This is a genomic window from Hoeflea algicola (assembly GCF_026619415.1).
GTDB lineage: Bacteria > Pseudomonadota > Alphaproteobacteria > Rhizobiales > Rhizobiaceae > Hoeflea > Hoeflea algicola.
In genome coordinates this window covers 3,509,129-3,566,799 of record NZ_JAOVZR010000001.1, presented here as the reverse complement: position 1 = coordinate 3,566,799, position 57,671 = coordinate 3,509,129, and the positions used below count along the sequence as shown (strand labels likewise).

48 protein-coding genes, 1 tRNA gene and 6 pseudogenes (2 of these 55 running past the window's edge) are annotated in these 57,671 nt (G+C 57.9%); 28 read left to right on the top strand and 27 right to left on the bottom strand.

Annotation, left to right across the window (positions count from 1 at the left end; all coding sequences use genetic code 11):
• The 6 genes from OEG84_RS17395 to infC form a co-directional block, all read right to left on the bottom strand.
• Positions 1-197, bottom strand: the 5' end (the start) of a protein-coding gene (locus tag OEG84_RS17395; RefSeq protein ID WP_267656232.1) for a nicotinate phosphoribosyltransferase. The gene continues 1,189 nt to the left of window position 1, outside the view; the window shows 197 of its 1,386 coding nt (coding positions 1-197); it begins with the start codon at positions 195-197; its stop codon lies off the left edge, out of view.
• A gap of 190 nt (positions 198-387) precedes the next feature.
• On the bottom strand, positions 388-2,799 hold the full coding sequence (gene pheT, locus OEG84_RS17390) for a phenylalanine--tRNA ligase subunit beta (protein WP_267654908.1): 2,412 nt from the start codon (positions 2,797-2,799) through the stop codon (positions 388-390).
• Positions 2,800-2,812: 13 nt separating this feature from the next.
• Entirely contained in the window at positions 2,813-3,898 is a 1,086-nt protein-coding gene (gene pheS / locus OEG84_RS17385; RefSeq protein WP_267654907.1) for a phenylalanine--tRNA ligase subunit alpha, read from the bottom strand.
• Between the two features lie 163 nt (positions 3,899-4,061).
• Positions 4,062-4,463: a 50S ribosomal protein L20 gene (rplT, locus tag OEG84_RS17380; RefSeq protein WP_267654906.1), complete on the bottom strand. Its 402-nt coding sequence runs from the start codon at positions 4,461-4,463 to the stop codon at positions 4,062-4,064.
• Positions 4,464-4,500: 37 nt separating this feature from the next.
• Positions 4,501-4,701 (bottom strand): 50S ribosomal protein L35, encoded by a 201-nt coding sequence (gene rpmI / locus OEG84_RS17375; RefSeq protein WP_267654905.1) that lies wholly within the window; start codon positions 4,699-4,701, stop codon positions 4,501-4,503.
• 262 nt (positions 4,702-4,963) lie between these two features.
• On the bottom strand, positions 4,964-5,500 hold the full coding sequence (infC, locus tag OEG84_RS17370; RefSeq protein ID WP_267656231.1) for a translation initiation factor IF-3: 537 nt from the start codon (positions 5,498-5,500) through the stop codon (positions 4,964-4,966).
• Between the two features lie 192 nt (positions 5,501-5,692).
• Between infC and OEG84_RS17365 the strand changes: the two genes are divergently transcribed.
• Together OEG84_RS17365 and OEG84_RS17360 are read left to right on the top strand one after the other, a co-directional pair.
• Entirely contained in the window at positions 5,693-6,490 is a 798-nt protein-coding gene (locus OEG84_RS17365; RefSeq protein ID WP_267654904.1) for an alpha/beta hydrolase, read from the top strand.
• 165 nt (positions 6,491-6,655) lie between these two features.
• Positions 6,656-7,264, top strand: a complete 609-nt coding sequence (locus OEG84_RS17360; protein WP_267654903.1) for a transglutaminase-like cysteine peptidase — start codon at positions 6,656-6,658, stop codon at positions 7,262-7,264.
• 92 nt (positions 7,265-7,356) lie between these two features.
• On the opposite strand, the gene OEG84_RS17355 is transcribed toward OEG84_RS17360, so the two are convergent.
• From OEG84_RS17355 to mbfA, 3 genes and pseudogenes are all read right to left on the bottom strand, one after another.
• The gene (locus OEG84_RS17355) at positions 7,357-8,592 is read right to left on the bottom strand and encodes an MFS transporter (protein WP_267654902.1); all 1,236 of its coding nucleotides are present in this window, start codon (positions 8,590-8,592) and stop codon (positions 7,357-7,359) included.
• 237 nt (positions 8,593-8,829) lie between these two features.
• The gene (locus OEG84_RS17350; protein WP_267654901.1) at positions 8,830-10,683 is read right to left on the bottom strand and encodes a polysaccharide biosynthesis protein; all 1,854 of its coding nucleotides are present in this window, start codon (positions 10,681-10,683) and stop codon (positions 8,830-8,832) included.
• 253 nt (positions 10,684-10,936) lie between these two features.
• Positions 10,937-11,919: pseudogene (gene mbfA / locus OEG84_RS17345) on the bottom strand (iron exporter MbfA).
• Positions 11,920-12,062: 143 nt separating this feature from the next.
• On the opposite strand from mbfA, the gene OEG84_RS17340 reads away from it, so the two are divergent.
• From OEG84_RS17340 to OEG84_RS17330, 3 genes are all read left to right on the top strand, one after another.
• Positions 12,063-12,896 (top strand): YiiX/YebB-like N1pC/P60 family cysteine hydrolase, encoded by an 834-nt coding sequence (locus OEG84_RS17340; protein WP_425602864.1) that lies wholly within the window; start codon positions 12,063-12,065, stop codon positions 12,894-12,896.
• 50 nt (positions 12,897-12,946) lie between these two features.
• A complete protein-coding gene (locus OEG84_RS17335; protein ID WP_267654899.1) occupies positions 12,947-14,263 on the top strand; it encodes a SulP family inorganic anion transporter in 1,317 nt (438 codons plus the stop codon).
• 361 nt (positions 14,264-14,624) lie between these two features.
• Positions 14,625-15,767: a glycosyltransferase gene (locus tag OEG84_RS17330; protein ID WP_267654898.1), complete on the top strand. Its 1,143-nt coding sequence runs from the start codon at positions 14,625-14,627 to the stop codon at positions 15,765-15,767.
• 35 nt (positions 15,768-15,802) lie between these two features.
• Here OEG84_RS17330 and OEG84_RS25385 read toward each other — a convergent pair whose 3' ends face one another.
• The 3 genes from OEG84_RS25385 to tnpC (OEG84_RS17310) all read right to left on the bottom strand — a co-directional run bounded on the left by OEG84_RS25385 (position 15,803) and on the right by tnpC (OEG84_RS17310) (position 19,612).
• A complete protein-coding gene (locus tag OEG84_RS25385) occupies positions 15,803-16,990 on the bottom strand; it encodes a sugar transferase (protein WP_324288220.1) in 1,188 nt (395 codons plus the stop codon).
• Positions 16,991-17,089: 99 nt separating this feature from the next.
• Positions 17,090-18,109, bottom strand: coding sequence for an O-antigen ligase family protein (locus OEG84_RS17315; RefSeq protein ID WP_267654897.1), 1,020 nt, complete (start codon positions 18,107-18,109; stop codon positions 17,090-17,092).
• A 225-nt stretch (positions 18,110-18,334) separates the two neighbouring features.
• A complete protein-coding gene (tnpC, locus tag OEG84_RS17310; protein WP_267651873.1) occupies positions 18,335-19,612 on the bottom strand; it encodes an IS66 family transposase in 1,278 nt (425 codons plus the stop codon).
• A 53-nt stretch (positions 19,613-19,665) separates the two neighbouring features.
• Here tnpC (OEG84_RS17310) and istA point away from each other — a divergent pair, with 53 nt between their 5' ends.
• Both istA and istB read left to right on the top strand, forming a co-directional pair.
• A complete protein-coding gene (gene istA / locus OEG84_RS17305) occupies positions 19,666-21,159 on the top strand; it encodes an IS21 family transposase (RefSeq protein WP_267656229.1) in 1,494 nt (497 codons plus the stop codon).
• Between the two features lie 12 nt (positions 21,160-21,171).
• Positions 21,172-21,930: an IS21-like element helper ATPase IstB gene (gene istB, locus OEG84_RS17300; protein WP_267652424.1), complete on the top strand. Its 759-nt coding sequence runs from the start codon at positions 21,172-21,174 to the stop codon at positions 21,928-21,930.
• Positions 21,931-22,000: 70 nt separating this feature from the next.
• Here istB and OEG84_RS17295 read toward each other — a convergent pair whose 3' ends face one another.
• Positions 22,001-22,318 carry a hypothetical protein gene (locus tag OEG84_RS17295; protein ID WP_267654896.1) on the bottom strand — a complete coding sequence of 106 codons (318 nt, stop codon included), beginning with the start codon at positions 22,316-22,318 and terminating at the stop codon, positions 22,001-22,003.
• A gap of 455 nt (positions 22,319-22,773) precedes the next feature.
• On the opposite strand from OEG84_RS17295, the gene lepA reads away from it, so the two are divergent.
• Positions 22,774-24,582 (top strand): translation elongation factor 4, encoded by a 1,809-nt coding sequence (gene lepA, locus OEG84_RS17290; RefSeq protein WP_267654895.1) that lies wholly within the window; start codon positions 22,774-22,776, stop codon positions 24,580-24,582.
• Positions 24,583-24,633: 51 nt separating this feature from the next.
• Here lepA and OEG84_RS17285 read toward each other — a convergent pair whose 3' ends face one another.
• Positions 24,634-25,575 carry a DMT family transporter gene (locus tag OEG84_RS17285; RefSeq protein WP_267654894.1) on the bottom strand — a complete coding sequence of 314 codons (942 nt, stop codon included), beginning with the start codon at positions 25,573-25,575 and terminating at the stop codon, positions 24,634-24,636.
• Between the two features lie 261 nt (positions 25,576-25,836).
• Here OEG84_RS17285 and OEG84_RS17280 point away from each other — a divergent pair.
• Both OEG84_RS17280 and OEG84_RS17275 read left to right on the top strand, forming a co-directional pair.
• Positions 25,837-25,923: transfer RNA gene (locus tag OEG84_RS17280), tRNA-Leu, on the top strand.
• 151 nt (positions 25,924-26,074) lie between these two features.
• Positions 26,075-27,304, top strand: a complete 1,230-nt coding sequence (locus OEG84_RS17275) for a tyrosine-type recombinase/integrase (protein ID WP_324288219.1) — start codon at positions 26,075-26,077, stop codon at positions 27,302-27,304.
• A gap of 187 nt (positions 27,305-27,491) precedes the next feature.
• Here OEG84_RS17275 and OEG84_RS17270 read toward each other — a convergent pair whose 3' ends face one another.
• Together OEG84_RS17270 and OEG84_RS17265 are read right to left on the bottom strand one after the other, a co-directional pair.
• The gene (locus tag OEG84_RS17270; RefSeq protein ID WP_267654892.1) at positions 27,492-28,997 is read right to left on the bottom strand and encodes a putative bifunctional diguanylate cyclase/phosphodiesterase; all 1,506 of its coding nucleotides are present in this window, start codon (positions 28,995-28,997) and stop codon (positions 27,492-27,494) included.
• A 20-nt stretch (positions 28,998-29,017) separates the two neighbouring features.
• Positions 29,018-30,144, bottom strand: a protein-coding gene (locus tag OEG84_RS17265; RefSeq protein WP_267652815.1) for an IS3 family transposase whose coding sequence is annotated in 2 segments (ribosomal slippage) — positions 29,018-29,880 and positions 29,880-30,144 — 1,128 coding nt in all. Because the reading frame shifts where the segments join, the coding sequence is not laid out codon by codon here.
• A 110-nt stretch (positions 30,145-30,254) separates the two neighbouring features.
• On the opposite strand from OEG84_RS17265, the gene OEG84_RS17260 reads away from it, so the two are divergent.
• Complete coding sequence (locus tag OEG84_RS17260; protein ID WP_267654891.1) at positions 30,255-31,028, top strand: outer membrane protein; 774 nt, start codon at positions 30,255-30,257, stop codon at positions 31,026-31,028.
• Between the two features lie 199 nt (positions 31,029-31,227).
• Here the strand turns inward: OEG84_RS17260 and OEG84_RS17255 are convergent, their stop codons facing one another.
• Positions 31,228-32,139, bottom strand: a complete 912-nt coding sequence (locus tag OEG84_RS17255; RefSeq protein ID WP_267654890.1) for a GGDEF domain-containing protein — start codon at positions 32,137-32,139, stop codon at positions 31,228-31,230.
• Between the two features lie 28 nt (positions 32,140-32,167).
• Between OEG84_RS17255 and tnpC (OEG84_RS17250) the strand changes: the two genes are divergently transcribed.
• Positions 32,168-33,445 carry an IS66 family transposase gene (gene tnpC, locus OEG84_RS17250; RefSeq protein WP_267651873.1) on the top strand — a complete coding sequence of 426 codons (1,278 nt, stop codon included), beginning with the start codon at positions 32,168-32,170 and terminating at the stop codon, positions 33,443-33,445.
• Positions 33,446-33,465: 20 nt separating this feature from the next.
• Here tnpC (OEG84_RS17250) and OEG84_RS17245 read toward each other — a convergent pair whose 3' ends face one another.
• From OEG84_RS17245 to OEG84_RS17220, 6 genes and pseudogenes are all read right to left on the bottom strand, one after another.
• Positions 33,466-33,675 (bottom strand): hypothetical protein, encoded by a 210-nt coding sequence (locus OEG84_RS17245; protein ID WP_267654889.1) that lies wholly within the window; start codon positions 33,673-33,675, stop codon positions 33,466-33,468.
• A 249-nt stretch (positions 33,676-33,924) separates the two neighbouring features.
• Positions 33,925-34,473 (bottom strand): annotated as a pseudogene (locus OEG84_RS17240) (transposase); the annotation flags it as partial.
• Positions 34,474-34,540: 67 nt separating this feature from the next.
• Positions 34,541-36,055 (bottom strand): group II intron reverse transcriptase/maturase, encoded by a 1,515-nt coding sequence (gene ltrA, locus OEG84_RS17235; protein ID WP_425602924.1) that lies wholly within the window; start codon positions 36,053-36,055, stop codon positions 34,541-34,543.
• Between the two features lie 663 nt (positions 36,056-36,718).
• Positions 36,719-37,527 (bottom strand): annotated as a pseudogene (locus OEG84_RS17230) (transposase); the annotation flags it as partial.
• Positions 37,528-37,612: 85 nt separating this feature from the next.
• Positions 37,613-38,578, bottom strand: a pseudogene (locus OEG84_RS17225) (transposase); the annotation flags it as partial.
• 68 nt (positions 38,579-38,646) lie between these two features.
• On the bottom strand, positions 38,647-39,699 hold the full coding sequence (locus OEG84_RS17220) for a tyrosine-type recombinase/integrase (RefSeq protein WP_267654887.1): 1,053 nt from the start codon (positions 39,697-39,699) through the stop codon (positions 38,647-38,649).
• A gap of 609 nt (positions 39,700-40,308) precedes the next feature.
• Between OEG84_RS17220 and OEG84_RS17215 the strand changes: the two genes are divergently transcribed.
• The 3 genes and pseudogenes from OEG84_RS17215 to OEG84_RS17205 all read left to right on the top strand — a co-directional run.
• Positions 40,309-41,435 (top strand): IS3 family transposase gene (locus OEG84_RS17215; protein ID WP_267652815.1). Its coding sequence is split into 2 segments (ribosomal slippage): positions 40,309-40,573 and positions 40,573-41,435, totalling 1,128 coding nucleotides; the frame shifts between segments, so codons are not numbered across the junction.
• A gap of 45 nt (positions 41,436-41,480) precedes the next feature.
• On the top strand, positions 41,481-41,771 hold the full coding sequence (locus OEG84_RS17210) for an EAL domain-containing protein (protein WP_267654886.1): 291 nt from the start codon (positions 41,481-41,483) through the stop codon (positions 41,769-41,771).
• A 174-nt stretch (positions 41,772-41,945) separates the two neighbouring features.
• Positions 41,946-42,314: pseudogene (locus tag OEG84_RS17205) on the top strand (transposase); the annotation flags it as partial.
• A 67-nt stretch (positions 42,315-42,381) separates the two neighbouring features.
• Here the strand turns inward: OEG84_RS17205 and bcsS are convergent.
• The gene (gene bcsS / locus OEG84_RS17200; protein WP_267654885.1) at positions 42,382-43,062 is read right to left on the bottom strand and encodes a cellulose biosynthesis protein BcsS; all 681 of its coding nucleotides are present in this window, start codon (positions 43,060-43,062) and stop codon (positions 42,382-42,384) included.
• A 478-nt stretch (positions 43,063-43,540) separates the two neighbouring features.
• Here bcsS and OEG84_RS17195 point away from each other — a divergent pair, with 478 nt between their 5' ends.
• The 6 genes from OEG84_RS17195 to pelG are packed head-to-tail and all read left to right on the top strand — an operon-like array spanning position 43,541 to position 50,550.
• Positions 43,541-45,649 (top strand): polysaccharide deacetylase family protein, encoded by a 2,109-nt coding sequence (locus OEG84_RS17195; protein ID WP_267654884.1) that lies wholly within the window; start codon positions 43,541-43,543, stop codon positions 45,647-45,649.
• Positions 45,636-46,310, top strand: coding sequence for a hypothetical protein (locus tag OEG84_RS17190; protein WP_267654883.1), 675 nt, complete (start codon positions 45,636-45,638; stop codon positions 46,308-46,310). Before OEG84_RS17195 ends, OEG84_RS17190 begins: the two co-directional genes overlap by 14 nt.
• A 1-nt stretch (position 46,311) precedes the next feature.
• Complete coding sequence (locus tag OEG84_RS17185; RefSeq protein ID WP_267654882.1) at positions 46,312-46,986, top strand: hypothetical protein; 675 nt, start codon at positions 46,312-46,314, stop codon at positions 46,984-46,986.
• Positions 46,983-47,516, top strand: coding sequence for a hypothetical protein (locus OEG84_RS17180; RefSeq protein WP_267654881.1), 534 nt, complete (start codon positions 46,983-46,985; stop codon positions 47,514-47,516). The genes OEG84_RS17185 and OEG84_RS17180 overlap by 4 nt, the downstream gene beginning before the upstream one ends.
• On the top strand, positions 47,513-49,093 hold the full coding sequence (pelF, locus tag OEG84_RS17175; RefSeq protein WP_267654880.1) for a GT4 family glycosyltransferase PelF: 1,581 nt from the start codon (positions 47,513-47,515) through the stop codon (positions 49,091-49,093). The genes OEG84_RS17180 and pelF overlap by 4 nt, the downstream gene beginning before the upstream one ends.
• Positions 49,081-50,550, top strand: coding sequence for an exopolysaccharide Pel transporter PelG (gene pelG, locus OEG84_RS17170; RefSeq protein WP_267654879.1), 1,470 nt, complete (start codon positions 49,081-49,083; stop codon positions 50,548-50,550). Before pelF ends, pelG begins: the two co-directional genes overlap by 13 nt.
• Here the strand turns inward: pelG and OEG84_RS17165 are convergent.
• Positions 50,508-51,482, bottom strand: coding sequence for an MJ1477/TM1410 family putative glycoside hydrolase (locus tag OEG84_RS17165; RefSeq protein ID WP_267654878.1), 975 nt, complete (start codon positions 51,480-51,482; stop codon positions 50,508-50,510). The genes pelG and OEG84_RS17165 overlap by 43 nt on opposite strands.
• 153 nt (positions 51,483-51,635) lie before the next feature.
• Between OEG84_RS17165 and OEG84_RS17160 the strand changes: the two genes are divergently transcribed.
• The 7 genes and pseudogenes from OEG84_RS17160 (at position 51,636) to OEG84_RS17130 (ending at position 56,369) form a co-directional block, all read left to right on the top strand.
• Positions 51,636-51,788, top strand: coding sequence for a hypothetical protein (locus OEG84_RS17160; RefSeq protein WP_267654877.1), 153 nt, complete (start codon positions 51,636-51,638; stop codon positions 51,786-51,788).
• A gap of 156 nt (positions 51,789-51,944) precedes the next feature.
• Positions 51,945-52,650 (top strand): annotated as a pseudogene (locus OEG84_RS17155) (IS6 family transposase).
• 100 nt (positions 52,651-52,750) lie between these two features.
• A complete protein-coding gene (locus tag OEG84_RS17150) occupies positions 52,751-52,981 on the top strand; it encodes a sulfurtransferase TusA family protein (protein ID WP_267654876.1) in 231 nt (76 codons plus the stop codon).
• Between the two features lie 112 nt (positions 52,982-53,093).
• Positions 53,094-53,984, top strand: a complete 891-nt coding sequence (gene fdhD / locus OEG84_RS17145; protein ID WP_267656228.1) for a formate dehydrogenase accessory sulfurtransferase FdhD — start codon at positions 53,094-53,096, stop codon at positions 53,982-53,984.
• The gene (mobA, locus tag OEG84_RS17140; RefSeq protein ID WP_267654875.1) at positions 53,981-54,601 is read left to right on the top strand and encodes a molybdenum cofactor guanylyltransferase MobA; all 621 of its coding nucleotides are present in this window, start codon (positions 53,981-53,983) and stop codon (positions 54,599-54,601) included. Before fdhD ends, mobA begins: the two co-directional genes overlap by 4 nt.
• Positions 54,598-55,116: a molybdopterin-guanine dinucleotide biosynthesis protein B gene (mobB, locus tag OEG84_RS17135; RefSeq protein WP_267654874.1), complete on the top strand. Its 519-nt coding sequence runs from the start codon at positions 54,598-54,600 to the stop codon at positions 55,114-55,116. The genes mobA and mobB overlap by 4 nt, the downstream gene beginning before the upstream one ends.
• Positions 55,113-56,369, top strand: coding sequence for a molybdopterin molybdotransferase MoeA (locus OEG84_RS17130; protein ID WP_267654873.1), 1,257 nt, complete (start codon positions 55,113-55,115; stop codon positions 56,367-56,369). The genes mobB and OEG84_RS17130 overlap by 4 nt, the downstream gene beginning before the upstream one ends.
• On the opposite strand, the gene OEG84_RS17125 is transcribed toward OEG84_RS17130, so the two are convergent.
• Both OEG84_RS17125 and OEG84_RS17120 read right to left on the bottom strand, forming a co-directional pair.
• A complete protein-coding gene (locus OEG84_RS17125) occupies positions 56,370-57,188 on the bottom strand; it encodes an ABC transporter substrate-binding protein (protein ID WP_267654872.1) in 819 nt (272 codons plus the stop codon).
• Between the two features lie 31 nt (positions 57,189-57,219).
• A protein-coding gene (locus OEG84_RS17120; protein ID WP_267654871.1) for an ATP-binding cassette domain-containing protein crosses the window boundary here: on the bottom strand, positions 57,220-57,671 show its 3' portion. It continues 334 nt past the right edge of the window; the window shows 452 of its 786 coding nt (coding positions 335-786); its start codon lies beyond the right edge, outside the window; the stop codon is at positions 57,220-57,222.

Sequence of the window (57,671 nt, the reverse complement as noted above, 5' to 3'; positions counted from 1 at the left end):
TCGGCCTCGTCGACATCGGCCATGGTGATCTTGCGGGAGAGATAGTCCTTGAGAAACATCTGCAGCCCGAAGAACAGCACCTGATCATGCGCACCGCCGGGCCGGGCCTCGATATAGGCAGAAATCGCCGCGGTTTCGGGCGGATACTGCGCAAAATGCGAGTATTTGTAGCTATCTGAATTGAGAATGAGATTCATGTTACGCATTACGCTCCGCCACGGGTGTCGAGTGGTGGGGTAGAATGCAGTCTCATGGACTGGTCCGGCAAGAGGGCGCAGTCAAATGGTTGGTATCAGCGCGCATTTTTGTTGATTTGCCGCCAGCGCAGCACCGTTTATCGCCTGCGTGGCGGAAAGGCGACGATGATGCCGCCGCCTATCCGGTTGTTCAGCCCCTCAACACGCCGCCCGAAGATTTCTCCACATTGGCGATGACCGCCTTGGCGAGCTTGTCGAGATCTTCGTCGGTCAGCGTGCGATCTTTCGGCTGAATGGTAATCTCGATAGCCAGCGATTTCTTGCCTTCGCCAAGCGACGGGCCTTCAAACAGGTCAAACACGTTGACGCCGGAAATCAGCGCCTTGTCGGCACCCTGGGCGGCACGAACCAGCGTGGTGGCAGGAACATCGCTGTCGACCACGAAGGCAAAATCGCGGCGCACGGCCTGGAATGCCGAGAGCGACAGCACGGGCTTGGTGCGGGTGGCCTTGCGCTTGGGTTCAGGAATGGCATCAACGAACACCTCGAAACCGCACAGCGGGCCGGAGACATCCAGCGCATCCAGCGTGTTGGGGTGAAATTCGCCGAAATGACCGAGCACGGTTTTCGGACCGAGCTTGATCAGACCGGAGCGGCCGGGGTGATACCAGTCCGGCGCACCGCGCTCGAAGGACAGCCGGTCGACCGGCGCGCCGCACGCTTCAAGCGCTGCAATCGCATCGGCCTTGGCGTCAAACACCCCGACGGGCTTGGCAGCGCCATCCCAGTGTCGGCCGGAACCGGTCATGGCAGCGGTGCCGCGACGGATGCCGCCGGCTACACGGCGCTGGCCTTCGGGCGTGTCGTTTTCATAAGTGCCGGAGACTTCGAACAGCGCCACATCGCCATAGCCACGGTCGGCATTGCGCTGGCCGGCCAGCAGCAGGCCCGGCAGCAGCGATGGCCGCATGTCGGACATGTCGGCGGCAATCGGGTTGACCAGCTTCAGCGCACGGCTGCCGCCGCCAAACAGTTTGGCCTGATCCGCTGAGATGAACGACCAGGTCACCGCTTCCATCATGCCGCGCGCCGCAAGCGCGCGCTTGGCGGAGCGGGTGCGGATCTGGATCGTGGTCAGGATTTTGCCATTGACCGAGCCTGTCGGCGCCAGCGGTTCGGGCGCGATCTTGTCGACACCGAAAATGCGCATGACTTCTTCGATCAGATCGGCCTTGCCATCGATATCCGGACGCCAGGACGGAACGGCGACCTTGACCTTCTCGCCGGTGCCGGAGACTTCAAAGCCGAGGCCTGAGAGAATCGCGCGCGACTCGTCGTTGGAGACGGTGAGACCGGTCAGGCGTTTGACTTCGGAGAACGGGAAATCGACGATCTTCTTGTCATGCCCCTTGTAGCCGGTCACCCGGGCTTCGGCCGCGGTGCCGCCGCACATGTCGAGCACCAGTTCGGTGGTGCGTTCGAGTCCGGGCAACATGTATTCCGGATCGACGCCACGCTCGAAACGGTAGCGGGCATCGGTGATGATGCCCTGGTTGCGGCCGGTCTTGGCGATGTTGATCGGGTCCCAGAGAGCGGATTCGATCAACACATTGGTGGTGTTCTCGTCGCAGCCTGAATGCTCGCCGCCCATGATGCCACCGATGGATTCAGGGCCATTGTCATCGGCAATCACGACATTGGCGGGATTGAGCTTGTAGGTACGGGCGTCGAGCGCAAGGATTTCCTCGCCTTCCTGGGCGCGGCGCACCACCAGATCGCCCTTGACCTTGTCGGCATCGAAGACATGCATCGGCCGGCCCTGATCGAAGGTCATGTGGTTGGTGACATCGACCAGCGCCGAGATCGGGCGAAGACCGATCGCCAGCAGACGCTTCTGCATCCATTTCGGGCTCGGACCGTTCTTCACACCGCGCACCAGACGCCAGGCGAAGCCCGGGCACAGGCTCTCGTCATCAAGGACGATCTTCACATTCTGCGTGGTCTCGCCTTCGACAGGGAAATCCGGTGCTTTCGGCTGTTTGAGGGTGCCGAGACCGGAGGCGGCCAGATCACGGGCAATGCCGAAGATCGAGGTGCAATCGGGACGGTTCGGCGTCAGGTTGATCTCGATGACCGGGTCATCAAGGCCCGCATAAGACGCGAACGGCGTGCCGACCGGCGCATCTTCGGGCAGATCGATGATGCCGTCATGGCTGTCGGACATGTCGAGCTCTTTTTCCGAGCACATCATACCGTGGCTTTCGACGCCGCGAATATTGCCGACAGAAAGCGTCACGTCGATGCCCGGGACATAGGTGCCGGGCTCGGCCAGCGCGCCGATCAAACCGGCGCGGGCATTGGGGGCGCCGCAGACGATCTGCACCGGCTTGCCGTCGCCCTTGTCGACCATCAGCACGCGCAGCTTGTCGGCGTTGGGGTGTTGCTCGGCGGAAATGACCTTGGCGATGGTGAAGGGCCTGTAGGCCGCCTTGTCATCAACATCCTCGACTTCGAGGCCAATGGCGGTGAGGCGCTCGACAATCGCATCGAGAGGAGCGTCGGTTTCAAGGTGATCCTTGAGCCAGGAGAGTGTGAATTTCATCGATCTATTCTCCTTACGCGCTCAAACCGCCGAACAATGTCGGCATGTCGAGGGGGCGGAAGCCGTAGTGGCTGGTCCAGCGGACATCGGCATTGAAGAAATCGCGCAGGTCCGGCATGCCGTATTTCAGCATGGCGATGCGGTCGAGTCCCATGCCCCAGGCAAAGCCCTGATACTCATCGGGATCAAGCCCGCCGGCGCGCAACACGTTGGGATGCATCATGCCGCAACCCAAAATCTCCATCCAGTCGGTCCCCTCGCCAAACTTGACGATCGGACCCGAGGTGCGGTCGCACTGGATATCGACCTCGAAAGAGGGCTCGGTGAACGGAAAAAACGACGGCCGGAAGCGCATCACCACGTTGTCGACTTCGAAGAAGGCCTTGCAAAATTCCTCCAGAACCCAGCGCAGATGGCCGACATTGGCAGTCTTGTCGATCACCAGCCCCTCGACCTGATGAAACATCGGCGAATGGGTGGCGTCAGAGTCCTGCCGGTAGGTCTTGCCCGGAATGACGATCCGGATCGGCGGCTTTTGCGATTCCATGGTCCGGATCTGAACCGGCGAGGTGTGGGTGCGCAAAACCTTGCGTTCGCCATTGTCATCGGGTTCGAGGAAAAAGGTGTCGTGCATTTCCCTGGCCGGATGGCCGTCCGGGAAATTCAGCGCCGTGAAATTGTAATGATCGGTCTCGATATCGGGACCTTCGGCAATGGCAAAGCCCATATCGGCAAAGATGGCGGTGATCTCGTCGACCACCTGGCTGATCGGATGAATGCGGCCACGCTCGGCAGGTGACGTACGCACCGGCAGGCTGACATCGACGGTTTCGCGCGCCAGCCGCTCGGTGATGGCAGCGTCCCGAAGCTCAGCCTTGCGCGCCGCGATGGCGTCGGCAATGCGGGCCTTGAGCCCGTTGATCGCCGGACCCGCTTCCTGGCGCTCCTCGGCGGACATTTTACCCAGCCCCTTGAGCAATTCGGACACAGAGCCCTTTTTGCCGAGGGCTGACACCCGCACGGCCTCGATGGACGCCTCATCCGCACTGGCGGCGATCTCGGCCATGATGGCGGTTTCAAGTGTCTGGTACTGGCTCATGGTCTTTGACTGTCCGTATCTGGCGGGGCGATTTGCCCGTGCTTAAACGAATTGGCGCTCTTGAGAAACAGCGGATTGCCGGGTCCTGAAACGAAAAATCCCGCGCCAGCCGTGCCAGCGCGGGATCCCAAAATTCAAATTCTGCTTTCGGGAAAACGCTGGCTTAGGCGACAGCGCTTTCAAACTCGTTCGGCGTCGATTCCTTGAGGTAATCAAGCGCCTTCTTGGAAGCTTCGATCAGCACACCGAATGCTTCCGCGTCATGGATCGCCATGTCGGAAAGCACCTTGCGGTCAACCTCGATACCAGCCTTGGTGAGGCCGTCGATGAAGCGGCCATAGGTCAGGCCCTGCTCGCGGACAGCGGCGTTGATGCGTTGGATCCAGAGAGCGCGGAAATTCCGCTTGCGGACCTTGCGGTCGCGGTAGGCATACTGCATCGACTTGTCGACGGCGGCCTTCGCGGCGCGGATGGTATTTTTGCGGCGTCCGTAAAAGCCCTTGGCTTTCTTCAGAACCTTCTTGTGCTTTGCGTGGGCGGTAACGCCCCGTTTTACACGTGCCATATCATGATCTCCTTAAATTCGGTGGTCCCGGCTCTGCTTACAGGCCGTTGGGAAGAAACTTCTTGACGATCTTGGCGTCAGGATCCGAGAGGACCATCGTGCCGCGTGCGTCGCGAATGAACTTGTTGGACCGTTTGATCATGCCATGACGTTTGCCAGCGGCTGCAGCCATAACCTTGCCGCTTGCAGTGATCTTGAACCGCTTCTTGGCAGACGATTTCGTCTTCATCTTGGGCATTTCGCTACTCCTTATCAGACCTGCGGACGTCACGTGGACACCACAATGTCATTTCTTGTTGGGTGAGATGCACAAGGAAGAAGACCCCAAATGCATCAAGCGTTGGAAACCGCCTCGGCATGCCCTGCCGGCCGGTTTGAACGCGCGCCTTATAGCCCCCGCCGTGAAAAAGAGCAACGGGGTTTGACCAATTCGGTCGTAGAAAAGCAAAAACCGGTCCCGACGCAAGCCGGTCCGGTCTTTATCTGCGCGTGAGCCGGCGTTATTTCGGCGCCAGCACCATCATCATCTGCCGGCCTTCGAGTTTGGGCTCAGCTTCGACCTTGGCGATTTCGATCGTGTCGTCCTTGACCTTCTGGAGCAATTTCATGCCCAGTTCCATATGCGCCATTTCGCGACCGCGGAAACGCAGCGTGACCTTGACCTTGTCACCCTCGTCAAAGAAGCGGTTCATGGCGCGCATCTTCACATCATAATCATGTGTGTCGATGTTGGGACGCATCTTGATTTCCTTGACCTCAACGGTCTTCTGCTTCTTGCGCGCTTCAGAGGCTTTTTTCTGTGACGCGTATTTCAGCTTGCCGAGGTCAACGATCTTGCACACAGGCACATCGCCAGCGGAGTTGATCTCGACAAGGTCGAGGCCAACCTCTTCAGCCATGGCCAACGCCTGTTCGGTCGGCACGACACCATGATTCTGGCCTTCGGAATCAATGAGCTGGACCGTTGGGGTCCGGATATTCTGGTTAGCGCGGGGGCCATCGTTGGTTGTGGGCGGCGCTCTAAAAGGTCTGCGAATGGCTTTGGTCTCCTGATTAACTCGTCGGGTTCCGCTGATCGCGGACGCAAGCAGTTTGTTCTCGCGCGCAATGTCGTGATCGGCAGGCCGGTGTCAATAGCACGGCTTTGCGAAAAAATCACCACGGGGAAGTTCGCGCGGCGGCGAATCTTGTAAAAGGGTGCCAGATCGAGACATGGGAGCATGGCGGATATGACCGAAACCAGTAGAAAAGAACTGAGCGTGGGCACGGGCGGAGAAGCCCGGACGATCGCCGCGCTGACACGCGAGGCTACCGCTGCTGGCGCCGGATTGCCCGGTTTCGTCTGGCTCGGCGGTTACCGCTCGGACATGTCCGGCTCGAAGGCGGAGGCACTGTGCGTTCATGCCGGACAGCAAGGGCGCGCCTGCCTGCGCTTTGACTATTCCGGCCACGGCGCCTCCGGCGGCAGCTTGCGAAAAGGCACGATTTCGCGCTGGCTGGAAGAGAGTCTGGCTGCGTTCGACCAACTCAGCTCAGGTCCGCAGATCCTGGTCGGCTCGTCGATGGGCGGCTGGATCGCGCTCAGAATGGTTCAGGAACTTGCCAAACGCGAGGACCGACACCGTGTGGCGGGGTTGGTGCTGATCGCGCCGGCGCCGGATTTCACGCTGGAACTTATGGAGCCGGAACTGACCGAGGCGCAACGCCAGGCGCTTGAGCGCGACGGTTATTATGAAGAGCCGACGCCCTATGGTCCCGATCCCAACATCTTCACCCGGGAACTGTTCGAGGATGGGCGCAAGAACCGGGTGCTCGACGGTTTGATCGAGACCGGCGCGCCGGTGCACATCATCCAGGGCATGGCCGACCCGGATGTTCCATGGCGGCATGCGCTGAAGCTGGTGGAGCATCTGCCGTCGGACAATGTGACACTGACATTCATCCGCGACGGCGATCACCGGTTGTCGCGTGACGAAGACATCGCCCGGATTCTGGCCGCCACCGACGGGATCGCGCCACAGACCTGACTGAGCGGACGGCCCGGTTCCTGTCGGCTGCTTTGGCGCAGTACATCCGGTCTCCCTCCACCGGTAACCATATAGCGAGATGGCAGGCGTTGCGTAATTGACTCCTTGCTCCAACCGTTCTTAACTCTTTGTTAACGAAGTTGGACAGTGTGGAGTAGACCGGCAATGTTGTGCGGACCGGGTAAAATCAGGGCGGTATTGTTTGCCTCGGCGGCATTGCTTGCCTTTCCGGCTGGAGGCTTCGCGTCCAATCTGTCGATGCAGACAGGCCGGGTGACATCGCAACCAATCGGGCATTACGAATTCTGCAAGCTGCATGCTTCCGAGTGCAAGCCGGTCAAGGGATCAGGTGCTGCCCCGAAGGTCACCGATTATGGATGGGAAGTGGTCAAGGAGATCAACCGCGCGGTCAATTTCTCAGTGATGCCTAAGACCGATCTGGAATTGTTCGGCAAGGAAGAGGTCTGGGCCTATCCCGATATTGCCGGGGATTGCGAAGACTATGTGCTGCTCAAGCGCTACATGCTGATGGAGCGCGGCTTTTCGGCGGCCGACCTGCTGATCACGGTGGTTCGCAAGCCCGATGGCGAAGGCCATGCGGTGCTGACGCTCAGAACCTCGGAAGGCGACTTCGTGCTCGACAATCTCGAGGACCGGGTCAAGAACTGGCACGATACGCCCTACCGCTATCTTAAGCGTCAAGCCTCCAACAATTCCGGCCGCTGGGTGACCATCGAGAACGCACCTGACGTACTGGTCGGCGCGCTGCGCTAAACAGTTCCCGTCATTACTCAATCTGCCCGATCCGGCCTTGCTGACGTGGCATTGACGCCGGCAGCATGATCGGGTCGAGACCACCTTGCGCGTCAGGCAGCCGTTGGGACGATGGAATGACCCGCCGCCGCCTTCGATTCGATCCGGAGCAGGCCCCAGGACGCAGCGACCGTCATGACGGCAACCAGCGAAAGCAGCAGCAATGTAGCGGCAATCCCGGCATGGGCGATGGCCAGTGCCGTGCACACCGGTGCTCCCGCCATGGCAAAAAGCCGGACGGTTGCGAGCTTGCCGGTCACCGTACCGTAACCGTCGGTGCCAAACAGCCGCGCCGGCAGGATCGCACGGGCGATGAAGCTGAGCCCCTGACCGACCCCGAAACTGGCGGCGAAGGCAATCACAATGATGGGGCCATTGATCCACAGCGCCAAAATCAGCAGGCAGATGCCAAACAGCAGCATCGAACTCGAGATCACTCCGACCACCGACGAGGCAACCCGCTCGCCAGTCAACATCTCGATCAACCGGGCCATTACCTGCATCGGCCCGATGATCGCACCGGCGAGCGCCGCCAGCGCCACTTCACGACCGAGCTGGTCAAGAATGACGAAAAACGACGTGTGGACCGCCGACATCAGGAAACTGCCCCCGGCGAAGGCTATCGACATCAACACAAAGGAGGGGCGGCGATTGCCCGGCAGCAGCAGGCCCGGTTCGCGCGCTACCAACTGTGGCGCTGGCTGGCCAGCGGGCAGACGCGGGCCGCGTGGCACCATCAGATGAATCGGCAATGCCACCATGAGATTGACCGCCGCCAGAACCAGGCAGACGCCGCGCCAATCCATGAAACCCAGCAGCCAGTGAATCAGCGGCCAGAATACGGTGGAAGCAAAGCCCGCCACCAGGGTAACATGGGCGATCGGACGGCGGGCCTGGCGACCATGAATGGCAATGAGAGCGGCAAAGCCGGTCTCATATTGGATCATCCGGGCAGCGACTTCGATTAGCGGCATGGCGATGGCAAACCCCACCACCGACTGCACCAGCGACAGATTAAGCAAGGTCGCACCGGCCAGCACCGACCCCAGCACCATTACAGGGCGCGCGCCGAACCGGTCCATCGCCCGGCCAACGAAGGAAGCGGTCACCGCGCTGGTCAGAAGAGCGGCGGAAAACACGCCGAACACAAGGCTGTTGCTCCAGCCCATGTCGCGGGCAATCTCGGGCCCGAGAATGGCGAATGGGTAATACAGCGTGCCATACCCGATGGTCATGGAAACACCGATCAGCAGCGTCATTGGCTCCACACGGCGCAAGCGTTCGCTCATGATTTGAACCGCCTGAGGCGCGCGGCCTTTACTCTTTGCCGCCGTTGATCAGCCGAAGTCATTGCCGTTACCACCGGAAACACACCCTGCCACATTTGACTTGCCTCACAAGAAATCAACACTCCAGTCGTACTGACACGAAACCCGACCCGCCATCAGGAAACGGCACCCCGGGGCCCAGACGTGTCCCGATCACGCCTACTCGCCGGGCAAAGCTGGAGCGCGCGGGTTTTGTGATCAAGCCTCGGTGGCATTTTCCGAGGCCGACAAACCGGTCACTCTAGTGAGCAACTCTATGAGCTGGTCGCGGTCATGGCCCTCGGATCTCGCGTTCAGCTCGCGATACAGAGTCTCGAAGACAAGGCCATCGGGCGGCGGCTCGACAGCCACGGATATTTTCGGGTGTGCCGTTTGATGCGGCGACTCGATAGATGTCAGCAGAACTTCATGCAGTTTCTCGCCAGGCCGCAAGCCGGTTATCTTGATGGCGATGTCGCCCTGGGGATTGGCCTCGTTGTTGACGGTGAGGTTGGAAAGCCGAATCATCTTCAATGCCAGGTCCTTGATCAGCACCGGCGCTCCCATATCGAGAAGATAGATATTGCCGTTTTCGGCCGCTGACTTGTCGCGCGAACAGGCCATGCTGCCTGCCTGGATGACCAATTCCGCTGCTTCGGAGATCGACATGAAGTAGCGAGTGGCCTCTGCATGGGTCAGGGTGACCGGGCCGCCGTTTCGAATCTGTTCGCGGAAAAGCGGAATCACCGAACCGCTGGAGCCTATGACATTGCCGAAGCGGACAGCACAGAATGTTTTTTCCGGCTTATCGCGCTTCGCCCTGTCAGCAAAATCCTGAATGATGAGCTCGGCCAACGGTTTCGACGCCCCCATGATGCTGGAGGGCAAGACTGCCTTGTCGGTGGAAATCAGAACCAACAACTCGACGTCGGTCTCATAGGCTGCGGTAGCGACCGCCAGTGTTCCCAGCGCATTGTTTTTGACGCCCTGGAACGGATTGTCCTCGACAAGCGGGACGTGCTTGTAGGCAGCAGCATGAAATATCGTGTTCACCCCATGCTCGCGGATGACGCTGCAGACAAGCGCCTGATCGGTGACCGAGCCGAGAACCGGAACGAATTCAAGATCGGCCTGACGCTCGAGTTCGCGCAAAATATTGTAGAGGGCGACCTCGCTGCTCTCCAGCAGAACCAGTTTTGCTGTTCCGAGCGACGCCGCTTGCCTGCACAGTTCCGATCCGATCGATCCGCCGGCGCCGGTGATCATTACCACCTTGTCCCTGGTGTTAGCTTCCATCAGCGCCCTGTCTGGCGTCACCGTCTCCCGACCGAGAAGGTCGCCGATTTCGACTTCGCGCACCATACTGACGATGTGTTTGCCGGAGGCGATGTCTGCGAAAGCAGGCAGAATGCGAACCTTGACCTCAAGTTTACGCAAGGATTCGATGACCTCGGCGCGGCGGACCTGACTGGCAGAACGCAGCGTTACGATCGCATCCTTGATATCATAGCGCTTTACAAGATCGGGAACATCTTCGGACGGATAGACCGCATTGCCGCCCATCAGCCGCCCTCGCAAATTCGGATCGTCGGCAACATGGATGACCGACAGCCAGGGATTGTCGCTTTGCAGCGAGGCGGAGATCTGGCGCGCGGCTTCGCCCACACCGACGATCAGGATGTGCCGGCGTGCAGCCTGCTTGTTGCTCTCCAGCAGCAAGAACCAGCGCGCCAGGAACCGCGAGCATATGACCATGATGAGGGTGAAGAGCCAGAACAGCACCAGCACCGAACGCGGTACGCCTTCGACACCATAGGCGCGGATCATGAACGCCAGCAGGCCCCACAACAAAGCCGTCAGTCCCACGGCCTTGAAGGCAGACCAGATTGCGGCTTCGCCGACATAACGAATCAGCGAGCGGTACAGCCCGAAACTGTAGAACACAGGCAGCGCTATGATCGGGCCGGCAACGATCAGCAGCATCTGCGCTGAATTGGGAATGTGGAACCGATTTAGGCGGACGCTATAGGCTATCCAGATCGCGACGACGACGATGAGTGTGTCCGCGGCCATCAGAGAGAATTGTTTCAGTCGGCGGTCACGGGCCAGCACCCACGCAATCAGAACTCGTAACATTACTACACTTTCACCGTCCGGGGCGTTTGTCGGATGGGATACTATTACCTATGCGTGCACATACGTCCAAGAAGACGTGCTTAGCAATAGCATGAATGGAACCAGACCTCGCAACCCCGTCTCTATCCCTCCTGCTTTTTTTGTGCTCAGACGCGCCTCAACTCGGGTCCATAAGCCGACTATCGTTACCTTATGCATTGCCGATCAGCAGGCCTGCGGCAAACACCAGCGCCCCGCCCAGCACCACCTGAAAGATCGCCCGGCTCCAGGGTGTATCCATCCAGTGGTTCTGAATCCAGGCGATGGCCCAGAGTTCGACGAACACGACCGCAATGGCCACCGTGGTGGCGACAGTAAAATCCGGGATCAGATAGGGAAGCGCGTGACCAAGACCGCCGATTGCCGTCATGATGCCAGAGGCCAGACCACGCTTGAGCGGCGAGCCACGGCCGGAGATGACACCGTCATCATGGGCGGCTTCGGTAAAGCCCATGGAAATACCGGCACCGACCGACGCCGAAAAGCCAACCAGAAACGTGGTCCAGGTATCCCCGGTGGCGAACGCCGTGGCAAAGATCGGCGCCAGTGTGGACACCGATCCATCCATCAACCCCGCCAGACCGGGCTGGACATAGGTCAGTATGAACTTGCGGCGCGAGGTCGCCTCCTCTTCGGCTTTGACGTCCTGGGGCGTGTGTTCAAGGCCGAGCCGGCGGGCCAGCGATTGATGGCTTTTTCGGCCAAGGCGAGATCGCCGAGCAATTTGCGGGTGTCGGCGTCGGCCGTGCGGCGGGCCGCAGCGAGGTAGAAGTTGTGGGCCTGGGCTTCCATGTCTTCGGCCGTTTGACGAACCTTGTCGACGGACTGGTTTTTCACCAGCCAGTCAGGCTTGCGTTCATAATAGCCGCGCACATGTTCGCGGCGGATCAGCGGAATGCGCTCGCCGAATCGCGTCTTGTGCTGCTCGATCAAGCGGGCCCGGTGCTCGCCCTCCTCCGCCGCCATCTCCTCAAATACCTTTGCCGATTGCGGATAATCATCGCGCAGATGATCCGCATAGGCGAGATAGATCCGCGCATCATCCTCTTCCGAGGAAATTGCCAGTCCTAGAATTTCCTGCTCGCTCAGCGAACTGAAGGGGCGTCGGTTGAAGCCGATGATACGGGACAGCATGACGATTCCTTTTATTAGAATTGTTCTAAATTATGGAAACCCGAACCGGTTTTCAAGCTGGGATAAACGGAAAGTTGACCACTGCCGGGTTGATCCCGATCGACGACCGGGCCAAGTGTTGCACCATGACTGAAGCACGGCAAATGACTGACACGATGGCAGACCGGCTCGGACGCTTCCTGGCGCGGCAACTGCAATCGACCAATGAGGGATACGAGCCCTACACACCGTCTGATCCGGCAACCCTGTCGCGGACGCTTGAACCGGGTGACGTACTGCTGGTGGAAGGCAATCAGAAGATCTCTGCTGCGATCAAATACCTGACCCAGTCGACGTGGTCGCATGCTGCGCTTTATATCGGCGACGTGCTTGCACCGGATGAGGACGGGAACGAAGCGCAGCAACTCATCGAAGTCAATCTCGGTGAGGGGTGTGTCGCAGTTCCGTTGTCGAAATACACCCGTTTCAACACCCGGATCTGCCGGCCGGTGGGGCTGACGCCGGAAGACCGCGCAGCGATCGTTTCCTACATGGTCGAGCGGCTTGGCGTGCGTTACGACATGAAACACATCTTCGACCTGCTGCGCTATTTCCTCCCGACCCCGCCGGTGCCTGTGCGCTGGCGCCGGCGGATGCTGGCTTTCGGCTCCGGTGACCCGACACGGGCGATCTGTTCATCGATGATCGCTCAAGCCTTTCAGGAGATCCGGTACCCGATCCTGCCCGAAGTCACGCTGGCGCCGGGGCGGCCGCATGCCGAATCGGATTTCTCCCGTCGGGAAATTCTCCACATCCGTCATCACTCGCTGTATGCGCCGCGAGATTTCGATCTCTCCCCCTATTTCCGGGTGGTCAAGCCGACGCTGGAATATGGTTTCGACTACAAGCGCATCGAATGGGGGGCGGCAAAACCGGCAGCTGCGGCCGAAACGAGCATCAGCACCAGCGCGGAAGAAATTCCTTCGCAGGGGAATTGACAAGTATGTAGTCAAAGTTTGAAAGTGGCGCTCCTGCAAGAGGGTCCCCCATGACACAGAACACCAACGTTCCACCCGAGGACGATGGACGCAATCATATTTTCAGCCCCAAGCTGCTGACCACGCTCCGTGGCTACAACATGCCCACCTTCATGGCCGACCTGGGGGCGGGCCTTACCGTGGCAATGGTGGCGCTGCCGCTGGCGATGGCGATTGCCATTGCCTCGGGCGCCAACCCCGGCGCCGGCATTATCACGGCGATCATCGGCGGGTTGGTGATTTCACTGCTCGGGGGAAGTCGGGTGCAGATCGGCGGTCCGACCGGCGCCTTCATCGTTGTTGTCTATTCAGTGATTGCCGAGCACGGCTATGACGGTCTGGTACTGGCAACCTTCATGGCAGGGCTGATCCTGATCATCGCCGGCGTGCTCCGTGCCGGCCTACTGATCCGGCATGTACCCGAACCCGTCATCAATGGTTTTACCATCGGCATCGCGGTGATCATCGCCACCAGCCAGATCGCCGATTTCCTCGGTTTAAGCGCGGATACGAAGATGCCCGCCGACTTTCTGCCCAAACTCGAAGTATTGTGGCAGATCAGGGATACGTTTTCACTCCAGAGCGCGCTGGTCGGGCTTGTGACGCTGGTACTGATCGTGGCCTTCAGGCGGGCGGCGCCGAAATTGCCGGGTCTAGTCGTCGCGGTAGCGCTGACATCGGGTGCGGTGGCAATATTCGGGCTCGACGTCGAGACGATTGCCGGTCGTTTTGGCGCGATCCAGTCGCATTTTCCCATGCCGGGCCTGCCCACGGTCAGTCTCGACCGGATTGTCGAACTGTTACCCTCGGCGCTGATCATCGCCTTCCTGGCCGGTATCGAATCGCTGCTTTCGGCGCTGGTCGCCGACAGGATGGCTGGAACCGCGCATCGCTCCAACACCGAGATCGTGGCGCAGGGCGCGGCCAATTGCGTGTCGGCGCTGTTTGCGGGGTTGCCTGCCACCGGTGCCATCGCCCGTACCGCTACCAGTATCCGCGCCGGTGCCAAGACGCCGGTTGCCGGTATCGCGCACGCACTTTTCCTGCTGGCGTTCATGGTGCTGGCGGCACCGCTCGCCGGGCTGCTGGCCTTGCCAGCGCTGGCCGCGGTGCTGGTGCTGACAGCCTGGAACATGGCCGAGCCACAACATTTCGCCGAGCGGCTCAAGGGCCGCCGGTCAGATATGTTGCTGCTGCTGATGACACTGGCGCTCACCGTGCTCGCCGACCTGACTGTCGCGATTGGCGCAGGTGTTACGGTCGGGTTGTTGTTGCGCCTGCGCCGCCGCGGCACGCCGGAACCGGACTGGCATACGCCGGACCGGTGATGCAGATGACAGCTTCCGCCAATTTCGAGACAATGGCCGAATGGCTCTATTGCACTGACATGCCGTTGCGGATACGAAAACGCAGGCTGCGCGGCTGGTTCGGCATGCGCATTGGACGCGAACAACACATCGGCCACCTGGGCCGGGTATGCGCCCGGGGAGGTTCCCGGAGGCAACGCACTGCCCGTCCAGTTGCGCACCAGGAACCAGCTCGCTAGCAAATGGTCCTCCGCGCGGAGTGCTGGCACATGGAGCGGGACGCAGAGGATCACGTCATTCACATCGACCCCACTAACCGCCACGCCCCGGTGCCAAGCACCGCAGATTCGGGCGCCATCGATGTCCGGACGGATGACCGCACATGAAAATCCTGTTTGTGTGCAACGACCTCGACTATTTTCTCGCACACCGGACCAACCTGCTCGGGCCGTTGCTGGCACGTGGCCATCAGCTCAGCCTTTGCACCGGCGGCAGCAGCAAATCTGCCGGTCAGCTTCCGGAGGGCGTGGATTTCATCCCGGTCACGCTCACTCGGCATAGTCTGAACCTCGTATCCGACGCGCGGCTGACGGCGCGCTATGCCCGCATTGTCGCCGACATGCAGCCCGATGTAGTGCATTGCATTACCGTCAAACCCAACCTGTTCATGACCCTGGCCCTGGCGGTGCGACGCCTGCGCGGCACAAAATCGCCGCGGCTGATTCTGACGTTTCCCGGACTGGGCAAGGTGTTCGAGCCCGCCGCCGGCTTCATGACCGGTCTCAGGCGCCGGGCGGTGGCTACCGTGCTGCGGGCCGGTTGCCGCTTGCTTGAATGCTCGGCGACCTTCGAAAACCAATCAGATCGCGATGTGCTTGTCGACGCGGGGGTGTTTACCGCGGCGCAGACCCGCGTCATCGCCGGCGCGGGGCTCAACATGGGCATCTATGCGCCTCCATCAGAGCCCCTCACCGGAAAGCTCTCCTTTCTCTTCGCCTCACGCCTGCTCAAGGCAAAAGGGGTTGGTACCTTTCTTGAGACGGCAAGGTGCATCCGCGCCGAAGGCGGTGATGCCCGGTTCCTGCTTGCCGGCGATGCCGAGCCGGGCAATCCGGACCGGTTCGACATGGCGGAAGTCAGCGCAGCCCATGACCGTGGCGACATCACCTATCTCGGCGCACTTTCAACCGAACAGATGGTACTGGCACTGCAGCAAGCGGACGTGACCTGCCTGCCGACCCGCCTGAGGGAAGGGCTTCCGCGCATCCTGATTGAGGCTGCCGCCTGCGGCTGCGCCCTGATCGCCTCGGATCAACCGGTCATTCGCCAAGTGCTCAGCCAACCGGACAATGGATGGCTGATCAACCCGGAAGATCCGCAATCGATAACGGCGGCGGTTCGAGATTGCCTGGCAGATCCGGCGCACGTGCGCGCATTGGGAATTACCAATGCCGCCGCCATCCGGCAGCAACCTGTCGATGACGCATCGGTGTCGGCAGCCTTCCACGCGCTTTACGGGCTGTGATGGTTCGCATTCACAGGCACCCGGCTGTACCGGTTTTACTCAGCAACCTTGTCGCCCTGCCCCCTTCCGGTCAGCGTCGACATTCCGATGGCAAGATCCAGCCGTAACGATTGCAACGCCAGATATCTGGCATCCCATCTGGCCAGACGCTCGGGATCGCTCATATCGATGCCATTGATCTGCGCAAGGCCGCTGACGCCCGGTTTGAGATCGAGCACGCCGCGCCGCTTGCGAGCGGCGATCAATGCGGTTTGCGTCGGCAGGCACGGACGCGGGCCGATGAGACTCATCTCATTGCGCAGGATATTCCAGATCTGTGGCAATTCATCGAGCTTCCTGGCCCTGAGGAATCGCCCAAATGGCGTAATCGCACTGGCCGAAACCTCATGCGTGCCTGCCTGACGGGTACCGAGCTTCATGGTCCGGAACTTGTAGCAGACAAATTCACGGCCATTCTTGCCGACGCGGAGTTGGGCGAACACGCCGGGTCCGGGTGAATCAAGCCGGATATATGCCCAAATCAGCACCAGCGCCCACCACAGCAGCAGCAGAATACCCAGCGCTGCGCCAAGATCGACCGCCCGCTTGGCTGTGTGAAACAAGTAATTCCCGTGCTGGCTGTCCGACAGGATGACATCGCTCTCCGGATCGCTTTCGCTGCCAGACAGGATGAATTCGGCAAGCCGTTCCACATGCACGACAGGGCGCAATGCCGCGACCACGGCAAACAGCCCCCGGGCCAGCCAGCGGGGCAATCGGTTGAGCCTTGCAAAGCGCTCGCCATAGACCAGTGGCAGATAGACGGTGGTGACGGTCATGCCGCTGATCGTCGCCAGGCGGTTGACCGCCTCGCGTTTGCTCAGCGCATAGGGAGCGTGATTGGCCTCGTCGAGCGCGTGTGTTGAGGACACGTTGACCAGCCGGCTGATCCCGGCGCGGCGGGCTTTATCGGCAATTTCGATGAGAAAATCGACGTTGACGCGCATGAATTCATCCGCACCGAGGCCGGAGTTGGTGTTTGCCACGGCGAGATGGATCAGTTGATCCCAACCCTGCGCACGCTGCTCGAACCCATCATAACCGCAGCTTTCACAGTTCGGGAAAAGCTCGGTCAGCCGTGCCGGGTCGCGTCCGACCAGCAACAATTCCGCTCCCGCCCTGGCCAGCAGCGGCACCAAGCTTTGGCCGACAAAGCCAGACGCACCGGTAACAACAATTTTCATCCTGGGTTCAGCCCGTTCATGCACCGTCCATCATTCCAACCTTGCCCTTGCCGGTTCCCGGGGTCCGTGAGTCGGCATCAAGAATCGTCACGGACCACTCTACACCTGACGTGCGGCGTCGCGATTTGTACCGGCTGCACCGAATATCAGGTAGAGCGTGTAGCTGATCGCGGTGATGAAGACCGCGTCGTGAATATCATGGCCAAGCATAAGACCGAAGAACCCGGAGCACAGATAGACAATCAAAACACCGCTGAGCACGAAAAAGCCCACTTGCCCGACCTCGTCCTTTTCCGCCCGGAAGGCCACGACGAATGGGACGATCAGCATCGCCGCCAACGCCAGAAGCCCGACAATGCCGGCGCGCAGCACCGCATTGAGAGCGGCGTTGTGCGCATGGCTGAAGGCGATTGGTTCAGCCCCGCCCTCACCGGTTTTCCGCACGATTTCACGCCGCTCGTTGCCGGGCCCGTATCCGAAGACCGGCTTTTCCAGAAACAGCTCATATCCTGCCCGGTAGATCCGGATGCGCTCGCCAATCGCCCCCGACATGTCACCGGACATGGCGTTTTCGATATCAACCTGCGCCTGCTCAATCCGCGTTTCAAGAACCGTGGATACAGACAGGCCACCGACGATCAAACCGGCAAGGGTTGCGAGCAGTACAACAAAGGCCCCTACCCGGCCTCGTAGCCGGAAGACAAACAGAGCCAGCAACGGCACCATAATCAGCGCCGGCCAGGCGGAACGGGTCCCGGTGGCGAGTACCATGAGGGCCGCAGCGACAGCGGCGGCCGCAAAAAACAATGTGGCGTAACCTTTCCGCCGGATGGCCGCGCTGACCGTGAGTACGAACAACACGCTGGAAACCAGAGCGAGGACACTGGCATTCCCGGCGGCGAGTTCGGGTCTGTACTGCGAACCGTACAAGACCGTCAGGACCAACGCACCGACAACAGACGCCAGCGCTGCTGTGACTTCGACCGATTGAAGCAATTTGCGCCGATCCGCAAAGGTCATCGAATAAATGCCAGCCAGACCGAGCAGTGGCAGGTTTTCGGCAACTTCGTTGAACGCGTGCGTATTCCGGGGCGATCCGGCCACTGATTCCGATAGCATCCGGCCACCCATTCCGATTTGATCCGGCCGGGGATTCCGGGGCATCCGGCCACCCCCATTTCAACCCAGTTTAGGCTGCTGCGAGGCGATCTGTAACAGGGCTACTGTTCCGTTCCTTTGGATGGAGAGAGCCCTTTATGAAGAGATTGCCTATGCGGAAGATAAGGGAAGCCCTGCGGGTAATTACCCACCCCCGAATTCGTGATTTCCGGTTCTTCTACCGGCCTATGCCAGGACGGATGCGATGACCTGGAAGGGGTTTGCGCCTTTGAGGCGGGCGGTGTCGATGGTCGTGCGTACATCCGCCTCGGCTTGGGCGGCCCACATGGCGCGATATCCGTTTGTCACCTTTCGCTGAATGACCCATGGACGGAGCTTTCGCTCAGATGTGTTGTTGGTGACATCGACTTCTCCGGGATAGTCGCAAAACGTCAGCAGCTGATCGCGGGCCCGCCCGATCTTGGCCTGGAGCTTTTGGGCCAGGTCGCACGAAGTCGGGGCGCATAGAAGCCCGGCAAGCTGTTTATCGAATTTGCGCTTCTTGCTTGCGACGGTAGACGCAGCGAATGTGCTTATGGCTCTGGCGAAATCAAACACACGGCCAAACCAAAGCTGGAAGCGAAGAGGGAGATCATCCTCGCCATGTTCCAGCGCAAAGGCTGTATCACGCGCCAAATGTGCAAGGCAGGTTTGATGTCGATGGCCGTGAGATTGCTGGGCTGAATACCGATCAGATATCCATACCTCGGGGACATGGCCGCCCATGGTCTCGTGAACGACCCGTGCTGCACGGGAGTAATCGGGCTGGTGGACAACAGCATCCTTGCAATGAAAAACCCAGTGTTGGGCATTTGTGCCCTCGATACGCACACCGGTTTCGTCGCTGGCGACAACGCGGGCGGCTCGAAGGCTGGCCTTGGCGGCCTGTGCTGTGGCCTGGAAGCTCGGACGGGAGCGGGAAAACATGTTCATGATCGCGCCCTCGCTCACATTAAGGCCGAAGATATCCATGAACACACCGCTCAGGCGTTCGTAAGACAATGCATGGAAACTCTTGAGGTAGATCGCCAGCGCGTGAATGCCTGGCCCGAACGGCGTTGCGGTTGCCACGGCAGGTGCGGTGGCTTTTGTTGTCGTGCCGCATTGCGGGCAATGACAGGAAAAACGCCGATGCCGGGTGACATGAGGACGGATCGCAGGAATATCGATCTCGTCATAGGCCCCGGCCAGCACCATCGTATCATCACCGGAAAACGCATGGCCGCATCTCTTGCAGGCGGTCGGTTCATGATCGCGAAACATGTCGGCAAAATCCGCCAGCACCCTATTGTGGGGTTCATGCCCGGGCTTGGCTCCACCCGGTCGTGAGTTGACGCGTTTCTCTTTCTTGTCCGTCGAGGGCGGCTTGGAAGACGTCCGAGAATCCTTGGAAGGCCGTTGGAGCCGAAGCACCATCTCGATCAATTCGTCCTTGCTCAGCTGCTGCAAATCAGTCCGATCCATATCATCATGGATTCAGACATTGTGGTGCATGGCAAGGGGGTGGGTAATTACCCCTGCGGCTTCGGGCGGATGGATTTTCAGGCCGCCAGGTGGCGCAAAGCCTGTGCGTGGCCCGTGCGACGATTTCGGAATATTTTCGGCGCGCTGATCTGGAAGGTTTGAGCTGGCCTCTGTCTGCTGATCTGTCGGACGCCGACCTTGAGAACCGCCTGTTTCCCGTTTGCCCCGGCGATGTCCGTCGCGCGGTTCCTCAGCCTGTCTGGGCGCATGTGCATGCCGAGTTGCGGCGCAAGGGCGTGACGCTGTCGCTGCTGTGGGAGGAGTATCGCGGGGTTCATCACGATGGATACGGCTATAGCCGATACTGTGAGCTCTACACCCGCTGGGAAGGCAAGCTGTCTCCGGTGATGCGTCAGCGTCATCCTGCAGGCGAGCGGCTGTTTGTCGATTACGCGGGCCCGACAGTTGATGTTGTCTGCCCCAAAACGGGAGAGGTGCGCACCGCACAAATCTTTGTCGCGACGCTGGGAGCGTCCAATTACACCTATGTCGAAGCCAGCTGGACACAGGGCCTGCCGGACTGGGTATCCAGCCATGTGCGTGCCTTTGAGTTCTTCGGTGGCGTGCCTGCGCAGCTGGTTCCAGACAATCTCAAGGCAGGCGTCACCAAGGCCTGTTTTTATGATCCTGAGATCAATCGCACCTATGGTGATATGGCGGCACATTACGATACCGCCATCGTTCCGGCGCGGCCTGGAAAGCCGAAAGACAAGGCAAAGGTGGAAGGCGCTGTTTTGCTGGCCGAGCGCTGGATTTTGGCGCGGCTGCGCAACCAGCACTTTTTTGGCCTTGATGAGGTGAACGCTGCCATCCGGCCATTGCTGGATCAGCTCAACGGCAAAGTCAGTCGCCATCTTGGTGCAAGCCGCCGCGATCTGTTTGAACGCCTGGATCGGCCCGCTCTGAAGCCCTTGTCTATGGAGGCCTATGTTTATGCCGAATGGAAGCAGTGCCGCGCGGGCCTCGATTACCATGTCGATATTGGCCGCCATTATTACTCGGTGCCGCATCAGTTGCTGAAGCAAAAACTATGGGCAAGGATCACCGCACGCACCGTAGAGGTATACTTTAATGGGCAACGCGTTGCCTCTCACGCCAGAACCTCGGGCAATCGCCAGCACTCCACGATCCGCGATCACATGCCCGCCCATCATCGCTTCCGCGAGGATTGGACGCCACAGCGTATCCGCGGGCAAGCTGTGCGCATCGGCCCAAATGTTGAGGTCTTTGTCGATGTGATCATGCGCCAGCGCAAACATCCCGAACAAGGATACAGAACGTGCCTCGGTGTTTTACGGCTGGCCAAGACCTTCGGGCGGGAGCGCCTGGATGCCGCCTGTTTGCGTGCGCTTGAGATCAACGCCCACTCCTACACATCCCTGCATTCCATTCTGAAGAATGGTTTGGACCGTCAGCGCCGCGAACCCACCACGGACGGCCCTGCGATCACTCACCCCAATATCCGTGGTGCGGATTACTTCCATTGAAGAGGATAGAGAATGCTTGATCACCCAACGCTGGATCAGCTCAAAACACTCAGGCTCGACGGCATGGCAGAAGCCTTTGCCGAGATGCAAAAACAGGACGGCACAGCCGGGCTTAGCCACGCTGAATGGCTTGGGCTGCTCATTGATCGAGAGACCGCCAGTCGTGAGACGAGGCGATTTGAAAGCCGCATGCGTACAGCAAAACTGCGCCACGTCGGTGCCTCGCCGGAGGACGTGGATTACAAGTCGCGGCGCGGCCTCGACAAAGCCATGTTCCAGCAGATGCTGACCGGGCGCTGGATCAAGGACAAGCGCAACCTGATGATCACTGGCCCCTGCGGCGTTGGCAAAACATGGTTGGCCTGCGCTCTGGCGCAAGCCGCCTGCCGAGACGGTATCACTGTGCTGTACAAGCGCATGCCACGTCTCTTTGATGAATTGGAACTGGCCCATGGTGACGGACGCTTTCCGCGTCTGTTCAAGGCCCTTACCAAAACTCAACTGCTAATCCTGGACGACTGGGGACCGGATCGCCTCAATGCCAGTCAGCGTCGTGACCTTATGGAAATAGTCGAGGACAGATACGAGGTTGGATCAACCTTGATCACAAGCCAATTGCCCATCGACACCTGGCATGACGTGATCGGGGAACCCACCTTCGCCGATGCCATTCTCGATCGCCTCGTACACAACGCCTATCGCGTCGAACTCGACGGCCAGAGCATGAGGAAAACCAAACTCGGAACAGGTGACGAAAGCATCCAATCCTGATAACCAAATCATCAGGCCTCGCAGCCGCTATATAAGGGTGGCCGGATACCCCGGTTTAGGTGGCCGGATGTTATCGGAATGGCCGGCCGGATACTCCGGAATGCGCAAACGCGATCGCTGATGGATGGATCAGCGCGGCGAGTGCTTCGGCGGCAAAGAAACCGCAAAATGCATAAAACACCATCGTCACCGGTTCGGGCAGACTCCAGCGCAACTTGCCGGTCAAAAGATGTAGGGTTCCATAGACCCCGCAGGAAATCACAATGACTGAAACCGCGCTGCCGATGAACGCGCCCAGGCACAAGCAGATGCTGTAAAAAAGAAGATTGACCTTGTCGAAGCCCCTGAAATCCGGACGAACATAAAAATCATATACTGATTTGATCATGAGGATGGTCCGAGCGCCCGGCACAACCGGACGGCTGGCGGTAGCAACGTCGCATGGATTTCCAAGCGACCGCAAATGTCGCCGATCGTGGAATGATTCCGCCCGGTCCCCGGTTCGCACATAGTCAGCACAATAAGCATACCTTACCGCCGCATCACACCTATGGTGTTCTTATAAATCAAGAAAGTTAAGGGTCCAGGGTTCCAGATGGCGGCGCGCATATCACCAACCGATCAATCTTGCCGCCACACTACGGGCGACAATAGCGCATTCTCTGACAACATAACCGGATCAGGCTGTTATTGCAGCTCTGCATGAATGGGATTGAGTTCACGGTCAAGACCGTCCTTCACGTCACCATTTCACCGGCAACGGCGCCCGATTCGACCAACTACTATCGATAGCTCTTTACTTTGAACGATTGCCTTTTTCTGCGGTCCTGCTACATCGCGGCTATGACAAACACGCCGCTTTCCCATATTCGTAATTTTTCGATCGTTGCGCACATCGACCACGGAAAATCGACGCTCGCCGACCGGCTGATCCAGACCTGCGGCGGCCTCGCCGACCGGGAGATGAGCAAGCAGGTTCTCGATTCCATGGATATCGAGAAAGAGCGCGGCATTACCATCAAGGCCCAGACGGTTCGGCTGCACTATACCGCCAAGGACGGCGAGATGTATGTGCTCAACCTAATCGACACGCCAGGCCATGTCGACTTTGCCTATGAAGTGTCGCGATCGCTGAGAGCTTGCGAAGGTTCGCTGCTGGTGGTTGATGCCAGCCAAGGGGTGGAAGCGCAGACGCTCGCCAATGTCTATGCGGCGCTTGATGCCGACCACGAGATCGTGCCGGTGCTCAACAAGATCGACCTGCCAGCGGCCGAGCCTGACCGGATCAAGGAACAGATCGAGGAAGTGATCGGGCTTGACGCCTCCGACGCGGTGATGATTTCGGCCAAGACCGGCATCGGCATACCCGATGTGTTGGAAGCTATCGTTACGCGCCTGCCCGCGCCCAAGGGCGGGACCGTCAAGGATCCGCTCAAGGCGATGCTGGTCGACAGCTGGTATGACACCTATCTCGGCGTCATCGTGCTGGTGCGGATCATCGACGGTGAAATGAAAAAGGGCCAGCAGATCCGGCTGATGGGCACCGACGCCCGCTACACGGTCGAGCGAATCGGCGTCATCACCCCCAAGCTGGTGGCCACAGACTCGCTCGGACCGGGCGAAATCGGTTTCATTACCGCCTCGATCAAGGAAGTGGCCGACACCCGCGTCGGCGATACCATCACCGAAGACAAGCGGCCAACGGCGAAAGCCCTGCCCGGCTTCAAACCGGCGCAGCCGGTGGTGTTCTGTGGCCTGTTCCCTGTCGATGCCGCAGATTTTGAAGAACTGCGCGCGGCCATGGGCAAGCTCAGGCTCAACGATGCCTCGTTCTCGTTCGAAATGGAAACATCCGCAGCGCTCGGTTTTGGTTTCCGCTGCGGCTTTCTCGGGCTACTGCACCTGGAAATTATCCAGGAGCGGCTCGAGCGCGAGTTCAATCTCGACCTGATCGCCACAGCACCGTCGGTGATCTACCGGCTCAACATGACCAATGGCGATGTTGTGGAACTGCACAACCCGGCCGACATGCCGGACGTGGTCAAGATCAAGAGCATCGAGGAGCCGTGGATCAAGGCAACCATCCTGACGCCGGACGAGCATCTTGGCACGATCCTGAAGCTTTGCCAGGATCGCCGTGGCATCCAGACTGACCTGTCCTATGTCGGCAAGCGGGCGATGGTGACTTATCAACTGCCGCTCAACGAAGTGGTGTTCGATTTCTATGACCGGCTGAAGTCGATCTCCAAGGGCTATGCCAGCTTCGACTACCAGATTACCGGCCACCAGGAAGGCGATCTGGTCAGGATGTCGATCCTGGTCAATGACGAGCCTGTGGATGCACTGTCGATGCTGGTGCACAGATCAGCTGCTGAAAAACGCGGTCGGGTGATGTGCGAAAAGCTCAAGGAACTGATCCCGCGACACATGTTCAAAATCCCGATCCAGGCCGCCATTGGCGGCAAGGTGGTGGCGCGCGAAACAATCTCGGCGATGCGCAAGGATGTGACTGCGAAGTGCTACGGCGGCGACGCCACCCGCAAGCGCAAGCTCCTGGACAAGCAAAAGGCCGGCAAGAAGCGGATGCGCCAGTTCGGCAAGGTCGACATTCCGCAGGAAGCCTTCATCGAAGCACTGAAAATCAGCGACTGAAAAACGAGCGCCGGCGTAAAGCCGGCGTCATTCTATTGGATGGCTGCTCACTCAGTTGGGCAGCGGCAGCGCGGTGCGGCGGCTACGGCGCCACTGCCAGAGAATATGGCCGACTAGCGCCAGAAACACCACGACGCCGCCAACAAGGGTACGTGGTGCCGGCACTTCGCCATGGATGAGCCAGACCCAGACCGGTCCGAAGGCCGGCTCCATGGTGGAAATCAGCGCCGCCAGCGCCGAGGGGATCAGCCGCGCACCGGTGACGAACATGGCCATGCCAAGCCCCAGGGTGAGCGCCCCGAACAGCACCAGCAGCCCCAGGTCGCTCAGACCGACACGCATCCCCGACGACAACAGGAAGGCTACAAAACCACCGACCATGATGCCGAGGCAGGCGGCCGGCGTCATCCGCACCCCCGAATAGCGCCGGGTGATGACGGTGGCGGCAGCAAAAACGACGGCAATTGTCAGCGCCAAACCATCGCCGATGAAGGAAATGTTGGTGCCAAAGGAATCCGAGACCATGACGGAAATCCCGGCAATCACCATCAGGATCGCCGCCCAGGTGACGGCGTCCACCGCCTCGCGCAAGAACACCACGCCAAGCAGAGCGGCGATCAGTGGCACACCGGCCTGCATCAACAGGATGTTGGCGACCGTGGTGTAGCCGAGCGCCACCACAAAGGAGGTGGTGGCTATGGCCACGCAGAAGGCCACGCCGAGCCCCGGCAGGCCCATGGAACGGAACAGCCGCATCGTGCCCGCAGGACCGTCGCGCCAGAGCATGAACCCCATCAGCAACAACGTGGCGAAGAAATCGCGCCAGGCGATGATTGCCCATGGATCGGTGATTTCGAGTCCACGGGCAATGGCGCCACCAAAACTCCAGGCCATGGCCGCGCCAAACACCAGCAACCCACCCCGACGGGCCTCCGAAACCGGCGGCGCGGCGGGACCGGGCACAGGCATCAATGCAGCGGGCGCATGGGTCATTTTACTTCCATAACGCGCACTGCCCGGTGCAGGGAAGTAGCAAGTGCGACACGCCAGGGCGCGAACAGACTGCAGCTCTGCACGCCGATTCCGCAGGGTGACAGCGTCCGCCGCAGCGCTGGCGCTATGGCCGCTCCGACGCGAAAATTAGCGGTGAGCGGGCGCTTGGTGAAGAATTTTCACTGCTCGGCGGATTAATTGTCACTTCAGGCACATACGGTCATTGACAGGGCTTCGCACACCCCCTAAATCGGCCTGCAAGCCCAGATGGCGGAATTGGTAGACGCGCTACGTTCAGGTCGTAGTTCTCGCAAGGGAGTGGAGGTTCGAGTCCTCTTCTGGGCACCAATTAACTGTTCCGAATCGTCCCGGAAAATCCAAAAAGCCCTGCGAAAGCGGGGTTTTTTGTTGATTTCTTAGGTTTCACGTCCTTCGCCGTCCGACGGCGTGTGATGGCATCCAGAGAATTTGATGGCATTATTGATGGCATTCTGGTGCCATGCCATCACCTTCGCGAGTCGGATGCCATCACATGCCACTTACAGACACTCGAATCCGAGCGCTCAAGCCGGGTGAAAGACCAACAAAGCACGGAGACGGCGGAGGCTTGTTACTAGTTGTCAATCCGAATGGCAGCAAGCTTTGGCGAATGGTCTATCGCTACGGAGGCAAGCAGAAGCAGCTCTCATTTGGTGCGTGGCCTGATGTCTCGCTCGCTCAAGCCCGCGCTCAACGGGATTCGGCAAGGAAACTGCTCGCCGAAGATAGCGACCCATCCCAAAAGAAAAAACTTGACAAGATCGCCAAGGCGGAGGCCGCAACTAACACATTCGCGGCTTTGGCCGAGGAGTTCCTTCAAAAGAACAGCCGCGAAGGAAAATCAGAGGCAACGCTGAGCAAGAAGCGCTGGTTGATCGGACTGGCCCTCAAGGATCTGCAAACCAAGCCGATAGGCGAGATCAACGCTGCGGATATTCTGGTTCCGCTTCGTCGTGTTGAGGCACTTGGAAACTATGAGACCGCTCGCCGACTGCGGGCGGTGATCAGTCAGGTTTTCCGATACGGAATCGCAACGGCTCGCGTCAGCAATGACCCCACCTTTGGCCTGAGAGGCGCCATCATTGCTCCAAAGGTCACGCATCGGGCCGCTCTCACCGACTGGGTATCGTTCACGAAGCTGATCCGCAGTATCTGGACCTATTCCGGATCCATTGAGACGCGAACAGCCATGAAGTTGATGGCACTGCTCTATCCCCGGCCGGGCGAATTGCGGCAGGCCGAATGGACAGAATTCGATCTGGATAAGGCGACCTGGACGATACCGGAAGAACGAGCAAAGATGCGCCGGGTTCACCGGAAACCGTTGCCACCTATGGCAATCGCCATACTACGTGAACAGCAGCGCCACACCGGCAACCTGCGTCTCGTGTTTCCTTCGAGCACATCGCTCGAACGACCGATCAGTGAAAACACGATGAACCTAGCCTTGCGCCGGATGGGATTTGAAAAACACGAAGCGACCTCGCACGGGTTTCGCGCGACCGCGTCCACGCTTCTGAACGAGAGCGGGCTATGGAATGCCGATGCAGTCGAGGCCGAGCTCGCCCATGTGAGCGGCAACGAGGTCCGGCGCGCCTACCACCGCGCCGCCTACTGGGAGGAACGCATCAGGATGGCCGTCTGGTGGGCAGAGAGGATCGGGGAGGGCTTGGGTGAAGAGAACTCTTAGGTACTTCATTTGACGGTGAGGGCTCTCTAGACACCGGGTGGACGATGTCCACCTCTGGCTCCAATACAAAGCTCCCCTCGGCGGTCTGTCGATAACGACTGACGAATTCTCCAAATAGCTGGAGGAGAGTTGGGACTCAGGTCACCAAGGATATCAAAAAACAATTATTTTGGACGGATATGGAAACCTATTCGATCGGGAGTTTAGAGGAAATCGCCGCACGCGCGTCTTCGGCCGTGAGTGGCCGGCTGAATAAGTAGCCCTGCCCTTCAGAACAGCCTCTCAACACCACCGAGTCGTATTGGCTTTCAGTTTCAATACCTTCCGCAGTGGTTTTGATTCCAATTTGGATTCCGAGTTTGATGATCGCATCGACAATTGCCGCATTACTGGCACCTGATTCAAGGCTTTGAATGAATCGCTTGTCGATTTTGATCTTGTCGAACTCGAAATTCTGCAAATAGGCCAGCGAAGAATAGCCCGTCCCGAAATCGTCCATGGAGACACGGACCCCAAGTTCGCGGATAGATTTGAGGATAGTCACGTTGGTGGCCTCTGCTCCCAGCAGCGCTGACTCAGTTACCTCAAGCTCCAACCGCTTGGGTGAAAGCCCCGTGGTCGCCAATGTGTTGACCAACGTTGGGAGAAGCGAGGAGCTCTTGAACTGTAGCGGGGAGAGATTCACGGCTATGCCGATGTGCTCCGGCCAATTGGCTGCCTCCTCACAGGCACGACGAAGGGCCCAAGCGCCCAACTGATTGATGAGTCCTGTTTCCTCAGCGAGAGGAATGAACAACTCGGGAGATATCATTCCCCGGGTCTCGTGCGGCCAGCGAAGCAGCGCTTCGAAAGAAACAATCTCCCGTGTCTTCATATCAACGAGTGGCTGAAAAAACACGTCAAACTGTGAATGTTGAACGGCAAGGCGCAGATCGGATTCGAGTTTCCGCCGGTCTTCCTGTTCTTCGAGCATCCTGGCTTCGAACAATGCAGCACCGCCTGTACCTTTGCCTTTGGCGTGGTACATAGCCAAGTCTGCAGCCTTAATAAGTCCGTTTAGATCATTTGAGAATGATGATGCTCTGGCTACACCGCAGCTTGCTCCGGTATGAAGCGACTTTCCGTCGAGCCAAAAAGGCTCAGATATCTTGTTGGCGGCCGCATTCGCCATGGCCATTGCAGATTGCGGCTGGTCGGAATGCTTATAAATTGCGGCAAATTCATCGCCACCTAAGCGGGCCAAAGGAACTTCAGGTCCGAAAATTTCGGAAAGGCGCTTGCTCACCTCAATCAAGAGATTGTCGCCAGCTTCATGACCATAGGTGTCATTGATCGACTTGAAGCCGTTGAGATCGATGAAAATCAACGCCGGTTCATTTTCATCAGTAGAAAAGTCCGTCAATGCGCTTTGGAGGTCGTCCCTGAATCCTTGACGGTTGAGAAGCCCAGTCAAAGAATCATGGTAGGCCATGAAATGTAGCTTTTCTTCGGAAACATGCCGTTTGGTGGCTTCTTCAGTCAGCGCGGCATCCTGAACTTGGACCTGGCGATTAAGGTTTTCAGCAAGAATTTCTGCGGATTTGCGGCGGGCGTCTTCCTCATCAGTTTCCTTTTTGAGGCTGACCTGACTGTTAATCCGCGCAAGTGCGATGGCAAAATCAACTGGCTTAGTAATATAATGGCGTGCCCCCATCAGGTGGTCCGGTTTGATTGTTAGTGCATCATGGGCGTCTGGTCCATCGGGACAATGCTTTCCGGCGCGGGCGGGCGGTAGCCCAGAGCGCTATGCGGCCTGACGGTGTTGTAGTGGATACGCCATTGCTCGATCAGGATTTGCGCCTCCCTTAGGCTGTAGAAGATTTCGCCGTTCAGCAGCTCGTCGCGGAACCGGGCGTTGAAGCTTTCGCAGTATCCGTTCTCCCATGGTGAGCCTGGCTCTATGTAGGCCGTCTTGGCTCCAACAGCTGCAATCCAATCCCGCACTTTCTGGGCGATAAATTCCGGCCCATTGTCCGACCGAATGTATTCCGGCGGGTCGCGCAGGATGAATAGGTCTGTCAGAGCATCCAGCACGTCCGTTGAGTTGAGCTTGCGGTCCACGCGGATCATGAGTGCCTCCCTGGTGTATTCGTCGATGATATTCAGCGTCCGATAGACGCGGCCGTCAGCGGTTCGATCCTGGACGAAGTCGTAGGACCAGACGTGGTTTGGCCGTTCCGGTCTGAGACGCACACATGATCCGTCGTTCAGCCAAAGCCGCCCCTTTTTCTTCTGCTTTTGTGGCACTTTCAGCCCTTCACGCCGCCAGATGCGCTCAACCCGCTTATGGTTTACCTGCCAGCCCGCGTTGTTCAGCAGACCGGTGACCATGCGATACCCATAGCGTCCGTACTTGTCGGCCAGTTCGATGATATCATCGGTCAGCCGTTCTTCATCTGCCCGGCCCTGTGGCACCTTGCGCTGTGTGGATCGGTGTTGTCCGAGCGTGCGGCAGGCGCGGCGTTCTGATACGCCGAGCTCCCGCCGCACATGGTCGATGCACTTGCGCCGACGCGAAGGGCTTAGAAGTTTCCCTTTGCCGCCTCGGTCAGGATGAGTTTGTCCAGTGTCAGGTCAGACACCGCCCGCCGAAGCCGCTGGTTCTCCTTCTCCAGCTCTTTCAGCCGAGTGAGTTGAGATCGCTGCATCCCGCCATAGAGCTTCCGCCATCGATAAAACGTCTGCTGTGTCACGCCGATCTGGCGCACCGCGTCAGCAATCGTCGCACCTTGCCCTTGCAGAACTTCAACCTGCCGAAGCTTCGATACAATCTCTTCCGGCTTCTCTCGTTTTCCAGCCATCGCTGATCCTCCAATTTGAGGGATAATCTATCCCAGTTGGTGGACCACTTTCAGGGGGCAACTCCACGTTGGTGGCGGCGAATGGATGAATAATCTGGAGAGCAGAGGCTATGGTCCGCTACTTAACGATTTTGGGATTGCTCGCGTCGACGCCTGCATTGGCTGGCGATTTGTCATCTCCCGCGCAGATTTCTAGTGTCGATTGGACAGGGGCTTATGCCGGAGCGTTCATTGGCACGATCAGTGGCGATGGCAAGGCGACGCGAGGTGCTTACCAGGGCGCGCTGCTTACTCTTGATGTCCAGAACGGATTATTCCCCGACTCAATCAAGAATATGAAAGGTCGGCTGAGTGGTGGGCTTTCAGCAGGGTACAACCAGCAATTCGGCAGATTTGTCGGCGGCGTTGAGGCGGACGTATCGTTCGCGGACATCAACATACGATCGGATTTCTCCAGAGTTGATCCCAACCCGAATCCTCCTTTCACTGGGCTTGATACGAACACAAGTTACCAGACCGAGTTCGGGACATTTGCCACCGCCCGCTTACGCGGTGGTATAACCGTCGATCGCACAATGGTCTTCGCCAGTGCTGGTCTTGCTGTTGGTAAAGTGACGAACAGATTCACCCTCGATCTGCCGGGCTTGGGCTATTCTTCTCCCGGGTGGAGCGCTGATGCGACTAAGTTAGGTTATGCGATCGGAGTTGGTATTGAGCACAGGCTCACTGATCGCATTGGCCTGAAACTCGAAGCCATCGGGATTGATTTGCAAGACACGACCGTCCATGCGGTCGACAACGTTACCTTCCCTGGAGAAACTATAGATTATCGCTTCAAGAACCAAGCGTTGCTTGGTCGATTTGGTGTTTATGTCTCTTTCTGAGAAGTGACTGTGTAGATATTCCGTTACTCGCGGGCCATTTCCTTTACGTCCCAGATCTGGGAAGAAGGAGATATTTATGAACAAGGATCAGTGCGAGATACAGCGGAAATTGTGGATACTTCGGTACGCCGATGATTTGTAGCGTTGTGAAAGCATTCCGCTATTTTGGTGCTGGCTGTTCAAGTGTCTATCGCTGGCGTCAACTCTTGTAGAGCGCCCAGTTTTTCTCAAACTCGGCGTCCATCCCAGGATCATATTGCTTGACACAATTACGACTGAGGTTTTTGGCCGCATAGAGTGCACGATCAGCCTTGTAATAGAGGTCTTCCGCATTGGTCGCGTCAGTAGCCATACACAGGCCGAATGACATCGTAATCCGGCCGAAGTCTTGGCCAGACCGGTTTTTTCTAAAAGGTGATGATTCAATTTTTCGACGAATGCGCTCTGAAGTTTCCATTGCCGCTTCCAAACTGGTGTCGTGAAGGATTATGGCAAACTCTTCGCCACCCGTTCGCGCGATCGAGGTATCTCCACCTAAACTGCTCTGCATGACCGCGGCAACCACCTTCAGGACGAGGTCTCCAACCGAGTGGCCATAGGTATCATTGTATTTCTTGAAGTGATCGATGTCTGCGATCAGAAGCGCATGATACATCACGTTCCGTTTGTCATTGTAGATGCCCGTCAGCGCCTCATCAAAAGCGCGCCGATTCCACAGGCCGGTTAGTGGATCAATATTGGCAAGCCGCTTGTATTCTTCAAGCTCAGATTTAACCCGCTGCATTTCCTGAGCGCGTTCTACCAACTCCTGAATGGCCGCCTTGCCTTCTTTCATGGTATCGCCGGTGGCTGATGACATTGCCTTAATGATGTCACTCAGAGCCTCAATGCTGGAATTCTTCGCAAATATGCTGGAATTGCTCTCATCGAGTAGGCTCGAATACCCCCCACGCGATAAATGCTCTGTCTTAATCAGGTGAAGCAAGCCTTGCAGCTCTTCCGAAGTCTGTGCGTGCGCCCCTTCGACAACATTTGCAGCATGATGACGCGCCAAATATTTCTTTCCCATGCTATCAAGCTCAAGCTGGGTAATTACCCACCCCCTTGCCATGCACCACAATGTCTGAATCCATGATGATATGGATCGGACTGATTTGCAGCAGCTGAGCAAGGACGAATTGATCGAGATGGTGCTTCGGCTCCAACGGCCTTCCAAGGATTCTCGGACGTCTTCCAAGCCGCCCTCGACGGACAAGAAAGAGAAACGCGTCAACTCACGACCGGGTGGAGCCAAGCCCGGGCATGAACCCCACAATAGGGTGCTGGCGGATTTTGCCGACATGTTTCGCGATCATGAACCGACCGCCTGCAAGAGATGCGGCCATGCGTTTTCCGGTGATGATACGATGGTGCTGGCCGGGGCCTATGACGAGATCGATATTCCTGCGATCCGTCCTCATGTCACCCGGCATCGGCGTTTTTCCTGTCATTGCCCGCAATGCGGCACGACAACAAAAGCCACCGCACCTGCCGTGGCAACCGCAACGCCGTTCGGGCCAGGCATTCACGCGCTGGCGATCTACCTCAAGAGTTTCCATGCATTGTCTTACGAACGCCTGAGCGGTGTGTTCATGGATATCTTCGGCCTTAATGTGAGCGAGGGCGCGATCATGAACATGTTTTCCCGCTCCCGTCCGAGCTTCCAGGCCACAGCACAGGCCGCCAAGGCCAGCCTTCGAGCCGCCCGCGTTGTCGCCAGCGACGAAACCGGTGTGCGTATCGAGGGCACAAATGCCCAACACTGGGTTTTTCATTGCAAGGATGCTGTTGTCCACCAGCCCGATTACTCCCGTGCAGCACGGGTCGTTCACGAGACCATGGGCGGCCATGTCCCCGAGGTATGGATATCTGATCGGTATTCAGCCCAGCAATCTCACGGCCATCGACATCAAACCTGCCTTGCACATTTGGCGCGTGATACAGCCTTTGCGCTGGAACATGGCGAGGATGATCTCCCTCTTCGCTTCCAGCTTTGGTTTGGCCGTGTGTTTGATTTCGCCAGAGCCATAAGCACATTCGCTGCGTCTACCGTCGCAAGCAAGAAGCGCAAATTCGATAAACAGCTTGCCGGGCTTCTATGCGCCCCGACTTCGTGCGACCTGGCCCAAAAGCTCCAGGCCAAGATCGGGCGGGCCCGCGATCAGCTGCTGACGTTTTGCGACTATCCCGGAGAAGTCGATGTCACCAACAACACATCTGAGCGAAAGCTCCGTCCATGGGTCATTCAGCGAAAGGTGACAAACGGATATCGCGCCATGTGGGCCGCCCAAGCCGAGGCGGATGTACGCACGACCATCGACACCGCCCGCCTCAAAGGCGCAAACCCCTTCCAGGTCATCGCATCCGTCCTGGCATAGGCCGGTAGAAGAACCGGAAATCACGAATTCGGGGGTGGGTAATTACCAAGCTGGGTGGGCGGTTGAGTAAATGCTCTGAACTCCGCGATGAGCGCGGTATCGGACGAATTCAGGACTTCATAGACGAGCTCATAGTTGCGCGGCAACGGCGCAATTCTGTACTTGCGCATCGTCGCGATAGCAATTGTCGCTGGGTCGGTGGCTTCCAATTTTCTTGATGATACGGCCATTGAAGCCTCTGAAAACAATATCAATATTGATTGACTATCGCGCCTACAGATTTAGATTTTGCTAATTGATTGGGCAGCGGCTAGTTGGACATAGGAATCGGCGGAGAGCGGCCGTTCGCTCTGATTCCATCAAGCGCTGCAAAGTAGAACTATTCCACCGTCCAAGGTTCTTTGGATGTCCGTCGTCAGATAAAATGGGATATCAGAGCGGCTTGAGTATTGGAGGCTCTGGTTCGATTGTGTGGCTGATTATGCCGCCTGTGTTTGATGTTGCAAGCGGCGTTGGCGGATTGTCAGTTTCTTGATCTTCTCCCTTTCTCTCAAGATGGCTTTGTCGCGCCCAAAGTAGACGTCGGCAGGTGTGACGTTGTTCAGGCTCTCGTGGTAGCGCTGGTTGTTGTAATAGTCGACGAAGGCCTCGATCTGGCGTTCAAGATCGCCTGGCAGGTAGTAGTTTTCCAGCAGAACCCGGTTTTTCATCGTCTGATGCCATCGTTCGATCTTTGCCTGGGTTTGGGGATGGAATGGCGCACCACGGACATGCGCCATTTTCTGACCTTCCAGCCATTCAGCGAGATCGCCGGAGATGTAACAGGCCCCATTATCACTGAGCAGGCGCGGCTTATGGCGCACAACTGCCTGGTCGCAATCCGATGCCTGAAGTGCCAGCTCAATGGTGTCGGTCACGTCCTCGGCCCGCATGTTGGTGCAGAGCTTCCAGGCGATGATGTAGCGGCTGTAATCGTCCAGGATTGTGCTGAGGTAATACCAGCCCCATCCGATGATCTTGAGTGGAGTAAGAAGCGCAGATGCGCTTCTCCTCCCCGAACCGTACTTGCACCTTTCAGCGCATACGGCTCTCCATTCAAGCTTGGCCCATGGCCATAGCAACATCATGGTAGTGCGACGTGACGGTACTGCGGTCTTCAATCCGGAAGATGTACGGATTCGTCTCCGGATTGCGCCACCGGAATTGCGCCTTGGGGCTTGAGACAAGCCGTTTCAACGCTTTTCCGACGGGGTCACCGCGTTCAGTCCGACCAAACACGAGCCAGGTTTTCGCCTTGCCCGGTTCCGGGACCCGGTACCATTTCCGCATCAAGGGTTTGATGCGAGATCGGTATTTATGGCCCAGCCAATGCGCCATTTTCCAGAACACGACATGATCGATGCGCCGGAATACGTACGCCGTGAAGTCGGTGAACTTGTAGAACGCCGCCCATCCCACCAACTGGCGGTTCAGACTGGCGATCATGCCGACCGTACTGACACTATGATTGCCGGAAAGGGTTTCGGTAAGCCTGCGGGCAAACCCCTTGGCCTTTTCCTTGGGTATCGTCGTGACGATGGACATCCGTCCATGCGCCCCACGCTTGCGGATGATCCGGTGCCCCAGAAAAACGAAGCCGTCATTGACGTGTGTGACATGGGTCTTCTCCATGTTCAGCGTCAACTTCAGTTCACCTTCCAGAAACGCCCGGCACTCCTCACGGATTTCCTCTGCCTGAGCCTTGGTTCCTTTTACGATCACGACAAAGTCGTCAGCGTATCGGCAATAGGCAACGGCAGGTTTCCATTGCCGGTTCTCGCGAGCCGTGATGGGCCTGCCTTGCTGGATGCCGAAGTTCCATGCCCAGCGATCCTTACGAGCCTTTTTGTTCAGATATTTCGCCTCCAGCCACATATCAAACTCGTGGAGCATGATGTTGGACAGGAGCGGTGACAGAACGCCACCTTGCGGAACACCCTCGCTTGAGGCTGTGAACAGGCCACGGTCGATGTGGCCTGCCTTCAGGAACCGCCAGAGAAGATCAACGAGCCGTCCGTCCTGCACCCGTCGCCGCACGCATTTCAGAAGCAGCTTGTGATGGACCGTGTCGAAGTAGCTGGCGAGATCACCTTCGATGACCCAGCGGCCCCTCGTCGTGTCGGCTCCATCCTGAAGCTGTATCCTCACGGTGCGGACGGCATGGTGCACGCTCCGTTCCGGCCGGAAGCCATAGGATAAACGATGGAAATCGCTCTCCCAGATCGGCTCCATGGCCATCAGCATGGCGCGTTGAACGATACGGTCCGTCAGGGTCGGAATACCCAGTGGTCGTAGCTTGCCATTGGCTTTCGGAATATAGACGCGCTTGACCGGCTGGGGGCGATAACTCTCCTCCAGCAGGCTTGTCCGCAGGTCGTCCAGATGCTGATCCAGTTTGACCTGCAGTCTTTGCTTATCCATTCCGTCTATGCCCGGCGTTCGTGCGCCACTTGACGCCAAAACGACACGAGCGGCCTCGGCAAGCCATTCCCGGTTAGCAATCAGCCGAAGAAGCCGATCAAACCGTCGGTTTGGATCGCGTTCGGCCCATGTTGCGAGCTTGTGCTGCATTTCGCTGATTATCAAAGGTCTTCACCTCGCTTGGTCAGATAGTTTGCACTTCAAGCAGCTTGAACTGTTCCCCTTCGCCATGTGACAGGCTTTCCCTGCCGCGGACTACTATGAGAACTCCGCCAACATGATGGACATCAGGGCCAACTCCCTTGCGACGCAGAACATCGTTGTCATTCCATCATGCCTTCCCTCGTTCATATGCTGGACGTCTGCGTATTGGTGAGGCTGCCGGTCGCAGTCTTTTCCCTTGCTTTCCGCAAGTCGATGCCGATGCCATGGTCTGGCTGTATTCTCCCCATGGCTGCCACGGACAACCTACGTATTCGTCCGTGTTGGGATAACGCTGGCGTACATCTCACGCGCCATCATCAGCATTTCACCTGTTAAGCCGTGTAGGCGAAGGCGACATTCCAGCCCTCAGATGCGGGTTAACCGGTTCGTGTTCCTCAACCTTCCAATACTTCAGCCTCGGGAACCATCTCGGCGTAACGGCTTCGCCTCAATCCCCTTTACCTGCGGGCTACGTCACCCTGCCAGTTGACGGCAGGTCACCGCCGCTTGGGCTCATGCCCCTTACAGCAGAGGGCAGGCAATTATTCGCATCCTCCTTTCTCTTTTGCATTCCAGTCATATGCCTCCCCGATTGGGGCGAGGCGCACCATAGGTAAAATCGGTCTGCCACATCTCATTGATGGCCGTGGTTTTGTCTTTGAACTCGTCCGCAACCTTGATTACCACATAGGCAGGTGCGGTGATCAAATCGGCAGCTCTGAGGATACGATAAGCCGATGATTCAGAGACAAAATGCCGCTTCTCATCAGTGTATTTGACCGCCAGTTCCCGGGTCGTCAGCGCCTCGTGTTCCAGCGCGAACTCAATCAGATCGTCGCGCCGGTCTTGGGGGATACGGTTCCAGACCGCCTTCGGCCGTGGAGACCGATCATCCAAGGCATCGACCCCACCGTCGAGGTAAAGATCATACCATCGGTAAAACGTGGTGCGCGGGATGCCCAACATATCGAGGGTCTGCTTGGTTGGCAGGTGCGATGCTTCGACCGTGCGAATGATCTCAAGCTTCTCGGTCGCAGGGTATCTCATACCTCGTCCTCCCCAGCCCCTGTCATGCTTTTTTTGAGCAGACGGTTCTCCGGGGTCAGATCAGCGGTGCATTCCTTCAACGCCAAGGCTTCCGAGCGAAGGTCCTTTACTTCCGGCGACGTCGCCTGACGCGCGGTGTCACCCGACAGCCGGCGCTTGCCCGCTTCCAGGAACTCCTTCGACCAGCTGTAATACAGGCTTTCGGCGATACCTTCGCGGCGGCACAGCACCGAGATGCTTTCCTCGCCTCGCAGATCCGCCAGAACGATGCGGATCTTTTCCTCCGCTGAATAGGTCTGGCGGGTCTTGCGGCGGATGTTCTTGACCAGCTTGTCAGCTGCGTTCTTCGATGCTCCGGATGTCTTGTTCATCTTCACTCCATGAAAGTTATGATGAACCAGAAATCCTCCTTTGTTCAAATCCCCAAATCTGACCCACGCGCGCTGACGTCAGACAGGCATCCTTCGTGCCATCATAAGCGAAGTCCGCCCGCTCATAGGTTCCATCCTTGCGCCCGGACTTGTCTATCACCGGAATATGAGGGACGATCCCCCGCTCATTGACTAGCCAGTCGAGCATGGGACCAGAACCATAGGCCGTTTCCGCAATCAGCCGTTCGGGTGCCAGGTCAAACCTGTCGTCCACCCGGTCCACCATGGTGCGCACTGCTCCAACCTCGGCCTGCCGGATCGAACGCGAGGCTTCGACATCTAGGATCACCGCATTGTCGGTATCGATCAGATAGTTTGCGGAATAGGCAAAATAGGCAGGACCGCCGCGTGCTCCAGTCCACTGCGATCCGGGATCGGAATGGGAAGTGAACTTTGGCTCCACCGGGCTGGCTGCGCCGAAGGCTTCATCATCCAGTGTTTCCAGATATTCCCTAACGGCACGCGGGCCATCAGAGGGATCAATCTTGTCAGGTTCCCATTCAGATTGCGGTGCAGAGTTTTGCCGGTTGGCGGCTGCCTGGATCAGGCTCGCATCAGCCGCAAGACGTTGGCCGCTCACCAGTCCTTCCTCAATGCAACGCGCCACAACTGTCTCGAAGACGTGCCGCAACAGATCGCTGTCCCTGAACCGCCCGTGGCGGTTCTTCGAGAACGTCGAGTGGTCCGGGACTGGGTCACTCAGGTCAAGGCTGCAGAACCAGCGGTAGGCCAGATTGAGATGGACCTCTTCGCACAGCCGCCGCTCGGATCGGATGCCCATCGTGTACCCGACCAGCAGCATCCGGATCATCAGTTCCGGATCAACTGAAGGACGGCCTGTTGAGCTGTAGAACGGAGCCCGATGCTTGCGGAGCTCGGACAGATCAACGAACCGGTCAATCAACCGTAGAAGGTGATCCTTCGGAACATGATCTTCAATCGAAAACTCGTAGAACAGCGCGCATTGCGCCTCTTGCCTCGGACCCATCATCGCGTTCAATCCCCGATGCCAATATCGAAACTGAATCAGTCTTCAGGCCATAAAACAACAAGAGTTCTTCAACGGAGTAAGCGCACATCAGACGATGAATTCCGTTCAAAGATGTCCTGTGCCCGTCTAAAGTCTAGGTCTGTTCTAGCGATCTCGTTGCGTTCGAATGCGAGATAGAGCTCGAGTTCGCTCCGGTGGGAAAGAGCCCGGCGACAAAGCTCATCGAGGATAGTTTCGCGCTCGCTGTTCTGCATTGAAGTATAATGCTTTCGGATTGTCTCGGCGGGCGTGTGACCGAGATTGAGCTGCAGGGCTACTTCCTCAATGATCATCATGTTACCTCGTTTAGAGAGGAACGGATGGAGGACCTTGCGGAAGTCATGTGACGAGATGCCCTCTTCCGGGATGCCGGCAGCTTGGGCTGCATCCTTGATAATCCGCTGAATAGTGGCGTCCGATCTCCAACATTCTGGCGCTTCGGTTTCAACGGACCGGTAACCAAGGCCGATCCCGTTAAGCTGTATGTAGCGGTCCGGCAGGAAGAACGGTGCTTCTTCCCGGAAGCCGTTTGCCTGACGCCATAGCGACCATTGCTGGATTGCATCGAGAAGCCCAGAGCCAAGATCCAGGCAGTAGGTGCGGATGTGCTTGTCGAATTTGGTACTCACCTCACGCGGATCCTGATTGACCCACCTGGTGTGCGTGTTCACGTGCTTGCCGCGGAGTGTGATCAGTGCTGCCACGCGAATGCCGGTCGTGATCAACAATCCGATGACGGCCCGGTTCCGCAGCTCGATCGGGGTTGATGCAGGCATCGCCTGGAAGAGGCAAAGCGTCTGATCAAATGTCAGGCTCGTTCCCTTCACCATGCTCGACTCTGCAGCCCGTTCCCTGCGGGAGAGTTTGAAGTAACCTGGAAGATCGGGATCCATCTGGAAGTCAGGCCGCCGCTGCAGCCATTTGAAGAAAGCGCCGCAACGATCAAGCGTATGCACAACTGTTGATTTGCTCAGCCCCCTGCTCCCACCAAGTTCGCGTCGGTGGCGCAGTTCATCCTTAAACCTGAGAACATCATCAATGTTGATCAGCTCAAATGGCTTGTGATCGAGGAATGCGCTCATACGACCAATGGCGCGCAGATGCTCATCAACGGTTCTTACATCCCATTCCTGGTTGCTTTCGAGGAAGACCCTGTAGCCATAAAGCCGACGCAGATTCGAACTATTGGTTTCCGGCGGGATTGGGGCCCCGTTTCTACCAACACCCCCGAGCCCCCCACATCATTTACGTCGGACGAGTCTTCGGGAGTATTGCGAGAGGCGGTATAGATTTCACCGAGGGCATCGAGCGCTACCTCTGCTTGCAGCATGTTGTGGCAATCCATGCACACGCCTGTCACTGAGATGCATGTGGTGTCAGCCGAAGACGTTTGAATCCTTTCTGTGTCCAGCGCCTTGAACCCTAGGCATATCGAGCAGAATAAGCGGCCATTATCAGGTGAGCGACCACCCGGCCAGCGCATGTTTGTCAGGAACTGGCGCAGCTTGTATCCCGCAAACAGTTGAGGGCGCTTGTTGTCGATCGGCTCCAGCCCGGCACGTATCCAATTCGTAATTGTACCATCACTCACGCGGTAAATCGCGCAGAGTTCTTCACGGGAATAGTGGAGTTGCCCCCTGAAAGTGGTCCACCAACTGGGATAGATTATCCCTCAAATTGGAGGATCAGCGATGGCTGGAAAACGAGAGAAGCCGGAAGAGATTGTATCGAAGCTTCGGCAGGTTGAAGTTCTGCAAGGGCAAGGTGCGACGATTGCTGACGCGGTGCGCCAGATCGGCGTGACACAGCAGACGTTTTATCGATGGCGGAAGCTCTATGGCGGGATGCAGCGATCTCAACTCACTCGGCTGAAAGAGCTGGAGAAGGAGAACCAGCGGCTTCGGCGGGCGGTGTCTGACCTGACACTGGACAAACTCATCCTGACCGAGGCGGCAAAGGGAAACTTCTAAGCCCTTCGCGTCGGCGCAAGTGCATCGACCATGTGCGGCGGGAGCTCGGCGTATCAGAACGCCGCGCCTGCCGCACGCTCGGACAACACCGATCCACACAGCGCAAGGTGCCACAGGGCCGGGCAGATGAAGAACGGCTGACCGATGATATCATCGAACTGGCCGACAAGTACGGGCGCTATGGGTATCGCATGGTCACCGGTCTGCTGAACAACGCGGGCTGGCAGGTAAACCATAAGCGGGTTGAGCGCATCTGGCGGCGTGAAGGGCTGAAAGTGCCACAAAAGCAGAAGAAAAAGGGGCGGCTTTGGCTGAACGACGGATCATGTGTGCGTCTCAGACCGGAACGGCCAAACCACGTCTGGTCCTACGACTTCGTCCAGGATCGAACCGCTGACGGCCGCGTCTATCGGACGCTGAATATCATCGACGAATACACCAGGGAGGCACTCATGATCCGCGTGGACCGCAAGCTCAACTCAACGGACGTGCTGGATGCTCTGACAGACCTATTCATCCTGCGCGACCCGCCGGAATACATTCGGTCGGACAATGGGCCGGAATTTATCGCCCAGAAAGTGCGGGATTGGATTGCAGCTGTTGGAGCCAAGACGGCCTACATAGAGCCAGGCTCACCATGGGAGAACGGATACTGCGAAAGCTTCAACGCCCGGTTCCGCGACGAGCTGCTGAACGGCGAAATCTTCTACAGCCTAAGGGAGGCGCAAATCCTGATCGAGCAATGGCGTATCCACTACAACACCGTCAGGCCGCATAGCGCTCTGGGCTACCGCCCGCCCGCGCCGGAAAGCATTGTCCCGATGGACCAGACGCCCATGATGCACTAACAATCAAACCGGACCACCTGATGGGGGCACGCCAGATACGCCAATGTGGCCCAGTTTGCCCAGTTCGATTTCGACACACTGAAGTTTGACCGGACGCTCATCGAGATGATCGGAAAGGGTCCACGGGGCGAGGCGCTGCTGGCCGGCTTACTGGCGATGGCGGAAACCGTAGGGCACCAGGTGGTAGCTGAAGGTGTGGAGACGCCTGAGCAAAAAGCCTTCCTGACCGAACACGGTTGTCCGATCGCTCAGGGCTATCTGTTTGCAAGACCCATGCCGCCGTCAGAATGCACCGCCTGGATCGAGGGTGTGGGCATTGTTACCGGTTTGGTGTAGCGGCCGGATTTCGAGAAGCACACGTCCTGTTTGTCCGGAATTCCGCTCAGGCTCCGCGTGCATTTGTCAACCGAGCCAATAAAACATAGGCCAATCATCAACGATACGGTCATTTGGCGGCGCTTTACGCGAAGCGGGCAGAAGGCAGAAGGCAGAAGGCAGAAGGCAGTTTGTGCCAGTCCTCGGGAAACGGTGGCGGTTCAATCTCTGATGCGGCCGGCAGCAGATTGTCAGGCATGCCCGTCCAAGCACAGGTGCTGCCCGAACATGGACTTCCGTGCTGTAACGCGGGAGCCACACGAAGATGCGCGGGACTTCGCGCGGTCAAGTCGGAAGACGAAAGCTTACACGATCTCCCGCAACAGACGCAAAAAGGTCGAGATGCTGTTTGCTCACCTGAAGCGTATCCTGAACCTGACGAGGCTGAGGCTGCGAGGTCCAGATGGAGCCAAGGACGAATTCCTTCTCGCCGCCATCGCACAGAACCTGCGAAAGCTCGCCAGGCTGCGACCTCGGGCACCCCGTATGGACTCAATCGCATGATCGCGTATCGCAAACGGCTCCTTCTTAGTCCTTCCTAGCCATAGCCAATGTTTGCAACACAACCTTCCTACCAGGTGCCGCCAAACGGAATTGAAAATTCCGCTTGCGCATAAAAACCGTCATCTCCGGCATTGTCTCTACGCTCTACATAACCGGCCGACAGCGTCATGCTGAATTGACCAACAGGAATGTCGCCAACGAATGCACCATACCGTGTTCGTGACTGGGAACTATCGTCGTCCATATATGTAATTTCTGCCCCAACCGTGAGCGGGGAAAATTTCCAGCCCGCACGGCCACGACCGTAAAAGCCGTTGTCTATTGTCACATAAGCAAGATTAAGTTCGCCGTACAAACTATCCTCAGCTGAAGTCGCCGCTGCAGAGCTGACAATCAACCCGGCATCATTGCTGGAGCCGGTGTTTGCGTTCTCGTGTCGAACCGTGACGCCGGCCTGGAGATTGAGGAAGTAATCCGGGTTCACCCATTGATACCCTGCAAGCAGAGATCCGGAGATATCCGAACTGTCATAGGGCGCAGCAGGAGGATTGTTGAGGTCAGTGTCGGTGTAACCGACAAGGCCGGTCAGTATCCAGCCGGACTGTCCGATGTTTCCGTTAAGAGCGGTCACAATACCACCGTCCAGACCGAACTCACGCTCTACACTGTATCCGGCACCGAAAAACAGAACTGAACTCGCGAAACGCTCGGTATTAAATGTATCAGTATACGCAACGTCAGCAGACACCGCTGCTCCGACTGTGAATGACGATACAATCGCTGACAATACGACACAGCGTATTTGATTTTTGCAAAGAAAAATCATCTCGCCCCCTTTAGCTTAGGGTCTGCTCATGAATGCCCGCCGTTCACGTCAGAACTGCTCCTGACCCTGCGAAGCAGTTTTGACGTGAATCGAAACTGATAATTACAGGCCTGAGTGTTGCACGCAACCCATCTCATCCGTTAGCTTGAGTTTTGGGTAAATTTGTATTCTGTTTCTCTGGCAAGAAAAATCAGCACAGGCGAGAAACCGACCGCTTTTATTATCCCCTCGGCGGACATTTGAGATGTATCAAGCATCACGTGGCAACAATAGGCTGGAACGACACCGAAAATGCCCGCCCGCTGGCACATTATTGGTGTTCGTTTTTCTGATTCTGTCAATTTGTCTACACGCGGGGACGCCTGTTTTCTCTGCTGAAAGCAACCGGATCCCGCGAACAGTGCTGGCCATCTATGATGGATCGAGGGAATCTTCGGCAGACCAAACCCGTATCCACAAATGGCTTGAACTTCCACTTAATCATCTCGGGTTTCGTCTCGAGTATCGCAATGTTGAAGAGATGTTTGCCGAACGTGACAGCAGTCGCCAAGATATAGTCTTCGCAGTCTCATGGTTCGACGCCCAAGTGCCGAATACGCTCCAGTGGGAGAGATGGCTGGATCAGTTCGGAGAAGGACGCCTTCGGATTGCAGTGATCGGAGAAACCGGATTCCCGGAAACGCATGACCTGCTTCTGAGTCGCCTGGGCCTGCGTCTTGAAGGTCGTATTCCCGTGACAATCGCAACGGAGTTCAGGCTTTTTGACCCCGACATCGCGTTTTTTGAGAGACGACCGGACGCGGTCGTTCCGCCTTTCTCCGTTCTCAAAGCAACCAACTCATCGGTTGATCCTTTACTTGGTATCCATGACCGTCGAAGCGCAATCACCAGTTTACTTGCGGTATCAGGCCCGAATGGCGCCTATGCCATCGACGATTTCGCGCTCTCGACCGAACCTGTTACAGGAACCAGCCAATGGCTGATTGATCCCATCAGATTTCTTGAACTTGCCTATGATCTGCCGCTCAGGCCGGTTCCTGATGTAACGACTGTGAATGGTCGCCGGATACTTATCAGCCATATTGATGGCGATGGCTGGAATAATCGCTCCCATGTGAAGCTTTTGGACAACCCGACACCTACCGCCGCCGAAGTACTCAGGGAGCGACTGATCAAACCGTTCCCCGGCATGCCGGTTACAGTCGGCATCATTGCAGGCGACATGGATCCCGCGTTGGGAGGTGATGGTCGCGCTGTGGAAAGTGCGCGCAAGATTTTTGCGCTGCCGCAGGTCGACGCTGGCGTTCATACCTATACGCATCCATTTGTTTGGGAAGTGTTTGCCGGTGGCAACGCTGACGACGAGATGGCGTGGGCAATCAACCACAGAACAACACTACCCCCGTGGCGACGAATCGCCATCGCGCTTCGGGACAAACTGCGCCAAGCAACAGGGGTCTACCGGGGACCTATCTCGTCCGAAGTCGTTCGACTACCGCGATATTATGCCAAAAATCCATTCGATCTGGAAAGGGAGACAACGGACGCAATCGCTGCAGTCAATGCAATTGCACCCGCTGATCGGCCGGCGCCCTTGTATCAATGGTCGGGTGACGCCCTGCCTTTCGAGGCTGCTGTCGCCAGCGTCTCGCGTTCCGGAGTGGCGGCGATAAATGGGGGCGATAGCCGGATGGATCGAGTTTACCCCTCAATGAGTCATCTCTCGGCGATCGCGAGACCGGTTGGAAAGGAGAGGCAGATATACGCCATTGACGGCAACGACTATCTCTTCACCAATGGCTGGAAGGCTAACTATGCATCGGTGGGAAGGATCAGGGAAACGTTTGAGAGATCCGATCTGCCCCGCCGTCTCAAGGGTATCGACATTTATTATCATGCATTCCTTGGCGAGCGTGAAGCTGCCGTCGGTTCTATGGAGCAGCTGATTGCCGAAATGCTTGCAGACGATACCATTCCTGTTCGCGCCGCTGATTACGTGCGCATTGCCGAAGGCTTTTTTTCCACCGAGATCACTGCACTGGGTTCCAGACGCTGGCAGATCACCAATCGCGGCGAACTTCAGACGCTGCGCTTTGACCACGCGTCGGGGTGGAAAGTGGACTGGGATGAAAGTACCGGCGTATTGGGCCAGAAGCAGATAAACGGCTCTCTCTATGTCCACCTTGATCCCTTGGTGACAACTCCGGTTATCGCGGTGACGCGAAAACGGGATTCCGTGGCAAGCTCCCTCACGAACGCACGGTGGAATGTCCGCGGACTGACAAGAAATGAATGCGGCATGGAAATGCTGGCGAGTGGCTTCGGCGCTGGCGCGATGACCTGGGCGGGAATGCGGAACGGCAAGTACCACATCACAGCCAAACGTGATGGTCTCACGGTTTGGACCGGAGACCCCATCGCCAGCAATCAGGTTCTTGAATTTCAGATCGAAGCTGACGCGATCAACCCATTGCATATTCGGATCGATTGTGAACATGCGGCGCTATAAGAGATTTAGCATCCCGGCTGGTATCGTGGCGCTGACATTGTTCGGTATTTGGTCTGTTCCAGGCGAGGCACTCTGGCTTCGGAATTCCCTGCGTGATGGCGTTGATCGCCGTGCTCAGGCCGTAAGCCTCTATGCAAGCGGTGACCGCGAGGCAGAGCTTTTGCTTGGCCTTGTCGAAGCCAACAACGACGCTGGCGACCAGACCGGTGCCGAAGCCTTGTTGGCGGAACTGGCTGAATTGCATCCGAGAAAATCCGCATATACGAAACGCCTTGCCGAGCAGCGGCTGACGATGCTCGACGTTGACGGTTACGTTGACGCTCTCCTGCGTCTTCCGGTCAGCGAATTGACCGCGGCAGAGACAAGCGCTGTCCTTGCCCGGCTGCGTATCGCAAATAGATCGGACACAGAAGCAAATTTCCTGTCTCGCCTGGCTCGCCACGCTCCCTCTGATGAAGTGGTTCTTGCCCGCCTCGGCCTGCTGCACGCAGCGGCTGGGCGTATTGGAGCAGCCATCGACTGTCTCGGCTCACTCGCCGGTAGCGTTGCGGAAACAGAGCAGATCAGGTTGACGCGTCAAGCACTCAGATCATTGGCAGCTTCTGGCAAGCAGCAGGATTGCACTGACAGCAACGATACCCCGGACAAGGGGAGCTTCTGATTTGATGCGGGGAAGGCTTTCACGCTACCTTGGACACCGGCGCGTCGGGCGCATACTCGCGGCCGGCGAGTTTACGGTTCTGGTTCTTGCGATATGGAGCATTACCTATCTCCTGACCGGCAACGGGTTCGGCTTCGATCTTGCCCCTCATCCAATGTGGATTCCGGTGCTGCTGTTTTCCATTCAACATGGTTCGTCAGGAGGCTTGCTGGCGGCGGTTGCTGTAAGCACCATGTTTATCTTTGGCACCGGTTTTCGTGTTGGAACAATTGGCCTGGAGCCTACCGAGCTCGCGACGCTGTTTGCTCGCCCGGTGGCGTGGATCATCACTGCTCTGGTCCTGGGTTCAATTGTTGACCGCCGACAGACGATGAATTCCGCGTTGCGACGACGCATCAAAATGAACCATCAGCGGCAGCGACGATTGACGGCAATTGCCCGCACGCTCAAAGAGCGCAACCTGCTTCTTCAGCGTGCTGTCACACTCGGCCATACCGGGGTGACGGAAACCATGACCACCCCCGTCCTGAGCCAGCCGAACACCGTCGCTATTCAGACTCAGCGCATGTCGAATTTGGTGCTTCTACCTCGCCCCGGAAGCCCGAGGACCACGCACTTCTCGTCAGGCCAAAACCGCAGGCAGCAACGCTGGCAACTATTGCAGCGACGATCGTGAGCGAGGCCTGCATGGCAGCTTTATTGCCGGGGCTGCCATCTTACCTCGCATTGCATCTGGTCGTGCTGGCGGGCCTTGCAACTTTGACATTCTGGCGCTGGCGGCGTGGTGAGGAGATAACCCTTCTAATTCTGCTGATTGTCACGACCACCGCGCTCGGTCCTGTCGGCGCACTGGGCATTGGGCTGGTGGCGCTTGCACTCACACGACCACCAAACGAAACGAACGAGAGATTGCTGGAGCGGCCCGGCCTGGCGTCCGGCACGGCGCGAATTGAAGCATCCCCCTATTCCGGTCTTGACGCTCCCTTGTCGATCGAACCTATCGCGAGCGTAATCGAAAACGGCGGCGAAGCTGGTATCCAGGCGGCGATCGAACTATTGGCTCAAAGATATGACCGTGATTTCTGGCCGGTCCTTGAGAGAGCGATCCACAGCTCAGATCCCTCGATACGGTCTCATGCTGCCGCAGTCGCCAGCGAACTCCTTCCTGAATTTCGCGGCCCCGCCCGTACGCCAGGTACATCATGAATGCTCCTGGCGGGAAGATTGGACATGGAGACACATATGGTCGCCAGCAATCCCTGATCGACGGCTGCGATCCAAGTTTCAGCCTGGCCGACGACGTTTGCCTGATCACTGAAGGCAGTTATCCGTTCGTGCTCGGTGGCGTGTCTGCGTGGACCCAGAGTCTCATGGAGATGCACCCGGAAAAGCGGTTTCATCTCGTCAGCATACAGGCCGACGAGCGACAACTTCCGACCCGTTATGCCCCGCCAGTCAATCTCGCGAGCCAGCAGATTCTTCCTCTTCGGCGCCGACCAAAACAATCATTCAAACGAAGAAGTGGAACCAGCAACAGTGATATCGCAGTCCTTTTAACTGCAATTTCCAAACATGGCGACAGAGCTGCTCTTGAGCAACTGATACGTTTGATGGACGCCGGTGGCGCATACTCGCCGGATAGTCTTCTCAACTCGCGCCTCGCGTTTGACACTGTCCGGCAGATGTATTCAGAAGCCTGTCCGGAGGGTTCATTTCTGGGATATTTCTGGACGTGGCGCGCCTTGCACGAAGGACTTGTCGGTCTGATCGAAGCCAAATTGCCTGACGCTGCCATTTATCATGCCACAACGACTGGCTATGCCGGCCTTCTCGCCGCAATCTGCAAAATCCGCTTCGATCGCAAGGTGGTCGTGACCGAGCACGGCCTTTACGCGAGAGAGCGGTGGATGGAACTCCTGACCCAGCCGCCGGTCGGCACCCGCATCGATACGGGATACACATTGACGGAAACGCGCCCTACGATCAGCCGCGTCTGGGGAGAAGCTTTCGACGCATTTGCGAGGCTCGCGTATCAAAGCGCTGATTGCGTCACAACTCTTTTCGAAACCAATCGCCGCCATCAGATCGAGGCGGGCGCATCGCCCGAGCAAACTCGCATCATTCCCAATGGGGTGAGAATGGAGCGTTTCGACGCCCGACGGGTGCCGCTCGAACCGGCACCGCCGCGCATCGCCCTCATCGGGCGAGTTGTCCCGATCAAAGACATTTGCAGCTTTATCGAAGCTGTCGCGCTTATCATCATCGAGTTTCCGGATCTGTCCGCAACCATCGCCGGACCGATGAATGAAAACCCCAATTATGCAAAGATCTGTCAGCGTCTCGTGGAAAAGAAGCGGTTGGAAACGATCATCACTTTTGCCGGCAATGTACCTGTCGAGCCCCTGCTGATGGAGACTGATGTGCACGTCTTGACAAGCATCAGCGAAGGACAGCCGCTCGCACTGCTCGAAGCCTGTGCGGCCGGTGTGCCAAGTGTCGTTACAGACGTTGGGGCATGCCGAGAGATCCTGCTTACCGGACCTGGTGGCCAATGTAGCGATCTGCCGCCTGGCGGCATTGTCGTTGATCCGGTCTCGCCCGCTGCGATCGCCGACGCAGTAGCAGCCTTGCTGCGCTCTCCCGAGTTAAGGCAGGAAATGGGAACCGCCGCGCGACAACGGGTCAGCAGAAACTACCGTGAAGACGTGTGCCTACGCGCCTATGGCGCGCTGTATTCAGAGCTGCTGGATCATGAGGAAGACGTGAAGCCATGGCGGGAATAGGTTTTGCATTGCAACAGCTGGACCGTAGAGGGACCGCCTTGTCCGGCGCATCTGCTCTGCTCGGCGGGGCAATCGCCACATCCGGTGCCTGGCTGGTCACCGTTGCAAGTCTGGCGCTTCTGGCCATTCCGGCATCCTGGTTTGACAGCTCCGACTTCCTGACTTCTCTCAGGCTCAGCATCGTCTATGCTTTCATGATTGCGATGGTCGCTTCTGCGGCTCCAACGCTGATGGCGACAAAACGTATATCGGACAGTCTTTACAGCGGAAAACTGGAAGCCGTTCCGTTCATACTTCTTAAGTCGATTCTTTGGTCTGCCATGACGACATTAGCGCTTTCGATGGTGATCTGGATTATCGTCATTCCGCAATCCCTTGCAATGGGCGCTGCTTACATCGCCACCACACTCACCGTTTCCATTCAATGGCCACTGATGGTGGTCTGTGGCAGTGTCATGAGGTTTCGACCAGTCATCCTTGCTTACCTGGCAGGTGGGTTGGTCTCCGTCACCGGGGCATCAATCGCTCTCGTGTCTGACGCCAGCTTACCCTTGGCACTTCTTTGCTTTACGGGAGGCCAGATGGTCACGGTCTGCATATTGCTGGAACGGGCAATGAGCATCTTCCCATTTCCTGTATCTTCAACGGCATATCTTCGTCATCGAAAGTCCACGAAATCCGGAGCTCTTGCACTGTTGGGTGTAGCAGCAGCCATCGGTGCGGCCGGTCTTTGGGTCGACAGATGGGTGATATGGACCTCGAAATTCGGCACCAAGACCGTTGAAGGCCTCCCCAATTCAGCACTTTACGACACGCCGCTTTTCTGGGCGCAGCTTATGCTGATACCGGGATTGGCTGCTTTTCTGGTCCATCTGGAAACAGGTCTTGTCCGTAATCTCAGACAGTTTGTCGCGTCCATTCTTTCGCATGCCACTCTTGCGGAGATCGATCAGCTAGGTGAAACCCTTGCTGAGCAGGTACATCGACGCCTGGGCATCATATTTCGCGCAGAGACAGTGCTGTGTCTCGCAGTTGCAATCTGTGCACCGCTCTTTGCCGAACAACTCGGGATGACCTACCGGCAGATTTCGGTTTACCGCATTGCGCTTGCGGGGGTTGCCTGCCACTTCGTGTTTATCGCATGCTCCGGGATCGTACTCATGATCGATAGACGTTTGGAATTTGCAATACTGCAAGGAATATTCCTGGTGGCAAATGGCGTATCGGCTGCAGCCGTTGTTCTGTTCGGAGAGCGTTTTCTCGGAACCAATTACCTGGTCGCCGCTTCCATCTCAGCGTTGATAGCCTGGTGGGCGATGCAGCGGGCGCTCACTGATGTGACGTACCACACTTTCATGGACGCCGTATTCCGCCCTTCAGAAGAACAATCAGACCAGAGCGAACAGTCTGTTTCTCAGCGAGGTGCATTGGCCGCCCGAATGCCAAACGAGACCTGAGCTGAGACCGGATCGCTGTCGCTTGGTTGATCGAGTTTGCGAGTAGCAAAAGTGGCAACATAGCCTAATTGACCAAGCCGTTTGGCCGCTTCCATGCGTTTCTCACCGACAGGCAGGTACTCAACAACGAGAATCGGCAGGCCGGCCTGATACGCCACGTTCAAACTTGCCGAGACCCGTTTGAAATAGTTCTCTGAGTTTTCTTTGCCGTCGCCATCAACACCATATAGGAGGTCTTCCTGAGCGATTGCATCGATCACCGATCGCATTCTCTCACTCCGCGCAAGCGATCCGGGATTTTGCGCGATCACCAGAAAATTTGGCCGACGCTCGCGCGCATAAGCTGCCAGATCCACAATGAGATCAATCATGGCTTTTGCGGCTCTCGGGCGATCTTTACCTTCAGCACGTGTGAACTCGCTGATTGTATCGAGATAGACCCCGTCAAATCCTGCGGCAAGAATCCGGTCCAAATAGGCATCGGGATCCCCGTAAAGGACACTTCGCCACTCTCGCGTCCAATAATCGACAGAAAAATTTCCTGGCCAGCGAGGGTTTTCGGCTCCCATCCAATCTGGCCTGCGGATGCTCCATACCGGATCCCAATAATGCCGGTAGGATTCCGATTCCCCGATACTGAGATAGGCAAGAACGAGTTTTTGCCCACCATCGGGGCGCGTCTTGATGCGCGCCAAATCTGCCGAAGTGAAGATGGTTTCCGCGTGGCCATCGGCAGAATAATCAATGACGGTCAAATCGTCATTTCGACTCTCGATCAGTTCAGGCTTGATGCCCTGGAGCTGAATTGACCAATGGCGAACCTGATACCCTGATGTCCCCACTTCATTGTTCGGCTTCAACGCTAAAAAAACGACGCCTACTGTGAAGACAAGTGCGAAAGCCGCCGCTGTCGGAATCAACCATCGATGCATAATGCTATCCTGCAAGCCCGCCCATCAACTCTCCCCGGGCAGATCAATCGGTTTGGGAAGGGTCTGGAGGCGAGTTCCATTGTCTCAATGTTGATCTCAATGAGTCAATGCCAGTGCAGGGGCATGATGTCAGGTTAACTCGCCCTGTTCGAAATGGGCGCGCATTTTTTCCTCAACCTGACCATGTTTATCGGCATCTATGAGGAGCCCTACATGGCGAAATCCGGTCCGCTTTCATTCCAACGCGAATTCGCGGCCAAGCTGCAACATTGGCGGGATCAAGACTATCCGAGCGTGGAGACCTGACGACAGTACAATCTCTCGACGCTACTCCGCGGCATATTGCTGCGAAGCGGCGATGTGACGTTGTCTCGACCTTGACGATTGGCGGATGCTCTAATGGGGCTGAAGGGTGATGTCAGGTGAACTGCAGTTGAAAGTTTTTGCGGCTATCTGGCCGTCATGAACATGAACCCTGTTAGTTGCAAACGCCATCGTTTTCCACCCGCTGTGATAGCCCATACGGTTTGGCTATCCTTGCGATTTCCGTTGAGCCTGCGCCTGGTGGAGGAAATGCTATTGGAGCGCGGCCTCATCGTTTCCTATGAGACTATCCGTTGTTGGGCGAAGAAATGCGGCCCGTACTATGCTAACTGCTTGCGTCGGAAGCCGCCAAACCCGAGCGACATCCGGCATCTGGACAAGGTGGTCGTGACGATCGGCGGCCGGAAATACTGGCTCTGGCGCGCAGTCGATCAGGACGGCTACGTTCTCGACGAGATCGCCCAGATACGCCGAAACACAAAGGGCTGCGAAACGCCTTCTGATCCGGCTGATGAAGAAGCAGAAATCCATGCCGAAGCGTATTGTCACCGACGAACTTCGTTCTTACGCAGCCATGCGGCGTCAAGTCATGTCCACCGTCGAGCATCAATCACACAAAGGGTCGAACAATCGCGCCGAGAACTCTCATCTTCCTCTGCGGAAACGGGAGCGAGTGATGCAGCGGTTCCACTCGCCGGGCGCTTTGCAACGTTTCGTCAATGTCTTCTCCGCTGTCCGAAATCTGTTTGTCCCAACCCACCAGAAATACTCGGCCAACGAAGTCCATCTGCATCGACTCAGGGCGATCGCACATTGGAAGGACGTGGCCGGAAATGCTGCCTGATAACTCCGCGCATACCGGATATGCACTCGTCAGGAATTAACCTGACATCACTCTCAATCAACCTGTTCCAGTCGAACGCATTTCATATTAAGTAATGCATATGGATTTTGATGTCGAACTTCTGACCCTTGGGCTGGAATGCCCGCTGCCGGTTCTCAAGGCGCGCAAGCGTCTGGGCGAAATGCCGGTGGGCGCCGTGCTTTGCCTGGTTTGCGACGATCCGCTTTCTGCCATCGACGTGCCGTTTTTCTGCAGCGAATCCGGGCACGAATTGCTCTCCACCGTTACCACTGGACCTGAGATGCGCTACCGTATCCGCAAGCGCGGTTAGAGCGGTTCAATTTGATTGCACTCAATGCCGGAGCGAGTTGCGTTTGAGCCAAATCTCACTAGCATCGGCCATTGATGGACTCGAAGTGAAAGTTGTTCCCGTGACGATAGCCCTGCCCCCGTCTGACGACGGTTTTCTGCTCAAGACCGATCCCTCCGACCCGCGGCTTTCGGCCGAGGTCACCGGCGTCGATCATCTGGGCGCAAAGGTGACTACACGGGTGGTCACGGAAAAGGCGCTGACGCTTTATCTCAACCGCCAGGAAATCGTCACCATGATGACGATCGGCGATCATCCGGACCTGATGGCTGTCGGTTATCTCTTGAACCAGAACATGCTGCAGGCCGACGACGAGATCACCGCGATCGATTATGACGACGATCTCGAAGTGGTGGTGGTGCGCACCAAACGCGAGACCGATTACGAGACCAAGTTGCAGAAGAAAGTGCGCACCTCGGGCTGCGCCCAGGGAACCGTGTTTGGCGATGTGATGGAGAATTTCTCCGACATCCATCTGGCGCCGGATGCGCGGCTAAAAACCTCGGATCTCTATGCGCTGACCCACAAGATCAACTCTGCGCCGAGCCTTTATCTGGAAGCCGGCGCGATCCACGGCTGCGTGCTGTGCCAGGGCGACGTGCCGCTGGTCTATATGGAGGATGTCGGCAGGCACAATGCGGTCGACAAGATCGCCGGCTGGATGTTCATGAACAAGGTCTCGGCTGACGACAAGGTTTTCTACACCACCGGACGGCTGACCTCGGAGATGGTGATCAAGACCGTGATGATGGGTATTCCCATCCTCGTGTCCCGCTCGGGTTTCACGGCCTGGGGCGTGGAGCTTGCACAAAAGGCCGGTTTAACACTGATCGGCCGGGCGCGCGGCAAAAGGTTTCTGGCGCTCGCAGGTCTGGAGCGGATCGAATTTGATGGTGATCCAGCTGAAGCCGCTGGTGAAGCGCCGCGGCATCGCCGCAAGGGCGCTTCGGGGGATGATTCATGAGCAGCAAAATCGCCGGGCTGGTGTTGGCAGGCGGGTTGTCGCGGCGGATGGGCGGCGGCGAAAAGGCGCTGCAAATGCTCGCCGGACAATCGATGATCTCGCGGGTGATCGACCGGATTGCGCCGCAGGTGGATCAGCTCGCGATCAATGCCAATTCAGACCCGGAACCCTATCTTCAATTTGGTCTGCCGGTACTGCCCGACACGATCGGCGGTCATGTCGGCCCGCTTGCCGGCGTGCTGACCGGGCTTGAATGGGCGGCAAAGCTGCCGGGCATCACCCACATCGTCAGTGCCGCGACAGATACGCCGTTCCTGCCGCTCGATCTGGTAGACCGGTTCTCGGAGCTAAGCGGCCCGGAGCGCATTGTCATCGCCCGCTCGGGTGGCAACCGGCATTCAGTTTTCGGACTGTGGCCGGTGGCATTGCGCGACGATCTGGCTGAGTGGCTGGTCACCAGCGACACGATGAAGGTGCTGGCCTGGGTCCACCGGCACGATTTTGCGTTTTGCGATTTCGAGGCGGACGGAGACGGAATGCCGGATCCGTTCTTCAATGCCAATACGCCCGAAGAACTGGCCGAGGCGGAACGCCATCTCGCCGGGGCGCCTGCATGATCCAGCGCGTCTTCGGTATCACCGGATGGAAGAACTCGGGCAAGACCACACTGACCTGCCGGCTGGTTGAGGAATTCACGCGCCGCGGCTTTCGCATTGCCACCGTCAAGCATGCGCATCACTTGTTTGACGTCGACCAGGAAGGCACCGATAGTCACCGCCATCGCCTGGCGGGTGCAGGGGAAGTGGCGATTGTGTCAGGCCACAGATGGGCGATCATGCACGAACTCGGCGATGCGGACGAGCCCTCACTGCAGGACATCCTGGCCAGGCTGTCGCCGTGTGATCTGGTGCTGATCGAAGGCTACAAGCGCGAAAGCCACCCAAAAATCGAGGCGCGCAGGCTTGCGGCAGCGGACCGGACGTCGCTGGCCGATGATGATGCCAACATTTGCGCCGTCGCTGCCGATCATCTGGTTCCCGACGCGACAATTCCGGTGTTCGCGCTCGATGACATCAGTGGCATTGCCGATATGATCGCGCTCAAGACCGGATTGGGAGAGACTGCTGCATGACCTCGCGCAAGCTGTTGAAGGATTGCTTCCTGACCGACAAGGACCGACTGAGCCACGAGGAATGCCTGGCGATTCTTACCGGCAGATTGTCGGCGGTCGCCGGGGTGGAGGAACTGCCGCTCGCCAAAACCTCAAGGCGCTGGCTTGCGGCCGATATCATCGCCCCGCGCAATGTGCCGCTGCATGACAATTCCGCTGTCGACGGCTACGCCTTTGCCGCGCCCGCCGCAGGCCCGATGCCGGTGGTCACACGCATCGCCGCCGGCGATTTGAGCAGCCATCGCCTCGAGCCCGGACAAGCGGCCCGCATCTTCACCGGCGCGTCCATACCCGATGGTGCCGATACGGTCGCCATGCAGGAAGACTGCACGGTCGAAGGCGACCGGGTCACCGTCCCGCTTGATCTCAAGCGCGGCAGCAATGCCCGCCGCGCCGGCGAGGATGTAGCGGCAGGCAGTGCTGTGCTGCAAAGCGCTGCCCGGCTTCGCCCGCAAGACATGGCAGCCCTTGCGTCCTTCGGCCTGGCGCGGGTCAAGGTGCGCGCACCGGTCCGGGTGGCGATCCTGTCAAACGGCGACGAGTTGCTCGAGCCGGGTGCGGAAATTGCCCAGGGCCAGGTCTACGATTCCAACCGCTCAATGCTGCACGCCCTGTTGGGTACAATGCCCTGCGAGGTCACCGATCTCGGCATTCTGCCCGACAACGCAGCGCTGATTGAAGCTACCCTTGCGGATGTCGCCAAGACCCATGACGTGATTCTGACCAGCGGCGGCGCCTCGCGCGGCGACGAAGATCACATCATCAATGCCATCGACACGCTGGGCACGCGCCATCTCTGGCAGATCGCGGTCAAGCCGGGCCGGCCGATGAGCTTTGGACAAATTGAAGATTGCGTTTTTCTGGGTCTGCCCGGCAATCCGGTCGCAGCCTTCGTTTGCTTCCTGCTCTATGTCCGGCCGGCGCTGACGATTCTTGGTGGCGGCAGCTACCGTGAACCGGTCCGATTTCCGGTGGCGGCCAGCTTCGATGTTCCCGGCAAGAAGCCCGGCCGCCGCGAATTCTGGCGCGGCTGGCTTGAACCGGGAGATGACGGGCGACCCGTCGCGCACAAATTCGCACGCGACGGATCGGGCCTGATTTCGGGACTACGAAAGGCCACGGGCCTGATCGAGATCACAGAAAGCGTGACGTCGGTGGCCCGCGGCGGGATGGTGTCATTCCTGCCCTTTTCAGAGTTTGGAATCGACAGCTGATCAGGGATTGGCGTTGGGGAAGAACAACTGCTTGCCATCCAGCGTGTTGGCTGCGATCAGTTCCTGACCGTGCGGCGAAGTCATCCAGTCGATGAACTGCTGACCCAGATCCGCCTTGACGCTGGGGCACTTTTCCGGATTGACCAGAATGATGCCGTACTGGTTGAACAACACCGGATCGCCCTCGACCACGATCTGGTAGTCGCCCTTGTTGCCGTAGCTGATCCAGGTCGCGCGGTCAGACATCGTGTAGGCGCCCATGCCGACACTGGCGTTCAGGGTCGCCCCCATGCCGGAACCGGTGGAGCGATACCAGTCACCCGACACCGACTTGATGTCGACCCCGGCCTGATCCCACAGCCTGAGTTCAGCCTTGTTGGTGCCGGAATCATCGCCGCGTGAGGCAAACAGCGCCTGCTTTTCGGCAATCGCCTTGAAGGCCGATACGGCATCCTTGCCGCCGGCAATCGCTGCCGGATCCGCTGCAGAGCCGACAATGATAAAGTCGTTGTACATGAGATCGGAGCGGGCAACACCGAAGCCGTCGGCGACAAATTTCTCTTCTGCCGGTTTGGCGTGAACCAGCAGCACATCGGCATCGCAATTCTGCGCGTTCTTGATGGCTTGTCCGGTGCCGACAGCGACCACATTGACGGTGACGCCGGTCTCTTCCTTGTAGATCGGCAGGATGTAATCATAAAAGCCAGAATTCTGCGTCGATGTCGTCGACTGAACCAGTATTGACGGATCTTCGGCAGACGCCGCCGTCGCCAGAACGGAGAGCAGCGCGGCTCCGAACAGGGTGGTTCTTGTTGTCATTTTGTTTCTCCTCAGTTGGTTCAGTTTTCCGTCAAAGAACAATTCGGCCCGACAGATAGGCCTTTGCAGCCTCGGATGTCGGCTGTGCAAAAAATGCTTCTGCCGGGCGGTGTTCGGTCAATTGCCCATGGTGCAGAAACGCCACATCGTCGGCCAGACGCCGCGCCTGACCAAGATCATGGGTGACGAATATAATTTTTGTCTGCTCAGTGCTGCTTGCCAGCACAATCTGCTCAATCATCTGAACCGATGCGGGATCAAGACTGGCCGTCGCCTCGTCGAGCAAAAGCACCTTCGGCCTGGTCGCCAATGCCCGCGCCAGTGCCAGCCGTTGCTGTTCGCCCCCCGACAACAGCCGTGCCGGTTGCTCGGCCCGGTCCGCCAGTCCGACGCGGGCCAGCAATTCGTCGCGCCGCACCCGGCGCTCTGCTTTGGTTCCGGCGCGACGGCGCAGCACGAAATCGATATTGGCAGCCACCGAGC

Excerpts from the sequence above, each read along its gene's own strand:
- pheT (WP_267654908.1), bottom strand. The coding sequence starts at position 2,799 with ATGAAATTCACACTCTCCTGGCTCAAGGATCACCTTGAAACCGACGCT.
- pheS (WP_267654907.1), bottom strand. The coding sequence starts at position 3,898 with ATGAGCCAGTACCAGACACTTGAAACCGCCATCATGGCCGAGATCGCC.
- rplT (WP_267654906.1), bottom strand. The coding sequence starts at position 4,463 with ATGGCACGTGTAAAACGGGGCGTTACCGCCCACGCAAAGCACAAGAAG.
- rpmI (WP_267654905.1), bottom strand. The coding sequence starts at position 4,701 with ATGCCCAAGATGAAGACGAAATCGTCTGCCAAGAAGCGGTTCAAGATC.
- OEG84_RS17365 (WP_267654904.1), top strand. The coding sequence starts at position 5,693 with ATGACCGAAACCAGTAGAAAAGAACTGAGCGTGGGCACGGGCGGAGAA.
- OEG84_RS17360 (WP_267654903.1), top strand. The coding sequence starts at position 6,656 with ATGTTGTGCGGACCGGGTAAAATCAGGGCGGTATTGTTTGCCTCGGCG.
- OEG84_RS17355 (WP_267654902.1), bottom strand. The coding sequence starts at position 8,592 with ATGAGCGAACGCTTGCGCCGTGTGGAGCCAATGACGCTGCTGATCGGT.
- OEG84_RS17350 (WP_267654901.1), bottom strand. The coding sequence starts at position 10,683 with ATGGCCGCGGACACACTCATCGTCGTCGTCGCGATCTGGATAGCCTAT.
- OEG84_RS17340 (WP_425602864.1), top strand. The coding sequence starts at position 12,063 with ATGACTGACACGATGGCAGACCGGCTCGGACGCTTCCTGGCGCGGCAA.
- OEG84_RS17335 (WP_267654899.1), top strand. The coding sequence starts at position 12,947 with ATGACACAGAACACCAACGTTCCACCCGAGGACGATGGACGCAATCAT.
- OEG84_RS17330 (WP_267654898.1), top strand. The coding sequence starts at position 14,625 with ATGAAAATCCTGTTTGTGTGCAACGACCTCGACTATTTTCTCGCACAC.
- OEG84_RS25385 (WP_324288220.1), bottom strand. The coding sequence starts at position 16,990 with ATGAAAATTGTTGTTACCGGTGCGTCTGGCTTTGTCGGCCAAAGCTTG.
- OEG84_RS17315 (WP_267654897.1), bottom strand. The coding sequence starts at position 18,109 with ATGCTATCGGAATCAGTGGCCGGATCGCCCCGGAATACGCACGCGTTC.
- tnpC (WP_267651873.1), bottom strand. The coding sequence starts at position 19,612 with ATGGATCGGACTGATTTGCAGCAGCTGAGCAAGGACGAATTGATCGAG.
- istB (WP_267652424.1), top strand. The coding sequence starts at position 21,172 with ATGCTTGATCACCCAACGCTGGATCAGCTCAAAACACTCAGGCTCGAC.
- OEG84_RS17295 (WP_267654896.1), bottom strand. The coding sequence starts at position 22,318 with ATGATCAAATCAGTATATGATTTTTATGTTCGTCCGGATTTCAGGGGC.
- lepA (WP_267654895.1), top strand. The coding sequence starts at position 22,774 with ATGACAAACACGCCGCTTTCCCATATTCGTAATTTTTCGATCGTTGCG.
- OEG84_RS17285 (WP_267654894.1), bottom strand. The coding sequence starts at position 25,575 with ATGACCCATGCGCCCGCTGCATTGATGCCTGTGCCCGGTCCCGCCGCG.
- OEG84_RS17275 (WP_324288219.1), top strand. The coding sequence starts at position 26,075 with ATGCCATCACCTTCGCGAGTCGGATGCCATCACATGCCACTTACAGAC.
- OEG84_RS17270 (WP_267654892.1), bottom strand. The coding sequence starts at position 28,997 with ATGGGGGCACGCCATTATATTACTAAGCCAGTTGATTTTGCCATCGCA.
- OEG84_RS17260 (WP_267654891.1), top strand. The coding sequence starts at position 30,255 with ATGGTCCGCTACTTAACGATTTTGGGATTGCTCGCGTCGACGCCTGCA.
- OEG84_RS17255 (WP_267654890.1), bottom strand. The coding sequence starts at position 32,139 with ATGGCAAGGGGGTGGGTAATTACCCAGCTTGAGCTTGATAGCATGGGA.
- tnpC (WP_267651873.1), top strand. The coding sequence starts at position 32,168 with ATGGATCGGACTGATTTGCAGCAGCTGAGCAAGGACGAATTGATCGAG.
- OEG84_RS17245 (WP_267654889.1), bottom strand. The coding sequence starts at position 33,675 with ATGGCCGTATCATCAAGAAAATTGGAAGCCACCGACCCAGCGACAATT.
- ltrA (WP_425602924.1), bottom strand. The coding sequence starts at position 36,055 with ATGCAGCACAAGCTCGCAACATGGGCCGAACGCGATCCAAACCGACGG.
- OEG84_RS17220 (WP_267654887.1), bottom strand. The coding sequence starts at position 39,699 with ATGAGCGCATTCCTCGATCACAAGCCATTTGAGCTGATCAACATTGAT.
- OEG84_RS17190 (WP_267654883.1), top strand. The coding sequence starts at position 45,636 with ATGCGGCGCTATAAGAGATTTAGCATCCCGGCTGGTATCGTGGCGCTG.
- pelF (WP_267654880.1), top strand. The coding sequence starts at position 47,513 with ATGAATGCTCCTGGCGGGAAGATTGGACATGGAGACACATATGGTCGC.
- pelG (WP_267654879.1), top strand. The coding sequence starts at position 49,081 with ATGGCGGGAATAGGTTTTGCATTGCAACAGCTGGACCGTAGAGGGACC.
- OEG84_RS17165 (WP_267654878.1), bottom strand. The coding sequence starts at position 51,482 with ATGCATCGATGGTTGATTCCGACAGCGGCGGCTTTCGCACTTGTCTTC.
- OEG84_RS17160 (WP_267654877.1), top strand. The coding sequence starts at position 51,636 with ATGGGCGCGCATTTTTTCCTCAACCTGACCATGTTTATCGGCATCTAT.
- OEG84_RS17150 (WP_267654876.1), top strand. The coding sequence starts at position 52,751 with ATGGATTTTGATGTCGAACTTCTGACCCTTGGGCTGGAATGCCCGCTG.
- mobA (WP_267654875.1), top strand. The coding sequence starts at position 53,981 with ATGAGCAGCAAAATCGCCGGGCTGGTGTTGGCAGGCGGGTTGTCGCGG.
- mobB (WP_267654874.1), top strand. The coding sequence starts at position 54,598 with ATGATCCAGCGCGTCTTCGGTATCACCGGATGGAAGAACTCGGGCAAG.
- OEG84_RS17130 (WP_267654873.1), top strand. The coding sequence starts at position 55,113 with ATGACCTCGCGCAAGCTGTTGAAGGATTGCTTCCTGACCGACAAGGAC.
- OEG84_RS17125 (WP_267654872.1), bottom strand. The coding sequence starts at position 57,188 with ATGACAACAAGAACCACCCTGTTCGGAGCCGCGCTGCTCTCCGTTCTG.